General features: G+C 63.1%; 41 protein-coding genes and 2 pseudogenes. 26 read left to right on the top strand and 17 right to left on the bottom strand.

Features of this window, described 5'->3' with window-relative positions:
- Nucleotides 1–362, top strand: a pseudogene (locus RWT78_RS09805) (acyl-CoA synthetase); the annotation flags it as partial.
- Nucleotides 363–386: 24 nt separating this feature from the next.
- On the opposite strand, the gene RWT78_RS09800 reads toward RWT78_RS09805, so the two are convergent.
- Together RWT78_RS09800 and RWT78_RS09795 are read right to left on the bottom strand one after the other, a co-directional pair.
- Nucleotides 387–1,070: a response regulator gene (locus RWT78_RS09800; RefSeq protein ID WP_209922077.1), complete on the bottom strand. Its 684-nt coding sequence runs from the start codon at nucleotides 1,068–1,070 to the stop codon at nucleotides 387–389.
- Nucleotides 1,067–2,719 (bottom strand): ATP-binding protein, encoded by a 1,653-nt coding sequence (locus RWT78_RS09795; RefSeq protein ID WP_314675487.1) that lies wholly within the window; start codon nucleotides 2,717–2,719, stop codon nucleotides 1,067–1,069. The genes RWT78_RS09800 and RWT78_RS09795 overlap by 4 nt, the downstream gene beginning before the upstream one ends.
- Before the next feature lie 112 nt (nucleotides 2,720–2,831).
- Here RWT78_RS09795 and RWT78_RS09790 point away from each other — a divergent pair, with 112 nt between their 5' ends.
- Nucleotides 2,832–3,884 (top strand): tripartite tricarboxylate transporter substrate binding protein, encoded by a 1,053-nt coding sequence (locus tag RWT78_RS09790; protein ID WP_058038573.1) that lies wholly within the window; start codon nucleotides 2,832–2,834, stop codon nucleotides 3,882–3,884.
- A gap of 93 nt (nucleotides 3,885–3,977) precedes the next feature.
- Nucleotides 3,978–5,363, top strand: a complete 1,386-nt coding sequence (locus tag RWT78_RS09785; protein ID WP_209922071.1) for a CitMHS family transporter — start codon at nucleotides 3,978–3,980, stop codon at nucleotides 5,361–5,363.
- A 6-nt stretch (nucleotides 5,364–5,369) separates the two neighbouring features.
- On the opposite strand, the gene RWT78_RS09780 is transcribed toward RWT78_RS09785, so the two are convergent.
- On the bottom strand, nucleotides 5,370–6,557 hold the full coding sequence (locus RWT78_RS09780; RefSeq protein WP_314675486.1) for a nitric oxide synthase oxygenase: 1,188 nt from the start codon (nucleotides 6,555–6,557) through the stop codon (nucleotides 5,370–5,372).
- Between the two features lie 235 nt (nucleotides 6,558–6,792).
- Here RWT78_RS09780 and RWT78_RS09775 point away from each other — a divergent pair, with 235 nt between their 5' ends.
- Nucleotides 6,793–7,953, top strand: a complete 1,161-nt coding sequence (locus RWT78_RS09775) for a globin domain-containing protein (protein WP_314675485.1) — start codon at nucleotides 6,793–6,795, stop codon at nucleotides 7,951–7,953.
- A 3-nt stretch (nucleotides 7,954–7,956) separates the two neighbouring features.
- Here the strand turns inward: RWT78_RS09775 and RWT78_RS09770 are convergent, their stop codons facing one another.
- On the bottom strand, nucleotides 7,957–8,703 hold the full coding sequence (locus tag RWT78_RS09770; protein WP_003944435.1) for an FAD-binding oxidoreductase: 747 nt from the start codon (nucleotides 8,701–8,703) through the stop codon (nucleotides 7,957–7,959).
- Between the two features lie 16 nt (nucleotides 8,704–8,719).
- Nucleotides 8,720–9,916 carry an FAD-binding oxidoreductase gene (locus tag RWT78_RS09765; protein WP_007726748.1) on the bottom strand — a complete coding sequence of 399 codons (1,197 nt, stop codon included), beginning with the start codon at nucleotides 9,914–9,916 and terminating at the stop codon, nucleotides 8,720–8,722.
- 182 nt (nucleotides 9,917–10,098) lie between these two features.
- Between RWT78_RS09765 and clpB the strand changes: the two genes are divergently transcribed.
- The 5 genes from clpB (at nucleotide 10,099) to pyrE (ending at nucleotide 16,258) form a co-directional block, all read left to right on the top strand.
- On the top strand, nucleotides 10,099–12,651 hold the full coding sequence (gene clpB, locus RWT78_RS09760) for an ATP-dependent chaperone ClpB (RefSeq protein WP_007726750.1): 2,553 nt from the start codon (nucleotides 10,099–10,101) through the stop codon (nucleotides 12,649–12,651).
- A 158-nt stretch (nucleotides 12,652–12,809) separates the two neighbouring features.
- The gene (locus RWT78_RS09755) at nucleotides 12,810–13,790 is read left to right on the top strand and encodes a hypothetical protein (RefSeq protein ID WP_314675484.1); all 981 of its coding nucleotides are present in this window, start codon (nucleotides 12,810–12,812) and stop codon (nucleotides 13,788–13,790) included.
- An 86-nt stretch (nucleotides 13,791–13,876) separates the two neighbouring features.
- Entirely contained in the window at nucleotides 13,877–14,779 is a 903-nt protein-coding gene (locus RWT78_RS09750; protein WP_075835187.1) for a hypothetical protein, read from the top strand.
- 46 nt (nucleotides 14,780–14,825) lie between these two features.
- Nucleotides 14,826–15,626: an SDR family oxidoreductase gene (locus tag RWT78_RS09745; protein ID WP_037131478.1), complete on the top strand. Its 801-nt coding sequence runs from the start codon at nucleotides 14,826–14,828 to the stop codon at nucleotides 15,624–15,626.
- 98 nt (nucleotides 15,627–15,724) lie between these two features.
- Nucleotides 15,725–16,258 carry an orotate phosphoribosyltransferase gene (pyrE, locus tag RWT78_RS09740; protein ID WP_003944385.1) on the top strand — a complete coding sequence of 178 codons (534 nt, stop codon included), beginning with the start codon at nucleotides 15,725–15,727 and terminating at the stop codon, nucleotides 16,256–16,258.
- 51 nt (nucleotides 16,259–16,309) lie between these two features.
- On the opposite strand, the gene RWT78_RS09735 is transcribed toward pyrE, so the two are convergent.
- The 3 genes from RWT78_RS09735 to RWT78_RS09725 are packed head-to-tail and all read right to left on the bottom strand — an operon-like array spanning nucleotide 16,310 to nucleotide 18,630.
- Nucleotides 16,310–17,566, bottom strand: a complete 1,257-nt coding sequence (locus RWT78_RS09735) for an MFS transporter (protein ID WP_003944384.1) — start codon at nucleotides 17,564–17,566, stop codon at nucleotides 16,310–16,312.
- A gap of 23 nt (nucleotides 17,567–17,589) precedes the next feature.
- A complete protein-coding gene (locus RWT78_RS09730; protein ID WP_314675483.1) occupies nucleotides 17,590–18,033 on the bottom strand; it encodes a MarR family transcriptional regulator in 444 nt (147 codons plus the stop codon).
- Nucleotides 18,034–18,066: 33 nt separating this feature from the next.
- Nucleotides 18,067–18,630 carry a TetR/AcrR family transcriptional regulator gene (locus RWT78_RS09725; protein ID WP_118602852.1) on the bottom strand — a complete coding sequence of 188 codons (564 nt, stop codon included), beginning with the start codon at nucleotides 18,628–18,630 and terminating at the stop codon, nucleotides 18,067–18,069.
- Nucleotides 18,631–18,693: 63 nt separating this feature from the next.
- Here RWT78_RS09725 and RWT78_RS09720 point away from each other — a divergent pair, with 63 nt between their 5' ends.
- Both RWT78_RS09720 and RWT78_RS09715 read left to right on the top strand, forming a co-directional pair.
- The gene (locus tag RWT78_RS09720; protein ID WP_003944312.1) at nucleotides 18,694–19,374 is read left to right on the top strand and encodes a 1-acyl-sn-glycerol-3-phosphate acyltransferase; all 681 of its coding nucleotides are present in this window, start codon (nucleotides 18,694–18,696) and stop codon (nucleotides 19,372–19,374) included.
- Nucleotides 19,375–19,423: 49 nt separating this feature from the next.
- Complete coding sequence (locus RWT78_RS09715; protein ID WP_007726757.1) at nucleotides 19,424–20,137, top strand: lysoplasmalogenase; 714 nt, start codon at nucleotides 19,424–19,426, stop codon at nucleotides 20,135–20,137.
- Between the two features lie 4 nt (nucleotides 20,138–20,141).
- Here the strand turns inward: RWT78_RS09715 and RWT78_RS09710 are convergent, their stop codons facing one another.
- A complete protein-coding gene (locus tag RWT78_RS09710) occupies nucleotides 20,142–20,585 on the bottom strand; it encodes a hypothetical protein (RefSeq protein ID WP_007726759.1) in 444 nt (147 codons plus the stop codon).
- Between the two features lie 34 nt (nucleotides 20,586–20,619).
- On the opposite strand from RWT78_RS09710, the gene RWT78_RS09705 reads away from it, so the two are divergent.
- From RWT78_RS09705 to RWT78_RS09685, 5 genes are all read left to right on the top strand, one after another.
- On the top strand, nucleotides 20,620–21,402 hold the full coding sequence (locus RWT78_RS09705) for an SDR family oxidoreductase (RefSeq protein WP_314675482.1): 783 nt from the start codon (nucleotides 20,620–20,622) through the stop codon (nucleotides 21,400–21,402).
- A gap of 67 nt (nucleotides 21,403–21,469) precedes the next feature.
- A complete protein-coding gene (locus RWT78_RS09700; RefSeq protein ID WP_003944380.1) occupies nucleotides 21,470–22,069 on the top strand; it encodes a DUF6636 domain-containing protein in 600 nt (199 codons plus the stop codon).
- Nucleotides 22,069–22,761 carry a TrmH family RNA methyltransferase gene (locus RWT78_RS09695; RefSeq protein WP_314675481.1) on the top strand — a complete coding sequence of 231 codons (693 nt, stop codon included), beginning with the start codon at nucleotides 22,069–22,071 and terminating at the stop codon, nucleotides 22,759–22,761. The genes RWT78_RS09700 and RWT78_RS09695 overlap by 1 nt, the downstream gene beginning before the upstream one ends.
- 57 nt (nucleotides 22,762–22,818) lie before the next feature.
- Nucleotides 22,819–23,940, top strand: coding sequence for a glycoside hydrolase family 76 protein (locus RWT78_RS09690; RefSeq protein ID WP_003944321.1), 1,122 nt, complete (start codon nucleotides 22,819–22,821; stop codon nucleotides 23,938–23,940).
- Nucleotides 23,941–23,951: 11 nt separating this feature from the next.
- Nucleotides 23,952–24,659 (top strand): alpha/beta fold hydrolase, encoded by a 708-nt coding sequence (locus RWT78_RS09685; RefSeq protein WP_054187134.1) that lies wholly within the window; start codon nucleotides 23,952–23,954, stop codon nucleotides 24,657–24,659.
- Here RWT78_RS09685 and RWT78_RS09680 read toward each other — a convergent pair.
- Entirely contained in the window at nucleotides 24,622–25,620 is a 999-nt protein-coding gene (locus tag RWT78_RS09680; RefSeq protein WP_308124360.1) for a GNAT family N-acetyltransferase, read from the bottom strand. The genes RWT78_RS09685 and RWT78_RS09680 overlap by 38 nt on opposite strands.
- A gap of 91 nt (nucleotides 25,621–25,711) precedes the next feature.
- On the opposite strand from RWT78_RS09680, the gene RWT78_RS09675 reads away from it, so the two are divergent.
- Together RWT78_RS09675 and RWT78_RS09670 are read left to right on the top strand one after the other, a co-directional pair.
- Entirely contained in the window at nucleotides 25,712–27,064 is a 1,353-nt protein-coding gene (locus tag RWT78_RS09675) for an LLM class flavin-dependent oxidoreductase (protein ID WP_063314834.1), read from the top strand.
- Between the two features lie 44 nt (nucleotides 27,065–27,108).
- A complete protein-coding gene (locus tag RWT78_RS09670; protein ID WP_003944416.1) occupies nucleotides 27,109–28,236 on the top strand; it encodes a GTP-binding protein in 1,128 nt (375 codons plus the stop codon).
- Between the two features lie 11 nt (nucleotides 28,237–28,247).
- Here RWT78_RS09670 and RWT78_RS09665 read toward each other — a convergent pair whose 3' ends face one another.
- Together RWT78_RS09665 and RWT78_RS09660 are read right to left on the bottom strand one after the other, a co-directional pair.
- Nucleotides 28,248–28,910, bottom strand: coding sequence for a DedA family protein (locus RWT78_RS09665; RefSeq protein ID WP_003944306.1), 663 nt, complete (start codon nucleotides 28,908–28,910; stop codon nucleotides 28,248–28,250).
- Nucleotides 28,911–28,939: 29 nt separating this feature from the next.
- Nucleotides 28,940–29,677, bottom strand: a complete 738-nt coding sequence (locus tag RWT78_RS09660) for a VTT domain-containing protein (RefSeq protein WP_277921643.1) — start codon at nucleotides 29,675–29,677, stop codon at nucleotides 28,940–28,942.
- 181 nt (nucleotides 29,678–29,858) lie between these two features.
- Here RWT78_RS09660 and fbaA point away from each other — a divergent pair, with 181 nt between their 5' ends.
- The gene (fbaA, locus tag RWT78_RS09655; RefSeq protein ID WP_007726777.1) at nucleotides 29,859–30,896 is read left to right on the top strand and encodes a class II fructose-bisphosphate aldolase; all 1,038 of its coding nucleotides are present in this window, start codon (nucleotides 29,859–29,861) and stop codon (nucleotides 30,894–30,896) included.
- A gap of 79 nt (nucleotides 30,897–30,975) precedes the next feature.
- Here the strand turns inward: fbaA and RWT78_RS09650 are convergent, their stop codons facing one another.
- On the bottom strand, nucleotides 30,976–31,878 hold the full coding sequence (locus tag RWT78_RS09650) for a nuclear transport factor 2 family protein (protein ID WP_149357775.1): 903 nt from the start codon (nucleotides 31,876–31,878) through the stop codon (nucleotides 30,976–30,978).
- Nucleotides 31,879–32,003: 125 nt separating this feature from the next.
- Between RWT78_RS09650 and RWT78_RS09645 the strand changes: the two genes are divergently transcribed.
- The 3 genes from RWT78_RS09645 to RWT78_RS09635 all read left to right on the top strand — a co-directional run bounded on the left by RWT78_RS09645 (nucleotide 32,004) and on the right by RWT78_RS09635 (nucleotide 34,573).
- Nucleotides 32,004–32,420, top strand: coding sequence for a DUF3151 domain-containing protein (locus tag RWT78_RS09645; RefSeq protein ID WP_003944361.1), 417 nt, complete (start codon nucleotides 32,004–32,006; stop codon nucleotides 32,418–32,420).
- Nucleotides 32,407–33,552, top strand: a complete 1,146-nt coding sequence (locus RWT78_RS09640) for an aromatic acid exporter family protein (RefSeq protein WP_003944297.1) — start codon at nucleotides 32,407–32,409, stop codon at nucleotides 33,550–33,552. The genes RWT78_RS09645 and RWT78_RS09640 overlap by 14 nt, the downstream gene beginning before the upstream one ends.
- 91 nt (nucleotides 33,553–33,643) lie before the next feature.
- Complete coding sequence (locus RWT78_RS09635; RefSeq protein ID WP_314675479.1) at nucleotides 33,644–34,573, top strand: cation diffusion facilitator family transporter; 930 nt, start codon at nucleotides 33,644–33,646, stop codon at nucleotides 34,571–34,573.
- Here the strand turns inward: RWT78_RS09635 and RWT78_RS09630 are convergent.
- Complete coding sequence (locus tag RWT78_RS09630; RefSeq protein ID WP_047269507.1) at nucleotides 34,563–35,027, bottom strand: pyridoxamine 5'-phosphate oxidase family protein; 465 nt, start codon at nucleotides 35,025–35,027, stop codon at nucleotides 34,563–34,565. The two genes, RWT78_RS09635 and RWT78_RS09630, sit on opposite strands and share 11 nt — an antisense overlap.
- A 64-nt stretch (nucleotides 35,028–35,091) precedes the next feature.
- On the opposite strand from RWT78_RS09630, the gene RWT78_RS09625 reads away from it, so the two are divergent.
- Complete coding sequence (locus RWT78_RS09625; RefSeq protein ID WP_314675478.1) at nucleotides 35,092–36,045, top strand: YafY family protein; 954 nt, start codon at nucleotides 35,092–35,094, stop codon at nucleotides 36,043–36,045.
- On the opposite strand, the gene RWT78_RS09620 is transcribed toward RWT78_RS09625, so the two are convergent.
- Complete coding sequence (locus RWT78_RS09620; RefSeq protein ID WP_007726787.1) at nucleotides 36,042–36,983, bottom strand: DUF808 domain-containing protein; 942 nt, start codon at nucleotides 36,981–36,983, stop codon at nucleotides 36,042–36,044. The genes RWT78_RS09625 and RWT78_RS09620 overlap by 4 nt on opposite strands.
- Nucleotides 36,984–37,223: 240 nt before the next feature.
- Between RWT78_RS09620 and RWT78_RS09615 the strand changes: the two genes are divergently transcribed.
- Nucleotides 37,224–37,880: a methyltransferase domain-containing protein gene (locus RWT78_RS09615; protein ID WP_314675477.1), complete on the top strand. Its 657-nt coding sequence runs from the start codon at nucleotides 37,224–37,226 to the stop codon at nucleotides 37,878–37,880.
- 28 nt (nucleotides 37,881–37,908) lie between these two features.
- Here RWT78_RS09615 and RWT78_RS09610 read toward each other — a convergent pair whose 3' ends face one another.
- Nucleotides 37,909–39,078: a thiolase family protein gene (locus RWT78_RS09610; protein WP_314675476.1), complete on the bottom strand. Its 1,170-nt coding sequence runs from the start codon at nucleotides 39,076–39,078 to the stop codon at nucleotides 37,909–37,911.
- Nucleotides 39,075–40,490 (bottom strand): MFS transporter, encoded by a 1,416-nt coding sequence (locus tag RWT78_RS09605; RefSeq protein WP_314675475.1) that lies wholly within the window; start codon nucleotides 40,488–40,490, stop codon nucleotides 39,075–39,077. The genes RWT78_RS09610 and RWT78_RS09605 overlap by 4 nt, the downstream gene beginning before the upstream one ends.
- 58 nt (nucleotides 40,491–40,548) lie before the next feature.
- On the opposite strand from RWT78_RS09605, the gene RWT78_RS09600 reads away from it, so the two are divergent.
- Both RWT78_RS09600 and RWT78_RS09595 read left to right on the top strand, forming a co-directional pair.
- A complete protein-coding gene (locus tag RWT78_RS09600; protein WP_003944415.1) occupies nucleotides 40,549–41,046 on the top strand; it encodes a helix-turn-helix domain-containing protein in 498 nt (165 codons plus the stop codon).
- Between the two features lie 92 nt (nucleotides 41,047–41,138).
- A pseudogene (locus tag RWT78_RS09595) lies at nucleotides 41,139–41,472 on the top strand (HNH endonuclease); the annotation flags it as partial.

The following is a 41,472-nucleotide window of genomic DNA, read 5'->3' as shown; positions in this document are numbered from 1 at the left end:
ACAAGGACGGGTTCATGTCCATCGTCGATCGCAAGAAGGACATGATCGTGACCGGTGGTTTCAACGTGTTCCCCCGCGAAATCGAAGACGTGATCTCGGCGCATCCGTCTGTCGCGTCGGTGGCGGTGGTCGGTGTGCCCGACGACAAGTGGGGCGAAGCCGTCAAGGCCTGTGTCGTACTTCGTGCCGGACTGACCGTCGACACCGAGGAACTGGTCGACAAGGTGAAGGCAGCCAAGGGTTCGGTTCACGCTCCCAAGAGCATCGACTTCGTGGAATCACTCCCGCTGACACCGCTGGGCAAGCTGGACAAGAAGGCGCTGCGCGCGCGGTACTGGGAGACCAGCGCCCGCGCGGTCTAGGCGCCAGCGTCGTGTAGCGAAGGGTCAGCGTTTCCAGACGTAACGACGCTCCGGGCGGCCCACCACTCCGTATTTCAGCGAGGTGGTGGACCGCCCGGACTCGTAGAGGTATTCGAGGTAGCGCCTCGCGCTCGCGCGTGAGATACCGACCCTCTCGGAAATGTCTGTGGCCGAGGCGGGTTCGGTTTCGTCTCGAAGTGCTGCCTCGACCAGCTGAAGGGTCTCAGGACTGAGTCCTTTGGGCAAACCTTTGTGGGACGACGCCCCGGGCGCTCCACCTGCCACACCGAAGGCCTCGTCCACTGCTGTCTGTTCTGCTTCGCCGGAGCTGTCGAGATTCGCATATGTCGATCGGTACCGCTCGAGACGCTCACGGAGAACCTCGAACGTGAAGGGCTTCATCAGGTAATGCACGACGCCGCTGCGCAGCGCTTTCTTGACCGAGCCGGCCTCACGCTCACTAGTGATGACAAGAACATCCAGCTCCGGTGCCAGCTCGCGAAACGGGGCGATCAGATCGAGTCCGGTGGTGCCGGGCAGGTGGACGTCGAGAAGAACCAGGTCGGGTTGCAACTCACCGACTGCGGCCAGTGCGGTCTCGGCCGAATGGGCAACGCCGCACACTTCGAAACCGTCTATCCGCGAGACGAATCCGCTGTGCACCTTCGCCACCATGAAGTCGTCGTCGACCACCAGTACCCGGATCATGTGCCCTCTCCGTCGTGTAGGACTGCGGTGAAGACAGTCCACTCGATGTCCTCTGCCGAACGAGTGCTCACGGTGACGTCGCCGCCCCGCCGACGACACGTCAGGCGCACCAGCGCCAAACCGAAACCGTGTCCGTCGCTCGATTGTCCCTTGGTGCTCCAACCCTGGCCGAACACCCTGTCGCGATTCTCCGGCGCGATACCGGGGCCGGCGTCCTCGACCCGAACTTCGACCGCGGTGCCACGGCCCCGAATCGACAACCGAACCTTGCGGCGCGAGGCTTCCGGCATCTCACCGACGGCGTCGATGGCATTGTCGACGAGGTTTCCGACCACTGTCACGAGATCTCGTCCGAGTCTGCGGTCCACCGTCTCCAGATGCGTGTCCGCCGCCAGCTCGATCGTGACCAACCCCTGTGCAGCGGCGCCTATCTTGGCGATCACGAGTGCGGCGGTGCCGACGTCGGCGATCTTCTCGGTCACGGTCGCGCTGACCTGCGCGCGCTCCATGGTCAGACCTTCGACGTAGCCGACCACCTCGTCGTATTCGCCGAGCTGGATGAGGCCGGAGATGGTGTGCAGTTGATTGTCGAACTCGTGGATGTGGGCGCGTAGTGCGTCGGTGCTGGTTTTGGTCACGTCGAGTTCTTCTTCCACGGAGCGCAATTCGGTGCGGTCGCGGAAAGTGGTGACCGACCCGATGGTGCGGCCTTTCGATTCGATCAAGACGGTGTTGAGGACGAGCAGGCGATCGCCGACAAGAACCAACTGATCGGATTCGGTTGTGCCGGAGGTCAGTACACTCTGGAGGCGGTCGTCGAGACCGAGGTCCCGCACCGATCTGCCGGCACTGCCGCGTGGGATGTCGAGGAGTTGGTGGGCACTGTCGCTCATCAGCACCACCTTTCCCTGCGCGTCGAATGCGATGACACCTTCCTTGAGACCACGCAGCATTGCTTCACGTTGGCGAACCAGGTCCAGGATCTCGCCGGCTTCCATGCCGAGGGTTTGCCGTTTTACCCTGCGGGCCAACAGGATCGACCCGACGCCGCCGAGAAGGGATGCCACCGCGAGGTATACCAGGAGATTCGGTGCAGACTGCAGCAGCCGTGTCCAGATCGAGGGGTACTCGATGCCGACGATCGCGGTTCCGGTAATCGCTCCTTCGCTGCCGAGAATCGGAACGTGCGCCTCCACGGCCTTGCCGGAGGGCGTGTCGACCAAACCCGTCCACGACCGATCCTCCGTCTGACGTGCGTCGATGCCGACATCACCGGGACGCGTCGAAATGACGACACTGCCGTCGGCGTCGGCAAGCGAGACGTAGGTGACGCCCGAGATGGCGCGCACCGAGTCGACCGAACCTTGTAGTCCGGAGCGGAGACGAGTCTGAGCCTGGGGGAGTAGTTCACGTACCGCTGGATTGGCTGCGAGCGATTCCGCTGCCGAGAGTGCGCGACGTCCCTCCTCGCGTTGGAAACTCGCGGACGACTGCGCGAGGGAGAGGGCGGTGACGCACACGAGAACTGCAACGACGATCAGAAGTTGCAGTTCGAGAAGTTGTGTCGCCAGAGTGTGCCGGCGGCGAACCAGCCGGGCAAACAGGGACGACTTGCTCTCTCGCTCCGCCTGCTCGTTTCCTGAGGACACCAGCCAGACCCTAGCCTTCAGTTCGATGCCGGGAAAGCGGTCGTTCGTGAGCACAATGAGCACAAATCAATTTGCTTTCCCAATGGTGACCCCAGTCACAAAGTGCGTCAGTATGAAACCTGTTCACACATCGGTACCGGCAGACAAGGACGAAGCCATGAGCACATCGAAGCGGCTGAGCAGGCATATCGCCCTGCTCGGTGCCTGCGCGATGACTCTCGTGCTCTCGACCGGATGCACTCCGGTCGAGTCCTTCTTCGCCGGTGGCCGAGCGGGTGAGAGTTCCGAAGAACTGCGCGTACTGGTGCCCTCGGTGGCCGGTGGTGGTTACGACCTGACCGCCCGGACCATGGTGCAAGCACTGGCCGACGAAGGGACCGTCGACGCCGACGTCGTTGTGCTGCCCGGATCGGGCGGCATCGTCGGACTCAACCGGTTGGCTCTCGAAAGCGGGAATCCCGACCTACTCATGGTCATGGGGCTCGGAGTTCTCGGTTCGCTCGAGATACTGCCGTCCGAGCACACACTTGCCGACGTGACACCGATTGCGAGGCTGGTCGAAGAACCGGAAGCGCTACTGGTTCCAGCAGATTCACCGTACAAAACTCTCGCCGATCTGACGCAGGCCTGGGTGGCGGATCCGTCGTCGATCTCGATCGGCGGTGGTTCGAGTGAAGGTGGACCGGACGGGTTGTTCCGCCTTCTGTTCGCACGGGCGGTCGGCGTCGATCCGTCGCGCTCCCCGTACCGCATCTACGACGGCGGCGGCGAACTGCTTCCCGCACTGCTCACGAGGCAGGTCGACGTAGCCGCCACCGGTATCGGTGAGTACCTCGATCAGATTGCGGCAGGCACGGTTCGGGTCCTTGCGGTCAGCTCGCCGGCCCGTACCCCGGCGGTGGATGCGCCCACGATGGCGGAGTCTGGCGTCGACGTCACGTTCACCAATTGGCGCGGCCTCATGGCGCCGCCGGGCCTGACGGACGATCAGCGTCAGCACTTGCAGAATTTGGTGCGGGATCTGGCGGCAAGCCCGCGCTGGAACGAGCTGTCTCGCCGAAACGGTTGGAACAGTGCAGTTCTCACCGAACCCGAGTTCTCCGCATTCCTCACCGATCAATCCCGGTTCGTCGACGCAACACTCGATCCGCCCGGTATCAACTGAGCACTACCGAAGTTTCGTTTCACCTCCACGAAGGTCACCGGCTCGATTTGCCGTGCCGTTTTTCTCGGCAATTCAGCACTAAAGGAGTTCATCATGCTCGTCACACTCGGCTTCCTCATGGTTGCGGTGTTCATGTTCCTGATCCTCACCAAACGCGCGACCCCGGTGGTGGGACTGACTCTGGTTCCGGTGGCCTTCGGACTACTTGCCGGGGCCGGCCTCGGAATCGGCGACATGATCACCGACGGCATCAAGTCGCTCGCACCCACCGCGGCGCTGTTGTTCTTCGCGATCATCTTCTTCGGAATCATGATCGACGTCGGACTGTTCGATCCGCTGGTCAAGCTCATCTTGCGGATGGTGCGAGACGATCCGATGCGGCTCGTGGTCGGAACCGCAGTGCTCGCGATGGTGGTCTCGCTGGACGGAGACGGTTCGACGACCTTCATCATCGTGACCTCGGCGCTGCTTCCGCTCTACCTCAAACTCGGTGTCAGTCCCGTTGTACTGACGGTGGTCGCCGGCTTGTCCAACGCGACGATGAACATCATTCCGTGGGGCGGCCCGACCGTCCGGGCCGCGAGCGCGCTGGGACTCTCACCCTCCGACGTGTTCGTGCCGATGGTGCCGTCGTTGATCGTCGGCCTGATCATGGTGCTCGGATTCGCGATTCACCTCGGGATCATGGAGCGCCGCAGGATCGGGACTTTGGTCCTGACTTCTGAGCGCATCCTCGAAAAGGTCGGAAACGGTGGAAGTTCCAGCACCGGTAGCGCCGGCACCGGCGGCTCGAACGACTCCGAGGACGACGGCGGCGACACCGGACGATTCATCGACGGCCTCGACCCCAAGCGGGACACCTTGCGGCCGAAATTGCTCTGGTTCAACGCTGCGCTGACGACGATCCTTCTCGTCGTACTTGTGATGGACATCCTGCCCATCCCGGTGCTGTTCATGATCGCGTCGTCGATCGCCCTCGCGGTGAACTTCCCGGCGGTCAAGGATCAGGGTGAAGCAATCGCACGCCATTCGTCGAGCATCGTCTCGGTGGTCGCGATGGTGCTGGCAGCAGCGGTGCTGACCGGCGTTTTCCAGGGAACCGGCATGGTCGAGGCGATGGCAGAGTGGCTGCTTCAGGTCATCCCCGACGCGATGGGCCCGCACCTCGCCGTCATCACGGGCGTCCTGAGTATCCCGCTCACGTTCTTCATGACCAACGACGCGTTCTACTTCGGTGTGCTGCCGGTGCTGTCCGAGACTGCAGCGCAGTACGGCATCGAGCCGGTGGAGATGGCGCGCGCCTCGATCACCGGGCAGGCCGTGCACATGCAGAGCCCGCTGGTCCCGGCGATCCTGCTACTGGTCACACTCGCCGGTGTTTCTCTGGCGGATCACCACAAGAAGGTTCTGTGGCGAGCGGGCCTGATCTCGATCACGATGCTCGTGGTCGGCGTCGGATTGGGGCAGATCCCCTTCTGAGCGCGATCAGTTGTGGAAGGGGCACCGGCCTTGGTCGGTGCCCTTCTTCTTTTTTGTCACGAAATTGGGCCGGATGTCGAGATCGGGCTCGTCGTACAGGCGGTGGAACGTCGGCGTGAGCGAGCTGGACATGGGCGGGTTCACCCATGACCAGTCGGTCGGGCACTTGCGCCCGGCCTTGTCCTCACGCGCGATGTGATCGATGAATTGCTTTGCGACAGTGTGATGGTCGACCATGATGACGCCGGCCTTGCGGTTGCTGTGGATAACTGCACGGTTCAGTTCGACCAGTGCGCGGTCCTTCCAGAGCGTGCGGTCGTGGCTCATGTCGAGCTCCATCATCGCTCCGATGGTGGGCAACATGTTGTAGCGATCGGTGTCGCTGAAGTTGCGTGCGCCTACCTCGGTGCTGACGTACCAACCACTGAACGGCGTGCAGGGATAAACGATTCCGCCGATGTCGAGGTTCATGTCCGAGACCGCAGGGACGGCATGCCATTTAAGCCCCAGATCAGCGAACCAGCTGTATTCGGGATGCTCGATCTCGACCTCGAGAACCAGGTCGGTCGGGACGTCGAAGTACTGCAGGGGTTCGTCGGGAACCGAAATCAGTACGGGGAGAACGTCGAACGGCGTACCGGCGCCTTTCCACCCCATCGCGGTGACCTGAGCAGTCAGATCGACGTGCCACGGGTCGCCCAGGATGGTGCCGTCAGGCTGCCGGTAGCCGGCGTAGCGGATCAGTTGCGGACTGAGGATTCGGTACTCCTGACCGTCCTCGCGGGGGAGTGGCCCGACCGTCACGACGGACTGCAGAGCGCCGCCGTTGGTCGACAGTCGCAGGTGCTCCCAGCATGCTTCGGCGAGAGCGGAAGCCGTGACGGCATCGCGCGCGTCGATGAGTTTGAGGGTCCGCCAATGCGCGCGACCGACGCACCTGGCGTGGTTTCGCCACGCGAGTTTGGCGCCGACGAGCAATTCCTCCGCTGTGTGCGTGTAGGTGCCGGTCCGATGGAGTTCACGCAAGGCCTCACGCCGCCGAGACGTCGGGAGGTGGCCCAGTTCCGGAGAGTCGAAAAATTCGACGCACTCGAGTTCCCGACGTTGAAACTCGGTCAGCGTCGGGGTAGTGGAGGCGATCTGGGACGTAAGCCCGCTATCGGTGGGCAATTCGTCCTGTCGAACAAAATCCACGGCACGACTCCTGTTTGGCTGGTTGAGATTTCGCTGAACGTTAGCTCGGCGATCGAGAGTGTCGAAGCTCTTGTTTATCTTGCACGCAAGAATAAGAAAGGGACGGTCACACCGCGAAATGGGGTCGCATTGTGACACTTGTCCAGAATGATTTACGAGTCAGACATTTGTGACATAAGCTGCAGACGAAATTCCGCGGCGGGTCTTGCCGCGTCTAGTCGGGACGAGGATGAGCGTGGATTCGCAAGCAATCTCTCTGGTCCGGTCGAGCTTCAAATCCGTCGCTGCGGTAGAAGATGGTCCGGAACGGCTCGCCCGTACCTTCTATTCGATCCTGTTCGCTCGATCGCCCGAAACCCGGGAGTTCTTTCCGGCAGCGATGGATGTGCAGCGTGACCGGCTTGTCAGCGCTATCGCTCACGTCGTCGAACGCCTCGACGAGTCCGACGCGATACTCGAGTACCTCGCGCACCTCGGCCGCGATCACCGCAAGTACGGCGTCACCGACGAGCACTACACGGCAGTCGGCAATGCCCTGATCGAAGCACTCGAGACTTTCGGTGGCGCCGAAATGTGGACAGACGAGGTCGACAGCGCGTGGCGCAACGCGCTCGCGATCATCTCGGCAGCGATGATGGACGCCGCCAACGCGGAAGACGGTCCGCCCGCGTGGAGTGCCACGGTCATCGAATGCCGCCCGGTCATCAAGGGCGTCGCCGTCGTGCGGCTGCAACTCGACCAGACGATGGAGTACCGCGCCGGTCAGTACGTCAGCGTGCAGGTCGCCGCGAGGCCACGGATGTGGCGCTACCTCTCTCCGGCCACGCCGTACGACGGGACCGGAATCCTCGAGTTCCACATCCGCCAGGTCACCGGCGGGTGGGTCAGCCCGGTCATGGTGAACCAGACCGCTGTCGGTGACACCTGGGTGGTTGGTTCGCCCATCGGTGCCTTGGGGATTCCGGAGAACTCCAAGGACCTTCTGATGATCGCGTCGGGAACCGGAGTGGCTCCGCTGCGCGCTCAGATACTCGAGCTGATCCGACGCGGCAACACCCGCAAGGTCCAACTGTTCTACTCCGGACAGCATCCGTGCGATCTCTACGACCTTCCACATCTGTGGAAGCTGGCAGAGAAGTACCCGTGGCTCACGATCATCCCGGTCTCCGAAGAAGACGAGAATCCGTGGTGGCACACCGAAGCGGAGCCACTGCCGCCGATCGGCATGAAGCGGCGCATCGTCGGCAAGGTCGGTAAGGTCGTGACCTCGTTCGGGGACTGGGCGGGTTACGACATCCAGGTCGTCGGCAGCGAATCCATGGTCAACAGCACCAAATTCAGGCTTCGCGCAGTGGGCATCGACGTCGATACCGTTCGCAACGACCCGACGTACTGACCGTCAGTACGGATCGAACTGAATGACCTCGGCCGGCGTTCCGGCCTCGATCAATCGATCACGCGTCGACCGAACCATGGCCGCCGATCCGCACACCAAGACCTGATGTTCGGTGAACGCACCGTACGACGCGACGACGTCGGCGAGCGTGCCTTCGATGAGATGATCGTCGCCGAATCCGATGTCGACGTTCAACCGGTCGAACCATCCGTCGGGCGGGCCGCCGTCGGAGAGATCTTCGACGACAGGAATGGGCTGCAACCACGGAAACTGGTCGGCGAGCAGCCACAGCATGTCCGCAGCGTAGAGATCACGAAGCGTTCGGCCACCGAAGAAGAGGTACACCTGCGGCGGGTTCGGGGTCTGAGCCAGATCGAGAATGATCGACCGGAGTGGGGCCAAACCGGTTCCGCCCGCGACCATGATGACGGTGGGGCCGTTCTCGTCGACGGACAGGTTGCCGCGCGGGTCGAGGATCTGCCAGACGTCACCAGGCTGGGTGTCCTTGACTATCGAACCGCTGACCCAACCACCGGGAACCGTCTTGACGTGAAACTCCAACTTCCCGTCGTGTGAGGGAGGCAGTGCGGGGGAGAGTCGACGGAGCAACCGCGAATTCTGCGGGACGCTGACGTCGACGTACTGGCCCGGTCGGAACGGGACGACGTCGCCGACAAGACGAACAACCGCCAGATCCTCACGGAGACGGTGATGTTCGACGACTGTGCTCGACCAGGTTCGCTGGGCCATGAAAGTTCTCCTGTAGTCAGTAGAGCGGGTCGTGCCGGATCTGGTCGAGCGGAGTTCCGCCGGCACGCAAGGCGTAGACGGTTGTCTTGATCATCGACGGTGACCCCGAGATCTGCACCTGGCGGTCGGCCCACGAGCCGAACTGCGCGACCACTTTTCCGATCGGTCCGATCAGCCGGCTGTGCATTCCGAACGGTGGTTCGAGCACCGGTCCGTTGTGCCACCAAGGGTTTTCGGGTTCTTCGGAAACCGGTACGACGGTCAACCACGGGTTGCTGAGCGAGATGTGCCAGAGGGTTTCGAGGTCGTAGAGATCGCACGGATAGCGGCCGCCGACGAACAGGTGCACGCGCGGGTTGTGCGCGCGTTGAGACATTTCCATCACCTGTGCCCGCAGTGGAGCGATACCGGTGCCGGACCCGATCATGAGAACGTCACGGTCGCTGGTGAAGTCGACCTCGAGACCGCCGAGGGGAGTGGACATGACCCAGCGGTCACCGACGTTGGTTTCGCTGACGATCGCGGGGCTGACCCATCCTCCCGACACCTTGCGGATGTGGAACTCGAGCTGACCGAAAGGGTTGGTCGGAATCGCCGGTGAGTAATACCGCCACATTTTCGGGCGCTGGGGAATCTGAACACCTACGTATTGCCCCGCCCCGTACGGAATGGGTGGGTCGGCTTCGAGGCGCACAATCGCCAGATCGTCGAGGACTCGTTCGTGGCTGACCACGGTTGCGCCCCAGAGCGCCGGGGTCGTATCGGATTCGGCGCCGTCGGCCATCGTGCCGACGACGAGGTCGGTGAACTGAGACCAGGCCTCGTCCAGCTCCGGCGTCCACTTGTAGCGGCTGTGCGCGCTCGTGCCGTACATCGACCGAACCGCGCGCTTCAGAGCGACGCCGGCGGCCTCGTAGTGCTCACGCTCGACGCCGTAGCGACGGTGGTCGCGGCCGAGTTGGGTGAGGAACTTCCGGATCCGACGATGCTGGGGAAGGTTCTTGACGACGAACTCGATCGCTCTGAAGAAACGGTGGCCCTGCGATTCCATCCCGGCCGGGAACAATGAGCGGTACAGAGGATGTTCCGCAAAGAGGCCGGTGTAGAACACTGCCGAGAAGTGCGCACGGCTCTCTTCGTCGTCGGTCAGAGAATCGAGGCTGGATTGCAGACGGGCGATCACTGTCGGATCCAATCCATCCCCCTTTCGCACCAGCTGCAACTCTCGCCACAATTCTAGTACGGCTCAAAATGTGACCTACGAAACCAACTCGGCCTGGCGAAAACAAACTTGAGCGGAATAGACTCAAGTTTGTCCGCGTTGAGCATATTGACACAGTCGCAATACCAACCGGTCGCGGCTCTTCCCGTTCGACTTCGCCAGAAAGGTGACAAGTGGACTCGTTCACACCAACAACCAAGACCCAGGCTGCGATGACGGCTGCACTGCAGTCGGCGTCGTCGGCGGGTAATCCCGATATCCGGCCTGCCCATCTGCTGGTCGCATTGCTCGACCAGACCGACGGTATCGCTGCCCCACTACTCAAAGCTGTAGGCGTCGACCCCACGGTCGTACACCGTGAAGCACAGGCAATCGTCGATCGCCTGCCCAAGACAACCGGCGCAAGCTCCACCCCGCAACTCGGGCGTGAGGCACTCGCGGCACTCACTGCTGCTCAGCACCTCGCCACCGAGATGGACGACGAATACGTCTCCACCGAGCACGTCCTCTACGGACTGGCCGGCGGCGACTCCGACGTCGCACAGTTGCTCGTACGGCATGGCGCCACCCAGGACGCATTGCGTGAAGCCTTCACCACCGTCCGCGGCAGCGCTCGCGTCACCAGCCCGGAGCCCGAGGGCACCTACCAAGCGCTGGAAAAGTACTCCACCGACCTCACCGAAGCCGCACGAAGCGGCAAGCTCGACCCGGTGATCGGTCGCGACACCGAGATTCGCCGTGTCGTGCAGGTGCTCTCGCGTCGTACCAAGAACAACCCGGTACTCATCGGTGAGCCCGGCGTCGGCAAGACCGCGATCGTGGAGGGCCTTGCCCAACGCATCGTCGCGGGTGACGTCCCGGAATCGCTGCGAGGCAAGACCGTCGTGTCCCTGGATCTCGGGTCCATGGTCGCCGGTGCCAAGTTCCGCGGTGAATTCGAAGAACGCCTCAAGGCTGTCCTCGACGACATCAAGAACAGTGCCGGACAGGTCATCACCTTCATCGACGAGTTGCACACCATCGTCGGCGCCGGAGCCACCGGTGAATCCGCGATGGACGCAGGCAACATGATCAAGCCGATGCTCGCCCGTGGTGAGCTACGGCTGGTCGGTGCGACCACACTCGAGGAGTACCGCAAGTACATCGAGAAGGACGCAGCACTCGAGCGTCGTTTCCAGCAGGTGCTCGTCGGTGAGCCCTCGGTCGAGGACACCATCGGTATCCTGCGCGGCCTCAAGGAGCGCTACGAGGTGCACCACGGCGTGCGCATCACCGACTCCGCGTTGGTGGCGGCTGCCGCGCTGTCGGACCGCTACATCACGTCGCGGTTCCTGCCGGACAAGGCCATCGACCTCGTGGACGAAGCCGCATCGCGACTTCGTATGGAGATCGACTCGCGTCCCGTCGAGATCGACGAGGTGGAACGCACGGTTCGCCGACTCGAAATCGAAGAAGTGGCACTCGAGAAGGAAACCGACGACGCGTCCAAGGCTCGGCTCGAGAAGCTGCGTCAGGAACTCGCGGACGACCGCGAAAAGCTCAATCAGCTCAGCACCCGCTGGCAGAACGAAAAGCAGGCCATCGACTCGGTGCGCGTGCTGAAGGAACAGCTCGAGACCTTGCGAGGAGAGTCCGAACGCGCTGAGCGTGACGGCGATCTGGGCAAGGCAGCCGAGTTGCGCTACGGCCGTATCCCGGCGCTCGAGAAGGAACTGGAAGAGGCAGCAGCCGCTTCCGGAGCTGCCTCCGACGGTGACGTGATGCTCAAGGAAGAGGTCGGGCCCGACGACGTCGCAGACGTGGTCGCAGCCTGGACCGGAATCCCCGCCGGCCGGATGATGGAAGGCGAAACCGAGAAGCTACTCCGCATGGAGTCCGAACTCGGCAAGCGCGTCGTCGGCCAGACCGACGCCGTCGTCGCCGTCTCGGATGCGGTTCGCCGCGCCCGAGCAGGTGTCGCCGACCCCAATCGGCCCACCGGTTCCTTCCTGTTCCTCGGCCCGACCGGCGTGGGTAAGACGGAGCTCGCCAAAGCCTTGGCGGACTTCCTCTTCGACGACGAGCGCGCGATGATCCGCATCGACATGAGCGAATACGGTGAGAAGCACTCGGTGGCCCGACTCGTCGGTGCTCCTCCGGGATACGTCGGCTACGAAGCCGGTGGCCAGCTCACCGAAGCAGTTCGACGACGCCCGTACTCCGTGGTCCTCTTCGACGAGGTCGAGAAGGCACACCCGGACGTGTTCGACGTCCTGCTTGCAGTGCTCGACGAAGGCCGACTGACCGACGGTCAAGGCCGCACGGTGGACTTCCGCAACACCATCTTGATCCTGACCTCCAACCTGGGATCCGGTGGCACGCGGGAGCAGGTCATGGATGCGGTACGCCACGCGTTCAAGCCGGAGTTCATCAACCGTCTCGACGACGTGGTCATCTTCGACTCGCTCTCCGAGGAGCAGTTGGAGCACATCGTGGACATCCAGCTCGAGCAGTTGCAGAAGCGTCTGGCTGCGCGTCGTCTCACCCTCGAGGTGAACGGTGCGGCTCGGATGTGGCTCGCAGTGCGCGGCTACGACCCGCTGTACGGCGCTCGGCCATTGCGTCGACTCGTTCAGCAGTCGATCGGCGACCAGCTCGCCAAGCTGCTCCTGGCCGGCAAGGTCCAGGACGGCGACACCGTGCACGTCGGTGTCAGCGAGGACGCAGATCAGTTGGTTCTCTCCTGATTCGGTAAGCGGAATGCCCCGTCGATCCACTTGGATCGGCGGGGCATTCGCATTTTGTTCTACCCTGGATGGCTGGATGCTCGAACCGGGGACGAGTGCACCCGCGCCTCTCCGAACGACTTCGACGCTCTTTCGTCCCAACCGAAGGTGAGCCAGGCATGACCGATCAGAACGATCCGCGTAACTCGGGTGGGCCGCGCCGTGAGGATCCCGAGGCGACCGAGGTGTGGGGGCGTACGCCCGACCAGCCGACGGAGCAGTACGGGACGGTGTCCGGCCAGAATCCGAACCAGCCGACGGAGTATTTCGGTCAGCAGCCGGGGTCACAGCAGTATCCGGGGGCACAGCAGTATCCCTACGGGGGCCCGGATCAGAACACGGAGTACTTGGGGCAGCAGGGTCAGCAGGGGCAGCAGCCGAATCCCACTCAGGCGTTCCCTGCCTACAACCCGCAGTTCGATCCGCAGGCGCCGCCGCCTGGTGCGACGCAGGCCTATCCGCCGTACACCGCTCAGCAGTACGGGAACCCGGATCAGTACGGGAACACGCAGCAGTACGGAAATACACAGCAGTATCCGGTTGCCGGTGGTGGCGGTGGAGTTCCGCCGGAACAGCCGTTCATCGACGATGGATCGTCGGGCGGCGGTAAGAAGCGCAAGCTCGCGACGTGGGTGGCCGCCGGTGTGGTCGGGATCCTGGTTGCCGTGATCGCGATCATCGCGTTCTCGGCGTTCGGCTCGAACGACAAGGGCACCCAGACCGCTTTCGTTCCCCCGACCACCACGACGCAGGCGCCGACCACGACACCGCCGAAGGCCAGCACCACGGCGCCGACTCCGACGACGGATTCTCCGCTCAGCCAGCTTCCAGGCGGGCTCGGCGAAGTCATCGGTGACGCCGGGGGAGCCGTCGGCACCGTGAAGTCGAACGACGGCGGCACGTTGGTCATCGATTCGATCGGGGGTTCGCAGGTGACGATTCTGACCACCGCGGACACCACGCTCATCGCGCTCAACCGCGCCACCATCGCCGATCTGCAACCGGGAGACAACATCGTCGTGGACGGAACGCCAGTGGAGAACGGCACGATGACCGCCAACACGATTCTGAGTACGTCGCTGCCGAAGTTCGGCAACTGAGTCGTTCACGACACATCGGGCGAGTCCACCAGGGTGTCGCGGGAGGTTGAGGCCGCGAGTCGCTACCCTGGAGGGTGATGACTGGAATGTGGTTCGGACTGGCAGCAATTGCACTCGCAGGCGCGGGTGCGCTTCTGTACGTCGACAGGACGAGGCGAGATCAATCCGGGCGAGTGCGTCAGATCTGGGCCAAGGCGCAGGGTTACACGTACACGGCCACTGACGATCAGCTGGCAGGCGAATGGCACCGCGCGGTCATGGCCAAACAGGACTACCTGACTGCTACCGACGTCGTCCGCGGCCGCCGTCGCGGAGAACAGTTCGTGCTGTTCGATCTGGAAGAGACCGCAACCATCGTGGCTGTTCGCCGCGAGATCGGGTCGGACGTCGACATCGATCTTCGGTTGAAGTCGACGGCTCCGCCCAAGGACGGCGACCTGAACCTGTTGGGTGCGATCGGTTCCCGGGTGGTTTTTGCAACGGACCTCGAGATTGCTCGTCGCGTCTGTGATCAGCGCATGGTGGCGTTCACCGAATCGGTTCCGCCGTCGATCAGCATGCTGTGGAGCGAAGGGCAGTGGACGCTCGGTTCGCTTCCGGTGACCAGTAACGGCCGGGACTGGGACGCGGCAATCGAGTCGGTTGCGCGCCTGTCCGGCATTCTGCATGTCCTGCCTCCCGTCACCGATCCCAACGAACTCGAGGTCGATCACGATCCGAGCCGCCCGCGGCCGGGCGCCGAGAAGTCTCGCCCAACTCCGGATCCGGTAGAACAGCCCCGTTCGCGTCAAGAGCAGCCGCCCCGTGACGCTCCGCCGCGTGAATTTGCCCCGCGTGAGTCCGCACCGCGTGAGTCCGCACCGCGTGAGCCCGCACCGCGGGAATCTGCGCCACGTCCGGATCAATCGCTGCGCAAGCCCGAGGCGGCTGACAAGCCGGCTCAGCGCCCGGCGTCGCAGCGCTCGGGCACAATTCGCCCGGTCGACTGACCTTTAAGGTTCCCGTCCAGGCGCGATAACCACTAGCGTGGCCGGTATGTCGACTTCCCACTCGGATCGCCCTGTGCGTCCCGTTGCCCTGGTGACCGGACCTACCTCTGGTCTCGGCGCCGGTTTCGCCAAGAAATACGCCTCCCTCGGATACGACCTGGTTCTCGTCGCACGTGACGAGGTCAGATTGCACGACCTCGCGTCCGAGTTGAAGACGATGTTCGGCACCGAGTCGGAGATTCTGGTTGCCGATCTCGCGTCGGAGGCCGGACGCGACACGGTCGCGCTTCGTTTGGAGAAGGGCGTCGAGGTGTTGGTGAACAACGCCGGATTCGGTACCTCCGGCGAGTTCTGGACCGCCGATCCGGCGCTCCTTCAGTCTCAACTCGACGTCAACGTCACCGCCGTGATGCGGCTGACCCGTGCGGCGCTGCCCAGCATGATCGCGTCGGCGCACGGAACGATTGTCAACGTCGCGAGCGTCGCTGGCCTGCTGTCCGGCCGCGGTTCGACGTATTCGGCAAGCAAGGCATATGTCATCTCGTTCACCGAAGGGCTGTCCGGCGGGTTGGCCGGGACGGGAGTGCGCGTGCAGGCGTTGTGCCCGGGCTTCATTCGCACCGAGTTCCACGAGCGTGCGGGCATCGAGATGTCCACGATCCCCAAGCCGATGTGGCTGAGCGTCGACCAGGTGGTTGCGGCGTCGATGAAGGATCTCGGTGACGACAAGGTCATCAGTATTCCGGGATTCCAGTACAAGGTCCTCACGACGGCCGGGCGTCTCGTTCCCAAGGGGCTGGTTCGCCGGCTGACCAACATCGTCGGACGTGGCCGCGGGCGGACGTAGCCCAGAGACGGAAGCCGGACGTAGCTCAGAGGCGGAAGCCGGACGTAGCCCAGAGGCAGAAGCCGAACACAAGGCAGTGGTCGGTAGGCTGAGCACTCATGAGCGATCGTGAGGATTTGGCTGCGCTGGTGCGCGAATTGGCTGTTGTACACGGAAAGGTGACGTTGTCCTCGGGCAAGGAAGCCGATTACTACGTCGACCTTCGCCGCGCGACACTTCACCACAAGGCAGCGCCGCTGATCGGCTCGCTGCTGCGTGAACTGGTCGCGGACTGGGATTTCGACGCCGTCGGCGGTTTGACGATGGGCGCCGATCCGGTCGCTATGGCGGTGATGCACGCTCCCGGCCGACCGATCGATGCGTTTGTCGTCCGCAAGGCTGCGAAGGCCCACGGGATGCAGCGCCAGATCGAGGGCCCGGACATCGTCGGCAAGCGTGTCCTGGTTGTCGAGGACACGACCACGACGGGCAATTCGCCGTTGACAGCAGTGAAGGCCCTGCGCGAGGCAGGGGCCACCGTGGTCGGAGTCGCTACGGTCGTCGATCGCGCGACGGGTGCGGATGCGGTGATCGGTGCCGAGGGCGTCGAGTACCGCTCGCTGCTGGGCCTGGAAGATCTGAACCTGAGCTGACGCCCCGTGAGTGGTTAAGGAGTCCCTGCACTCCTCAACCACTCACAGGGGTCAGTCGCCTACGGTGACGGCGAGTGCTTCGTCGACGCTGTGCGGCGCGGGATCGTGGTCGTCGACGTGAGCGAGAACCTTACGTCCGCTCGACAGGACGAATACGGCGGCGAGGGTGAGCACCGCGCCGACCCAGAACGGCATGTGGACGTTGGACTCGCCGAGCTTGCCGGCTACCCACGGAGCAGCGGCGCCGCCGACGAATCGAACGAAGCTGTACGCAGCCGAGGCGGTCGACCGCTCCACGGGTGCCGAGATCATGACGGTTTCGGTGATGAGTGTGTTGTTCACGCCGAGGAACAAACCGGCGAGGACGACACCCACGATCAAGACGATCTTGTTCTCGGTGAAGAGCGCCATCATGCCCAGGTCGAGTGCGAACAGGGTCAGTGCCAGCATCATCATCGGCAGGGTGCCGAAGCGTCGTTGCAGGCGAGGGGCGAGGAAAACCGACGAGATCGCCAGCATCAGGCCCCAACCGAAGAAGATGAATCCGATCGGGTACGCCCCCATGTCGAGGGGGAACGGCGTGTACGCGAGCAGCGTGAAGAATCCGTAGTTGTAGAGCAGCGCGGTGATGGCAACGGTGAGTAGCCCGCGGTGCCGCAACGCCTGGAAGGGCGCAGCGATGGACGTGTGGTGTTCGGGCTTGGGTGCGCTCGGAAGCATCACCACGATGAGAATGAAGGCGACCGCCATCAGGGCTGCGACGCCGAAGAACGGTGCGCGCCAGCTGATGTCACCGAGAACTCCGCCGACCAACGGGCCGACTGCGATACCGATGCCCAGTGCAGCCTCGTACAGGATGATCGCCCGTGCCACGCCGCCGCTGGCCGCGCCGACGATTGCCGCGAGCGCCGTTGCGATGAACAGTGCATTGCCGAGTCCCCAGCCCGCACGGAATCCGACGATCTGGCCGATGGTGCTGGAAGCGCCTGCCAGAGAAGCGAACACGATGATGATGGCAAGGCCTGCAAGAAGTGTTTTCTTGGCGCCGATGCGGCTGGACACCACACCGGTGATGAGCATGGCCACGCCGGTGACGAGCATGTAGCTGGTGAACAGCAGCGAAACCTGCGACGGTGTGGCGTCGAGTTGTTCGCCGATCGGTTTGAGGATCGGATCGACCAATCCGATGCCCATGAAGGCGATGACGCTGGCAAAGGCTACCGCCCACACCGCTTTCGGTTGTTTCAGGAGGCTCGGCGGAGCCTCGTTCTGGTGCGTTGATGTCGCGGTCGTGTTGCTCACGGCCACCTCCTTTTTCAGTGGTGGGTATTTCAGCTGGGATCGGAAGTCTTGATGATGGACCGCAATTCGGCCAATCCGTCGGCCAGTTTCTTGATCTGCTCGGGCCCGAGTTCGACGAAGTGGGGGACTAGAGCGTCGGCGATCTCGTTTCGACCGTCGTTCAAGATCTTTCGTCCCTTGTCCGTCATGGCCACTCGAACTGCCCGGGCGTCCTCGGGGTCGACGCGGCGTTCGACGTAACCGTTCTCGCCGAGTTTGCGCAGTAGTGCAGTGGCAGAGGGCTGCGAGCTTCTGTCGAGTCGAGCGAAATCGCTGATCCGCATTTCGCCGTATTCCTCGAGTAACGAGAGTGCGCGCAGCCAGGCGCGTGGGTACTGATCGGATGCGAAGGAGCCTGCCAGCTTCGCGAAGCGGTGCGTATTGCTCACGAGGTCGACGAGTAGTTCGTGCAGTTGCTGTTCTTCGTCTGTCACGAAGAATATTATTGCATAGGTTAACTATGTAAATCAACGAGTCCGTGGAAGGTGGTCCGTCACGGCGGTGGCTACCAGCGACGGCACATCGAGGTCGGGTGCGACGAGTGCGAGGCTTCGATTTGCCGCCAGCACTGCGATGCCGTGGGTTCCGGTCCAGATGTTCAACGCAGATGTGGTGGGATCGGAGGCGTCGGCCTCTTCGGTCAGGGATTGCAGGGCGGCGAAGAGTGGGAGAGAAGACTCTCGGAGGTTGCTGCCTGCGCCCTCGAGGAGGTCGTGGCGAAACATCAACTCGAACATCGCCGGTCGCTCCTGGGCGAATGACACGTATTCGATTGCTGCCGAGATCAATCGGCTACGAGCGGGTTGTTTGCCGGCGAGGACGGGATCGAGTCTGTCGGCGAGATCGCGCAGGCCGTGTGAGGCAATTGCGGCTAGCAGGCTGTTGTGGGTCGGAAAGTATCTCCGCGGGGCGCCGTGCGACACGCCCGCCCGACGCGCTATCTCCCGTAGCGTCAGGTCTGTGGCGCCGTCGGCATCGAGAATCTCGACGCCGGTGGCGACGAGTGTTTCGCGAAGGCTGCTGACAGTCATGGAAGACAGTGTCTACTATTCTCGTCGTAGACACTGTCTACTAGACGGAAAAGGTGATGCCCTGTGCTCTATTGGCTGTTCAAATACGTCCTGATCGGCCCGGTCCTCTGGCTGTTCGGGCGGCCGACGATCGAGGGTCAGCACCACATCCCCAAGAAAGGGCCGGTGATTCTCGCCGGTAACCATCGGGCAGTCGTCGACTCGTTCTTCCTGGTTCTCATGGTGCGCCGACGCATCACCTTCGTCGCGAAGAGTGAATATTTCACCGGGACCGGTGTGAAGGGCGCGATGCAGCGCTGGTTCTTCGGTGGGGCCGGTCAGGTGCCGATCGACCGTAGCGGCGCCGACGCCTCCCGTGCGGCGTTGGACACGGCCATCGGGATTCTCGACAAGGGTGGTGTCTGGGGGATCTACCCCGAGGGAACACGATCACCCGACGGTTGCCTGTACAAGGGAAAGACCGGAGCGATTCGAGTTGCCTTGGAAACCGGGGCGCCGGTCATTCCCGTCGTCGTACACGGCGGCGACGCAGTCAACCCGCCGGGTACGCGGATGTGGCGCTTCAGCAAGGTCCGGATCACGGTAGGGGAGCCGATCGACTTCTCTCGGTACCGCGAACTTCGTGGCTACCAGGCCGTCGTGCGTGCGGCGACGGACGAATTGATGGCAGTGCTCTGTGACCAGTCGGGGCAGGAATACGTCGATGTCTACGGCGCGGACGTCAAATCCGGCGATGCCGCCTGAGTGACACAGTACGGTCGCTGTTGGACGTGTAACCAACAGGAGGATTGTGATGGCGGGCAAGTGGGGCATCGAGCACGCAGTTTTTGCGGCGGCGACGGCAGCGACAGTGGTCGGGGCAGTAGTCGGTAACGAGCGGGTTCAGCAGATCGCGAAGCCGTTGATCGCACCCGCTCTGGCCGCCCGAGTGCTGCGCAAGCGCTCGGAGACGGAAACTGCCGATACCGCACTGCTTCTGGCCGGTCTCGCCGCTGCAACTGTCGGCGACGTGTTCATGATCGACCCGGACAACGATGCTCGTCTGATCAAGGGCGCGTCCTCGTTCGCGGTGATGCAGGCCAGTTACTCGGCGCTCCTGCTGCGGCGCGGCGCTCGGCCGACCCGCGCTGCCCTGCGGCCCCGCATCAGCGGTTGGTCGACGGCGTCCGGACTGCTCCGTGCCAAGGCCCCGAGCGTGTCGACGCCGCTCACCGGATACGGATTGATGTTGGGAACCACCTCGACGTTGTCGGCGGACCCCGCTCTGGCACCGCAGTCAAAGGCCGTGCTCGACGTAGTCGTCCCGAACAAGGATCGACGCTCCTGGCTCGGATTGGGCGGAGTGCTCTTCACCGCATCCGACGGACTGATCGTGGTGCGTCGTCTGTTCATCCGCGGGACCGCCGGCCGCGCTGCTGCCGAGGGTGTGATCCTGGCGTCGTACGCGGGAGCGCAGCTGATGCTGGTGGAAGGCATGTTGGCGCTGGGACGCAAGAAAAGCGTCTAGTCCTTCACGGGCACAGCATGATTCGGTCTCGGTTCTTCGGGTCCACCATGACGGTGACCGTGGATCCGGGAGTGATCTTGTCTTTGTACTCGGGTCGGATCTCGTACTCGATCCGGCCCGAGTACGAATCGGAACCTGGAACCGTGAGGTGGAGTGCGAGCTTGGCCAATTCGCCGTCGACGGTTCGGCGCAGGGGCGTGACGGTGTCGATTCGTGCCCACCCTTCGAGGCCGTGCTTTTCGAGTTTGCGCTCGGCGCGGGTCGGGCGGTTGGCCCATGCCATTCCGAATCCGAGAACCGAGCCGAAAGCGGCGAGCAGCCCGCCGATCTGATAGGGCAGCGTGCCAGGCGGAGTGTGCTCGACCAGCCATCCGAGCCACACGGCGAGCACGATCAGATACCCCACCGCGATGAAACATACGGTGTGTACGACGCGACGGTGATTCATCAGATTTCCTCCACATCCAGGATAGCCTGACCGGATGAGCGAACCGAACGTCTTCATCACCGGTGCTGCGGCTGGAATCGGGCGGGAGACGTCGCTGTTGTTCGCGCGCAACGGATACCGCGTCGGCGCGTTCGACATCGACGACGCCGGCCTTGCCTCCTTGAAGGCCGAGATCGACGGTTTCGGCGGCAGCGTCGTGACGGGTGTCCTGGATGTCACCGATCCGGCGGGATGGGCGCAGTGTCTGGCCGATTTTGCCGGGGAGTCCGGGCGTCTGGACATCCTGATCAACAATGCGGGCGTGCTCTCGTCGGGACGGTTCGAGGATATTTCTCTTGCGGCGCATCGCCGAATGGTCGACATCAACATCACCGGCACCCTCAACGGCACGCACACGGCTTTCCCGTACCTCCGCGATACCGTCGGCGCCCAGGTGGTCAATCTGTGCTCCGCTTCGGCGATCTACGGCCAGCCCGAACTGGCGACGTACGGTGCAACCAAGTTCGCGATCCGCGGCCTGACCGAGGCGCTCGATCTGGAATGGGCACAGCGCGACATCCGTGTTCTCGCGCTCTGGCCGTTGTTCGTCCAGACCGCGATGGTCACTGGAATGGACACCGGAGCCACCAGATCGTTGGGTATCAAGCTGACTGCAACCGACGTCGCGCAGGAACTGTGGGCGGCCACACGCGGCGCCGGACGGATGCACAAGGTTCACTACCCGGTCGGAACTCAGGCGAAGCTCTTCCTCAGCGCGTCGCGGTTCTCGCCCGCGTGGCTCTCACGGCTGATGAACAAGCGCGTCACCAGCACTTAGTCGACCACACGATAGAGTGCACTGTCGGCTGTTGCTGGGCCAAGATGACGTGTGTGGAGGTAGTCGGGTGGTTCGTGTTCGGGTGGGGTTCGTCTTGTTGGGCGTCGGGTCGGCGCTCGTGCTCGCAGGGTGCAGCGGGGAGGCGGATTCAGCGCCGACCGTAGCGGCGCAGCCCAGTTCGTCCACCACTACCGCAGTGCCGACGACAACCACCACCGTCGCGCCCGTCGTCCCCACGACCACCGAACCACCGACCACGACGCTGCCACCGACGACGACACTCACGGACGTGCAGTTCGAGCGCAACGAGTCGTACTACTTCACCACTCCAGACGGAAACTTCCAGTGCGGCATCATCAAGTTGCCCACCAGAATCGAAGCCGGGTGCGAGGGAACGACCACTCCCGTTCCGCCGCGGCCGGAGAGCTGCATGGTCAACTGGGGCAACGGTATTCGCGTCACCGACGAGGGTGAGGGTGCTTTCATGTGTTCGGGCGGAGAGGTGTACACCTCTGGCGGCCCCGACGCCGATCCGGTGTTGGCGGCCGGTCAACCGCTGAGCAAACTGGGTTTCACCTGTACGACCACCGCGACAGACGTCTCGTGTGTCAACGATCAGACCACGCACGGCTTCACCGTGGCTGCAGATTCCAACGAGGTGTTCTGATGACCGAAGTCGCAGCTGACGACGTGTCCGGCGGGGCCAGTGAACCGGGACCCACCGAGTGGGGCGAGAATCCCAACGGCGTCGGACCCTGGGCCGAGGAGCACGACACGGAAGCGCCGACCGACGCGCGCTACGACCCGGTACTTCTGGCCGAGGGTGATCGTCGAAACGTCTTGGACGAGTATCGGTACTGGACGCGGGAAGCGATCGTCGAGGACATCGACTCGCGCCGTCACACGATGCATGTCGCCATCGAGAACTTCGCGCACGACGCCAACATCGGCACGGTGGTCCGCACGGCCAACGCGTTTGCCGCGGCCGCGGTCCACATCGTGGGGCGTCGGCGCTGGAATCGGCGGGGCGCCATGGTGACCGATCGATACCAGCACATCGTTCACCACGCAGACATCAGCGAGCTCGTCGAGTACGCCCGTGAGAATTCACTCACGATCGTGGCCGTCGACAACACCCCGGGGTCGGTGCCGCTGGAAACGGCAAGCCTGCCGCGGGAGTGCATCCTGCTGTTCGGTCAAGAAGGCCCCGGAGTGACCGATCATGCGAAAGAGGTTGCGTCCATGACGGTCTCGATCGCACAATTCGGTTCGACTCGCAGCATCAACGCCGGTGTCGCGGCCGGCATCGCGATGCACGCGTGGGTACGTGAGCATGCCGATCTCGCCGATTCCCGCTGATCTCGCTCGCGAATTCCGGCTAGCGTGTAGCGCCTCGACCAGACAGGATAGGTAGTTATGCAGGAAGTGTGGGCAGAGCGGGCCGATGCGGCTGAGGGCGCGATAGTCAGTCGTCACCTTCGGCGCCTGTGGGGAATGCCCCGGACAGCACTCGGCGTGGTTGCCTGGCCTGCTGTTCGACGCGAGCGGATGTTCAAGCCGTGGCACTACTGGTGGCAAGCGCACCTGCTCGATACTGCGATCGACGCACTCGAACGTGACCCGACCCCCAAGCGTCGTCGCCGGGTCGCGAAGGTTGCCCGCAGTGTGCGGGTCCGCAACGTCTCGGCGTGGACCAACAACTACTACGACGACATGGCGTGGCTGGGCCTCTCGCTCGAACGTGCGCAACGCATGTTCTCGGTCGATCACCGAACCGCGGTTCAGGCGCTCGAATCGCAACTCTTCGATTCGTGGTCCCCGGCCGACGGCGGCGGTATTCCGTGGTGCAAAGGCTCCGATTTCTACAACACACCGGCAAACGGACCCGCCGGAATCATGCTGGCGCGCACCGGAAAACTCTGGCGTGCGCAGGCAACGGCCGACTGGATCGACGAGACACTGCGGGATCCGGACTCCGGACTGATCTTCGACGGTATCCGCCGCGACGGCACCCTCGAGCGCGCGATCTATTCGTACTGTCAGGGCGTCACGCTGGGGTTGGAAACCGAGTTGTCGACACGATTGGGCGAACCGCGCCACCGCGAGCGAGTCCACAAACTCGTCGACGCCGTGTACGACGGCATGACCGAGTACGGAGTCATCACGGGCGGTGGCGGAGGCGACGGCGGACTGTTCAACGCAATCCTGGCTCGCTACCTCGCGTTCGTGGTGGTGAACCTGTCCTGGGAGACTCACGAGGACCTGCGAGCGCGCGAACTCGCAGCGCAGATCGTTCTGTCCTCCGCGGAAGCGGCCTGGAACAACAGACTGCAGATCGAAGGTCTGCCGCTGTTCGGGCACGACTGGACCAAGGATGCTCAGTTGCCGAGTCTGTCCGGCGACATCGCCACCTTCGCCGCCGGAACCGTGCGCTCGTCGAGCGTGCCCGAGCGAGACCTCTCGGTGCAGGTAGGTGGGTGGATGCTCATGGAGGCGGCATTTGTCGTCTCGGCGGCTGGATACCCGCGTAAGCGTTAGGCTTTTTCCTCATGGAATCCCGGCACGTGGTCGACACGGACGGCGTACGTCTTCACGTCGATGTCGGTGGGGCAGGGGCGGACGTTCTGGTTCTCTCCGGCGGCCCGGGATGCGTTCACTATCTTGCTCACGACGAGCTGGTTCCGGAAGGAATGCGCGCGTGGTGCCCTGAGCCGCGCGGAGTCGGCCGGTCCGGTGGCGGCGCTCATACGATGGCGCAGGCCGTTGCGGACCTCGAACTCGTCCGACGCACGTTCGAGATCGACAGCTGGGTCGTGCTGGGGCACTCGTGGGGATCCGACTTGGCGGTGCGGTACGCACTCGACTGTCCGGAATCGGTGTCCGGCGTCGTCGGCATCGCGGGGCACGGCCTCCACAAGGACCGGACATGGTCGAAGCAGTACGAAGCGGGAATCGAGCCGGACCCGCAGATACCTTGGGAACCTGTTGTCTGGCAATCGCTTCAAGAATCGTTCATCGAATGGATCCATGAACCACAGCTGTTTCGGCAGTTGGCCGACTCACCAGTGCCCATGACATTTCTCGCGGCGGCCGACGACATTCGCCCGTCGTGGCCGTTGCAGCAACTGGCCGAGCTCGTGCCTAACGGTAGTTTCGAGGTCGTCGACGGTGTCGCGCACAACTTCTGGCAGTCTCACCCGCTCCTGTGGAGGAAGATCGTCACCGAGGCTTGTGCGGCGCACTCTCGGCTCTCCTGATTTCCACCAGGATCCGCTCCGCGACGGTCTGGTATCCCAGGCTCCGATTGACGGTCAGCATCGGGTGATTCTCCGCGTTCACCGTTGTGTAAATCTTTCGCAGGGAGGGAAATTCATCTGCCAATACAGACGCTTGTTGCTCCTTGACCCACTGAGCGAGACCGTGCCCGCGGTGCTGGGGAAGTACCACGGTGTCGTGCTGCGATGCGTGGGTGCTGTCATGTTCGTCCACCGTCACCACTGTCGCTGCGGCTACTTCGCCGACGCTGTCGTCGACCGCGCAGCACACCAGGAGGACTTGAGAGCCACCCGTCATCTTCTGTTCCCACGATCTGACCTCGTCGGCTCCCCAATTGCGTTCGGGCACCTGCAGTTCAGCGCCCGGCGCGTCGAGGAGTCGGTTCAAAGCCTCCGAGAAGGAGTGGATCAGCCCGTCCGGGGTTCGGTTGCGCCAACTGACGATTCGATAGCCGGGGCGAGCGCTGTGTGCGGTGGGAGCACTGAGGTGCTGGACCTGGTTGGCCAACCGAAGCAACACGCGGTGACCGTCGAACGATCGCAGGAAATGCTCGGCTGCGCTTCCGACGAGCGCCGTCACTCTGATTCTTCGCACGCCGAACCCGGCGATGTCGATCTCGACGAGTTCGGCAAGCGCTCGTCCCACCCCTCGTCGCTGCGCGTGGGGTGTCACGTACATCCGAAACTCTGCGAGATCGGCTTCGGCCGAGTTGCGTCGTGCCTGGGCGATGCCGAGGACCTCGTCGGTGCCGGCGTCGCGTGCAATCCAACGCCGTACATCGGCCGAATTGTTTTCGGCCTCGATCATTTCCATCAGCGCAGTCGCTGTCGGCGCAGTCCCGGACAGGTGACGTTGGCCTTCGGCGAACACCTCACACCACTGATGAAGAACAGTTGCTGTCGCTCCGGACGGTACGAACTCGGCTACAACTACGCGGCTCACCCATGTGACGATACCGACCTGCCCATCCTGAGTTGGAATCACGCGAACCCTAACCCTGTCGGACTGCGGCGGCAGTTGCCAGCATTCAGGCATGTCTGATTCTCCGCGCCAACTGAGCCTCAACGCGTTCATCCACCCCGCCGGTCATCACGAAGCGGCGTGGCGTCATCCGTGGACAACCCCGGAACGTCTGTTCGACGTCACGTATTTCCAGGAGATCGCTCGCACTGCTGAGGCGGCGAAGTTCGACGGAATCTTCTTCGCCGACGGTCCCGCGTTGCGCAGCGACGTCGAGCACGGTCCCGCAGGGACATTGGAGCCGATCACCTTGTTGACGGCCATTGCAGTGGCAACCGAGCGGATCGGATTGATCGCGACGGCGTCGACCACGTACTACGAGCCGTACAACCTGGCTCGGCTGTTCGCCTCGCTCGACCACATCTCGAACGGACGTGCTGGGTGGAACATCGTCACCACGGGTACGGATCTGGCTGCCGCGAACTTCGGGCTGGCCAAGCATCCGGACCACGGCGACCGGTATTCGCGTGCAAGGGAATTCGTCGACGCGGTGGTGCGGTTGTGGGACAGCTGGGAGGACGACGCGATCAGTCTGGACCGGGAGAACGGAATCTACGCGGACAGAAACAAGATTCACGAGATCAACTACGTCGGCCGGCATCTTCGGGTGCGGGGACCGTTCAACGCACCGCGAACGCCGCAGGGATACCCGGTGCTGGTGCAGGCCGGGGCGTCCAACGACGGTCGCGCGTTTGCCGGTCAGTATGCGGAGGCGATTTTCACAGCGCACCAGAGACTTTCCGATGCGCAGGCGTTCTACACCGACATCAAGTCGAGGGCTGCTCAGTTCGGGCGCAACCCCGATCATGTCAAGATCCTGCCCGGAATCAGCCCGTTCATCGGTGACACCGAGGAACAAGCCAAGGCGCTCGAGCGAGAATTCAACGAGTTGACTTCGCCGGAGTACGGGCTCGCGCAACTCGGTGCACTCACCGGGACCGATGTTCGGAATCTGGAACTGGATGCACCGGTTCCTGTCGAATTGTTCGCGGCGGCAGGTGATGTCACCGACAACAAGCAAAGCAGATTGCAGGTGATCGCCGGCATAGTCGAGCGTGAGCGTCCGACGGTTCGGGGACTGCTTCATCGTTTGGCGGGTGCGCGCGGACACCGGGTGTTTGCTGGAACCGCCGAGCAGGTGGCTGACACGATCGAGGAATGGTTCACCAGCGGTGCTGCTGACGGCTTCAACGTCATGCCGCCGTACTACCCGGGTGGACTCGAGATCTTCACCGAGCGTGTGGTCCCGATCCTGCAGGATCGCGGTCTTTTCCGGACCGAATACTCGGGTACGACCCTTCGTGATCATTTCGGTTTGCCGAGGCCCGAGAGCCAGTTCTCGGGTAGTGCCTCTGCAGTGCAGTAGGCCCGCCCGCTGTTGTCGATAATGACAATGGTTACCATTAAGGAATGAAGCAGCTACCGGTAACCGTGCTGTCCGGATTTCTGGGCGCAGGCAAGACCACACTCCTCAACCACATTCTCGCCAATCGCGATGGCCGGAGGGTCGCCGTCATCGTCAACGACATGAGCGAGATCAACATCGACGCGGCCCTCGTCGCGGGCCAGGGTCATCTCGACCGCACGGAAGAGAAGTTGGTCGAGCTGACCAACGGATGCATCTGCTGCACGCTGCGTGAGGATCTGATCGACGCCGTCGGCGCTCTCGCGCGAGAAGGACGGTTCGATCAGTTGGTGATCGAGTCCACCGGCATCTCCGAACCGATGCCGGTGGCGGCCACCTTCGACTGGGAATTCGAGGACGGATTCAGCCTCGGCTCGCTCGCGAAGCTCGACACCATGGTGACCGTGGTGGACGCGTCGACCTTCCTCGGCGAACTGGCAAAAGGCGAACGACTGGACGAGCGCAACCTCGAAGCCGGGGAGGGGGACGGACGCAGCATCTCCGATCTCCTGGTCGATCAGGTGGAGTTCGCCGACGTCATCTTGCTGAACAAAACCGACCTGGTGAGCCCGCGGGCGGCGGGAACCGTCGAGGCGACGCTTCGAAGGCTCAACCCCACTGCTCAGCTGATTCGGACCGACCACGGAAAAGTCACCCTCGATCGCGTCCTCGAAACCGGTCTCTACAACCCGGAACTGGCTGCGCAAGTACCCGGTTGGGACGAGGAGCTGGCCGGCGGGCACACCCCGGAAACCGAGGAATACGGAATACGCAGCGTCACGTATCGAGCCTCGCGACCCTTTCATCCGGCGCGACTCGAGGCTGCGCTCGGTCAGTTCGCGGGACTCTTGCGAAGCAAAGGCTTCTGCTGGATCGCCAGTCGGCCCGAGTTCGCCGCGATCTGGTCGCAGGCAGGCCCCAACCTCGTCATCGAACCGGCGCAACTGTGGGCGTCGGCAGCGGAGGTGCCAGGGCAGGAGATCGTGTTCATCGGAGTGAAACTCGACCCGGCGGCGCCATCACGAATCCTCGATCCGGCTCTGCTGACCGACGACGAACTACGCGAAGGTCCGCGGGCCTGGACTCGCTACGAGGACCCGCTTCCGGCGTGGGACCAGAGCCACCTGCACTGAGCAGACAGCTTCTAGTCGAGGACTTCTTCGACCTCGACGTCTTCGGCCGGTCGGGCCATCTCCTTGCGGTACTGCCAGATTCCCAGCGCAGTACCGATGACCAAGCTGACCATCATCACGATCAGCACGGCGGGCAGCAACCATGGCACGCGATCGAGGAACGAGCCACCGTAGAAACCGAGTAGCAGGAGCACGGGCGCCCAGATGATCGCGCCGATGGTGCTCGCGATGGTGTAGCGCGTGTGGTTCATCTTGGCTGCGCCCGCGACCATCGGGCACAGGGTGCGCACCCACGGAACCCAGCGAGCAATCAGGACCGCCCAGAACCCGTGTTTTTCCAACAGGATGTTCACGCGGTGCAGGTTCTTCTCGGTGAAGTACTTGCCGCCCTTACGGGCTTTGATGTGATTGCCGGTCCGGTGGCCGATGACGTACCCGACCTGGTTGCCGGCAATGGCCGCGATCATCGCACCGACAGACAACGCCCACACGTGGCCCGCGCCGGATTCGTGGCCGGCAAGAACGATTCCGGCTGTGATCAGAAGCGAATCACCGGGGAGAAACAACCCGAGGATGATCGCGCACTCGATGAAGACGAACGTGACGACGATGATCCAGACCAACAGAGGCCCGGCAGTCTCGAGCGGGGAGAAACTGCCGGATGCGAGCGTCATCGTCGTCAGTTCTTCGCCTCGTTCTGCAATCAGGGGGTGGGGTCTTCGGGGACTGTCACCGTCGAATTGTCCGTAGTGGAAGTATTCGCCGTTTCACCACGTCTCGACGCCAGAATTCGCTTCCCGATTTCGAAGACGATCGGCAGAACCGACACCAGGACGATCAAGATGAAGATGTAGTCGACATTGTCGCGGATGAATTCGATCTGCCCCAGGAGGTAGCCGAGCAAAGTCACGCCGGCACCCCACAGGATGCCGCCGACGATGTTGTACGTCAGGAACAGTGAGTACTTCATCTTCGAAGCGCCGGCGACAACCGGAGCAAAAGTACGCACGATCGGCACGAACCGAGCCAGGATAATGGTGATCGGGCCGTGCTTTTCGAAGAAGGCGTGTGACTCGTCGATGTACTTCTTCTTGAAGAACCGCGCGTCGTCCGTCTTGAACAGGGCAGTTCCGCCCTTGGTGCCGATGTAGAACCCGACTTGGTCACCCAGAATCGCGGCGATCGGAATCGTCACCAGGAGCACCCACAGTGGCGCGAACGGTTCGATCTCGGTGGACTTGGACGCCGCGATCAGCCCTGCGGTGAAGAGGAGCGAATCGCCGGGCAAGAGCGGAAACAGCAGGCCTGATTCGATGAAGACCACCAGAAGCAATCCCACCAGAACCCACGTTCCGAAGGAATTCAAGAGGTTCACGGGATCGAGGAAGCCGGGCAGCAAGGCCAGGTTCGTCACGGATTCAGTTGCTGCCTGCACATTCACGGTGGCCAGAGTACCGGCCGAATCTGAGTGTTTCCCACCACCGCAGGTCATCGCGTCGGTGGCGGCAGGCCGAGACCGCAAAGAGACGTGACGAGTCGGACTTGCCATACTGCTAGGACCACACGAAGCGCTTTCACATCGCCGAGCGCTCCGAACGACACGTATATGGAGGACTCCCGCCGTGCCTATCGCAACTCCCGAGGTCTATGCCGAGATGCTTGGTCGGGCCAAGGAGCATTCCTTTGCCTTCCCCGCCATCAACTGTGTCGGCTCCGAATCCATCAACGCAGCCATCAAGGGCTTCGCGGACGCCGGCAGTGACGGCATCATCCAGTTCTCGACGGGCGGCGCCGAGTTCGGTTCCGGTTTGGGCGTCAAGGACATGGTCACCGGCGCTGTTGCGCTCGCCGAGTTCGCACACGTGATCGCGGCAAAGTACGACGTCACCATCGCGCTGCACACCGATCACTGCCCGAAGGACAAGCTGGACACCTACGTGCGTCCGCTGCTCGCGATCTCGCAGGAGCGCGTCGACGCCGGTCGTAACCCGCTGTTCCAGTCGCACATGTGGGACGGCTCGGCTATCCCGATCGACGAGAACCTGGCCATCGCCAAGGAACTGCTCGCCCTCTCGAAGGCTGCACGCATCATCCTCGAGGTCGAGATCGGTGTCGTCGGCGGCGAAGAAGACGGCGTCGAAGCCGAGATCAACGACAAGCTCTACACCTCGAGCGAAGACTTCGAGAAGACGGTCGATGCTCTGGGCATCGGCGAACAGGGCAAGTACCTCCTTGCCGCCACCTTCGGCAACGTCCACGGCGTCTACAAGCCGGGCAACGTCAAGCTCAAGCCCGAGGTTCTCGAAGAGGGCCAGAAGGTCGCCGCTGCCAAGCTCGGTCTGGCTTCCGGTTCGCAGCCCTTCGACTTCGTCTTCCACGGTGGATCGGGATCGTTGAAGTCGGAGATCGAGGACTCGCTGAACTTCGGCGTCGTCAAGATGAACGTCGACACCGACACCCAGTACGCGTTCTCCCGTCCGATCGCCGGACACTTCTTCACCAACTACGACGGCGTCCTCAAGGTCGACGGCGAGGTCGGAAACAAGAAGGCATACGACCCGCGCAGCTACCTCAAGAAGGCCGAAGCCGGCATGACGGCTCGCGTCGTCGAGGCGTGCAACGACCTGAAGTCGGCCGGACGCTCGGTGTCGGCAGGCTGATCGGTTTCACAACTGCGCTTCACAGAACAAAATGCGCGCCGGCGAAATTCTCGCCGGCGCGCATTTTCTGTTCAGGTACCTACTTGCTGGGATCGCAGACCTTCCACGTGCCGTCCTGGCGCTCGAGGTCGAACGTTCGCCACGACTGCTCGCCCGTGCTCGGCAAACTTGCCTGGACCTGAGCGATCGCGGTGTCGTCGGTGATGCGCACCGCGTCGACGGCTCCGACCTGCGGGATCGTCTTCTGCGCGACGGCATTGTCGTGGACCTGCGCGAACGCTGCGTCGGGAATGGTGCGGTAGTACTCGCCCAACGCGCCACAGGTCGACGTTCGCAGCGTTGCCAGATCGCCGGTCTGCAGAGCGTCGACATACGTCGAGATGGCGGTCTGGACCTGAGCTTCGGGTGAGCTTTCACCGCTACCGCTGTTGGACGAGACGAATACGGCGACGCCGATCGCCGCGAGGACGGCGACGCCGGCCGCTGCTGCCGCGATGTACCAGCCCTTGCCGCTGCGCTTGGTCTTCTCCGGCGCGGCGGGCTCGATGCGAGTCGGCATCGGCTGAGCCGGCGGTGGGGTCGCTGCGACACCCACACGTTGAGGCGCGGCGCGCTGCTGCGGTTGAGGCGCAGCGCGCTGCGGTGGTTGAGGCGCAGCGCGCTGCGGTGGTTGAGGCGCAGCGCGCTGCGGTGGTGGTGGGGTCGGAGCCTGCCGGGGTGGTGGTGTCGGCTGCGCGGCTTTCGGAATCGCGACGGTGGCGGGCTCCGGCTTGGGCTGGGGTGTCGGTGCTGCTGTGGGTGCCTGAGTTGCCTTGGGGATCGCGACGGTTGGTGCGCTGGCAGCTTTGGCGTCGCCGTCCGCTTTCGAGGCCTTGTCTGTCTTCTGGATCGCCACAGTCGCAGGTTCGGTCGGGGCCGACTTCTCGGGCGCACCCTTCGGTGCTGCGCTCTTTTTCGAGTTGTCGTCTTTCGAGTCCGGCACGGGTAACCCTTCGGTCTTATGCGGCAATGACCATGTCAGGGTAACGACCGGTATGTACCGGGCATAACTCCGACCGTCGGCGAGGCGGTCCTGTGGCAGAAAGGCGTAGCGGGCACAATGAGCGCATGACCCAATTCGGTGACCTGCTCGGACCCAAGCCCACTCTGCTTCCCGGCGACGACGAGGCGGAATCGGCACTGCTCAACCACGCTGACCCGGCCCAGGTCGCGGCCGACCATCCCACTGCCTCCATCGCGTGGGCCTACCTCGCCGAGGCTGCCCTGGACAAGGGCGAAACCATCACTGCCTACGCCTACGCGCGTACCGGCTACCACCGCGGACTCGACCAACTGCGTCGTAATGGTTGGAAGGGTTTCGGTCCTGTGCCCTACAGCCATGAACCGAACCGCGGATTCCTCCGTTGCGTCGCTGTCTTGGCCAAGGCCGCGAAGACGATCGGTGAGGCCGACGAGTACGCGCGTTGCCTCGATCTGCTCGAAGACTGCGATCCCAACGCCGCCGAAGCGCTTGGCCTCGGTTAGCAGTTTCCGTCCGAGCCGGGCCGGTATCAAGGACCGGGCTCGCAAATCGGTGCGTCGGCTTCAGACGTCGGCGCTACCGATCATTCAATGTGCCTTGGCGGCCGGATTGGCGTGGTGGGTTGCCACCACGGTGATCGGGCACCATGCGCCGTTCTTCGCGCCGATTGCCGCCGTGGTCTCGCTCGGTCTGTCGTTGGGCGCCCGACTACGACGTTCGTTCGAGTTGGTTGCGGGAGTCACGGTCGGTATCGGAATCGGTGATCTGATCATCTCCGGTATCGGGAGCGGACCGTGGCAGATCAGTTTGGTTGTCGTGCTGGCGATGTCCGTCGCGGTGCTTCTCAACAGCGGGCCGATCTTCTCCATGCAGGCGGGAAACTCGGCTGTGCTGGTGGCGACGCTGATCCCGCCGGGCGGCAGCGGCGGTCCCGATCGCATGATCGACGCCCTTGTCGGTGGTCTGGTGGGTATCGCGGTGGTCGCGATCATCCCCACCCACCCGGTACGACGGGCACGCAAGGATGCTGCATCGATCCTCGGAACAGCGTCCGAGGTACTGCAATTGGTGGCAGACGGCCTCGTCGCGAATGACCCGGACCCGATCGTGAAGGCACTGCAGAAGGCGCGCGCAACTCAGGGTGCCATCGACGGGTTGCGCAGTAACCTTCTCGGCGGGAGAGAGATCAGCCGAATCTCCCCGCTGTACTGGAACAGTCGGCCTCGCCTCGAAAGGCTCATGGCGACAGCCGATCCCATCGACAACGCGATGCGCAACATTCGAGTGCTCGCGCGTCGTTCGTTGACGTTGGTAAGGGACGACGAGATCCTCGATCCGCGTCTGGTGGCGCAGGTCGAGCGCTTGTCGAAAGCCGTCGAAGTTCTCGAGGACATGATCCTGGCGGAGCCGGGGGAGCAGCCTGATCAGGCCGAAGCAGCGCGCGTCCTGCGCTCGGTGGCGAAGGAACTGAAACCGGCGATAGTGGAGAACGCGGGCCTGTCCTCGACGGTGGTGTTCGCCCAGATTCGATCGCTGGTCGTCGACCTGTTGCAGGTCGCGGGCATGAAGCGAATCTCGTCGATCGCCACTCTGCCGCCCACCGTGCCTCATCCCGCCTACGAGCCGGATCACTGACCTCTGCCGTTTCCCGCTCACTGAGCAACTCATTGTATGTATGCGAATGTATGCATATGCTCTGAGAAGGACTTGGGAGGGAACAGGACAAATGGGAGCAGGGCACGGTCATTCACATGGCCACTCGGCAGCAGATTCGGTCGGCGTAGGACCGTCACCGCAGCGCATCAGAAAAATGGCGATCGCGCTTGCGATCCTCGTTGCGTTCCTCGTGCTCGAGGCCACGGTCGGCATCCTGATCAACTCGTTGGCTCTGCTTGCCGACGCCGGTCACATGCTCACAGACGTGGTGGGTATGGCCATGGGACTGACGGCGCTGCTGCTCGCGAAGAGGGGTAGCACCACCGCGGCCAGGACCTTCGGTTGGCACCGCGCCGAAGTGCTGACCGCCATGGCCAATGCGGTGATGCTGCTGGCCGTCGCCGCCTGGGTCTTCTACGAGGCAATCGGCCGCATCGGTAACGAACCCGAGATCCCGGGCGGCGCCCTGATCATCACGGCGGCCGCCGGCCTGGCCGCGAACATCGTCGTGATGCTGATGCTGCGCGGCGATTCCAAGGACAGCCTGGCCGTGCGTGGCGCCTACCTCGAGGTGCGTGCCGACGCCGTCGGTAGCGTCGGCGTTCTGATCGCCGGTGGCCTTGTCCTGCTGTTCAACGGGTCGTGGGCGGACGTCGTCGTCGGTGTTCTCATCTCGCTCTGGGTGGTGCCGCGCGCGATCAAACTGGCCGCAGCATCGCTGCGCATTCTGACGCAGGCTTCGCCGGCCGACGTCGACGTCGAAGCGGTCGAGGCCGACCTGGCCGCGCTGCCGAGCGTGATGGGTGTCCACGACCTACATGTCTGGACTCTCACCACCGGCATGGATGTCGCCACGGTCCACCTGACCAGTGACGCGAATTCGTCGAACGTTCTGGAATCCGCGCGCACCGTCCTCGAGAGTCACGGTCTTTCCCACGCCACCGTCCAGGTGGAATCGTGTGCCAACGGAGAGCACTGCGAGAAGAACGTCACTTGGTGAAGCGGGTGATATCTTTGCCCGGCTTCCAGAGGTCGACATACATGTGTTCGTCGTCGACAGTCGTGTGCACCACCTCGTCGATGTCGAGGACAAAGAGGTGCAGAGGCTTCGGAACTTCGTAGGTGTAGCTTGCGAGCACGGCTTCGAACTCGTCGCCGGTCACCTCGCGTGCGAGTCCGGCGATCTTCGCGTCACCGCCCTCCATGGTGTGCTCGCCGGGATTGCTGTGGAGGGCGTAGCGCCCGTCACGGATGAGGTCCTTCGCCTTGAGTGCGCCGAACATCGAACCGAGCACCAGACGCCCGTCGAGGATTTCGACTTCGGTGCCGCTGACCCGTGGTGAACCGTCCTTGCGCAGCGTTGCGAGGACGTGATGCTTGTGGGCTTTGAATCGTGCTTGGACCGCGTCGGCAAGAGCGGGTACTTCTTCGGAGAACTGCTTCCAGGTGACCATGACGGTCATTGTGCACCCCTATTCCTGACAACTTCTGTCAGTGATTCTCGGTAATGTTCGGTCCATGAGATCCGCGCGGTTACTCCAACTCATGCTGCGTTTGCAGGGGAGTCGCGGCGTCGTCGCCGAGCAGTTGGCCGACGAGTTCGGTGTGTCAGTGCGGACGATCTACCGCGACGTGGCCTCGTTGTCGGGTGCCGGTGTGCCGATCTGGACCGAGAGCGGCCCTGGTGGTGGCATCCGTCTGCTCGACGGATGGCAGTCCAAGTTGTCCGGCATGACGGACGACGAGACGTCCGCACTCATGCTGTTGGGTGTGCCGTCCATTGCTGCAGATCTCGGGCGATCCGACGCCGTCGGTTCGGCGGGGGCCAAACTGCTCCGCTCCCTGCCCGGTCCCCTGCGCGAGAGTGCACGACTGTGGCAGGACCGCATTCTCGTGGACGTTCCGGGTTGGTTCGGCGGCGTCGACGACATCTCTGCGCTTCCGATCGTCACATCCGCTGTGCTGGACTCGCGTCGACTGCGCTTCGTCTATCGCGATCGCGAGCGGACGGTCGAACCGCTGGGTCTGGTCATCAAAGCCGGTGTTTGGTATCTGGTGGCGGGGATGAACGGTCGAACGCTGTCGTTTCGAGTCGGGCGCATCAAAAATGCCGTGGTAGAAGATGATTCGTTCACTCGGCCGGTGGATTTCGACCTGCCGTCGTGGTGGGCGGCGTCGATGGCCGAGTTCGACCGGTCGCTGCTTCGCTTCGAGTGTCGCGTTCGGTTGTCACCAGAGGGCAGGCGCCGGCTCCCCGATGTGGTGGGCGAGCTTGCCGCTGCCGTCGAAGTGGGGCCAGAGGACAACGACGGATGGGTCAGTGCCGAGCTGAAACTCGAGAGCGAAGCTGTCGCGCTCTCGCAGTTGATCGGGCTGGGAGCCGACGTCGAGGTGCTCGAACCCTCGTCTTTGCGTGAAGGGATACGCACCGTGGCGGAGCAGATGGTGCTCCGCCACGGGCACGACAGCTAAGCCGTCGCAGAACGCTTTGCGAGCATGCGGGTGATACCCAGTTGAGCGGCGACGATAACGGCGCCAACCACCAGGCCCAGTGCTGCCGAGGCAAGTGTGTTGACGATCCACGCCAGCACGCCACCGACTCCGGCGATGTCACTGACTGCTTCTTCGCCGTGATGAACGGCGTCGTAGAGCGGGTGGAAGCCCAGTTCGTCGATGCCGACCAACAGGATGTGGCCACCGACCCACAGCATCGCGGCGGTACCCACGACCGAGAGCACTGACATCACGTGAGGCATGCCGCGAACGAGGCCTCGGCCGACCTTGTGGGTGAAGCCAGACGACGTCTCGGCGATCTTCAATCCGATGTCGTCCATCTTCACGATCAGTCCGACGACGCCGTAGACGACCACGGTGATGACGACCGCCACGACGGCAAGGATCACCAACCGGCTCCAGAAACCTTCGCCTGCGATGGTGTTGAGTGCGATCACCATGATCTCGGCGGACAGGATCAGGTCGGTGCGGACGGCGCCCGAAACCACTGCTTCTTCGTCGCGAGGATGCTCGTCGGCGGCCTCGTGGTGGTCACCGTGGCCGAAGATTGCACCCCAGATCTTGTGAACCGCTTCGTAGCTGAGGTAACAGCCGCCGACCATCAACAGTGGCGTCAGCAGCCAGGGGAGGAACTGACTCAGCAGCAGAGCGATCGGAAGGATGATCAGCAGCTTGTTGCGCAGCGATCCGATGGCGATGCGCTTGATGATGGGCAACTCGCGTTCGGCTGCGAGCCCACGGACGTACTGCGGCGTGACGGCTGCGTCGTCGATCACCACGCCGGCCGCTTTGGCGGTCGCCTTACCGGTTGCGGCGGCAACGTCGTCGATCGAGGCGGCAGCCATGCGAGCCAGGGCTGCGACGTCGTCGAGCAGGGCGAAGAGTCCGCCGGCCATCACAGACCTCCAGTGGAATCAGTGGAAAAAGGTGGCCGGACCGAACCGGTGACGCAGTTACTTGATCGCACGAGGTCTCTATCCATGATCGTCGTAGGTGAGGTCAGGTCACCTGGAACGATACCGGGGGCATCCGTCAGGGACGACCTCGCGAGGTCGGTTGCCCTTCGTCACGAAAGGTCTTCCCGACCCGGTGCCCGCGTGTAAGACTGCACAGAAGATCGATCGAAACGGGGCACTATGCGTGAACCAGACACTGCACAGGTCGCCAAGACTTTCGACGCAATGGCGGCGCACTACGACCGACAGATCGGGCGCTTCGAACGCTTTGTGCTCGGTGACGCCCGGAAATGGGCCGTGGACCAGGCGCATGGCCGCGTGGTCGAGATCGCCGTGGGTACCGGACTGAACCTGCCTCTCTACGGAGAAGACGTCGATTACGTCATCGGCGTGGACATCTCGACTGCGATGCTCGATCAGGCCAGGCTCAAGGTCTCCGAGGGAGTGAAGACCGAAGTCGACCTACGACTCGGAGACGTGCAAGCACTCGATGTTCCCGACGAGTGCGTGGACACGTTGGTCTCGACCTACGCCTTTTGCACGATCCCCGATCCGGACCGAGTTGCGAACGAAGCATTTCGAGTCCTGGTACCCGGTGGTCGATTCGTCCTCGCCGAGCACGGACCGAGCAAGAACGTTGTTGCTCGTACGTTGATGAAGGTCGTCGAACCGCTTTTCGTTCGGTTCGGTGCCGATCATCTCACCCGTGAACCGGTTGAATACCTCGAAAACGCCGGTTTCCTGATCGACGAGGTGCAGCGCAGCGGCCGGGGCGGAATCGTGTTTCGGGTCGTTGCGCGCAAGCCGGATCCCGAATGGACGGCACTCGGTCACTGATGTCGGAATGCCGTCCATCGGGGATTGCTCAGCCCAGGCGCTCCAGGATGGTCGCGTTGGCCAACCCACCTGCCTCACACATGGTCTGGAGCCCGTAGCGCGCGCCGCGCTGTTCCATCGCATTGACCAGGGTGGTCATGATCCGCGTTCCACTGCCGCCCAGCGGGTGACCGAGTGCGATGGCGCCGCCGTGGACGTTCACCTTGGACAGATCGACGCCGGTATCCGCTGCCCACGAGAGGACCACTGGGGCAAAGGCCTCGTTGACCTCGAACAGATCTATGTCCGAGACCGTCAACCCCGCGCGGGCCAGGACCTTCTGGGTAGCAGGGATGACCGCGGTGAGCATGTACAGCGGATCGTCGCCGGCGACGGCGAAGCTGTGCAACCGTGCCTTCGGGGTGAGGCCGAGTTTCGCGGCGATCTCACTGGTCGTGATCATCACCGCCGAACTGCCGTCCGAAAGCGGGCTGCTGTTTCCCGCGGTGATGGACCAGTCGATCTGCGGGAATCGCTGTGCGTAGTAGTCGGATTCGAAAGCAGTCCGCAGACCGGCCAGGGTCTCCACAGTGGTGCCGGGGCGGATCGCTTCGTCGATCGAGAGCTGCGGGAGAGTGGCGAGTTCCTTGGTGAAGTAGCCACTTTCGGTTGCCAGCGCGGCTTTTCGATGACTTGACGCCGAGAACTCGTCCAGTTGGGTACGGCTCAGTCCCCACTTGGCGGCAATCAATTCGGCGCTGATGCCCTGCGGTACCAGACCGTCCGGATAGCGCTCTTCGAAACCCGCGCCGAGTGATTCGCGCCCGATGCTGCTCGAGCCCATAGGGACTCGGCTCATCGACTCGACTCCGGCAGCGACAACGATGTCGTACGCACCGGCAATAACGCCCTGAGCGGCAAAATGAACTGCTTGTTGGCTACTTCCACACTGTCGGTCGACGGTGGTTCCCGGTACCGACTCAGGGTAGCCTGCGGCGAGAAGGGCAGTGCGAGTGACATTCTGGCTCTGTTCACCGACTTGGCTTACCGCTCCACCGATGACGTCGTCGATCAGTGCTGCATCGATTCCAGTGCGTTCGACTACCGCCTTGAGGCTGTGGGCGAGGAGGTCGACGGCGTTGATGCCGTGCAGGGCGCCGTTCGCCTTTCCCTTGCCGATCGGAGTGCGAACGGCTTCGACGATAACTGCGTCTCTCATGACAAATTCCTTTCAGGGATGGCGGATTCAGCAGGGACAACCGGGGTGGGTGTGGTCGCAGGCGTCATTCCCAGTGATGCCAGGGCAGACACAAGCGCGACGGCAAAGATCACCCACCAGGCCTGGCGGAAGGTGTCGTAGTCGACAGCAGAGCCGAGAACCGCGATCAGAACGCTCACGCCGAGAACGGTTCCGATCTGTCGGCTCATGCTGACGATTGCGCTACCGGTGGCCGATCTGGCAGGTGCCAGATCCGCCGTGGCCTGCGACAGGATGGTCGGCAGGGCAAGGCCGACACCGATCCCGGCGATGATCCAGCCTGGTAGGAGTCCGGTCGCGTAGTTGGGTGTCGTATCAACCGAGACGAGAACGAGTACGGTTCCGACTGCCCACAGAAGGCTGCCGAGTGCGGCGACGCGTCCGGCCGAGTACCTGCGCGTCAGCGATCCGCCGGCGATGGCGAACAGCGGAACGAGAAGCGGACCCGGTGAGACGGCGAAACCGGTTCGCAGAGCCGAGTATCCCCAGGCTTCCTGGAGCCACAGGATGTTCGAGAGAAGACCCGCGGCGAATGCTGCGCTGAACAGGATGGCGGTGACGTTGGACCAGGCAAACGAGCGGATCTTCAGAAGATCCGGAGCAATCAACGGAGTCCGGTGACGAGAGTTGCTCCACCAGAACGAGAGTAGTGTCACGGTGGCCACGGCGAAGGCGATCAGAACGCGATTGTCGGTCCATCCCCAGTCCGGACCCTGGACGAGTGCCAGCGCGAGAGAGCCGATTCCGACGGTGAGGAGGGCAGCGCCGACGAAGTCGATACCGGCATCGGGGTCCTTGTGTGTTGTATCCGGTACGAGTCGGACTGCGAAGTAGAGCAACACGATGCCCACTGGAACATTGATCAGGAAGACCCAGCGCCACGAGGCCTCTACGAGGATGCCGCCCACGACAGGGCCGAATGCAGCTGCTGCAGCGCCGGCGGCTGCCCAGATGCGAACGCCGGATTGACGTTTCGCGGCGGGAAGCGCATTGATCAGAAGCCCGAGGCTGGCCGGGGTGAGCGCAGCGGCGCCGACTGCCTGGACGATACGGAAGGCCACCAGTGCCCACAAGGACGGGCTGAAGGCACAGGCGGCGCTGGCGAGGGTGAACAGTGCGAGGCCGGCGATGAAGGCGCGCTTGTGCCCGATCCTGTCCGCCCAGCGTCCGAGGGGTATCAACAGTGCGGCGTAGACGATCGCGTAGCTGTTGAGGATCCAACTGAACTCGCCGAGCGAGTGACCCGGGTAGCTCTTGGCGATGTCGCCGAAGGCCACGTTGACCACAAAAAGATCGAGGCTGGCGACAAACGGCGCCCCCGACAGTATCGCGAGCAGGGGTCCGGTCCGCACCGGCTGGCTATGAAGTTCCATAGTCAGCAATCTAGACTCTGGCTATGGTTATGGCAAGCCAGGGGGTATGGTGAATTGCATGGACGCTGTACGACTGACCGGAGTGCTCGAAGATCGCGACGCCTGGCGGGCCACGCACTGTTCGATCGGGCGGGCCATGGAAGTGGTCGGCACTCGATCCGCGATGCTCATTCTGCGAGAGGCCTATTACGGCACAACGCGTTTCGACGACTTCGCGTCGCGAGTCGGCATCACCGAGGCGGTTGCGTCGGCGAGGCTGAAAGAACTCACTGAGGCGGGACTGTTCGAGCGTGTGCCGTACAAGGAGCCTGGAAAGCGGACGCGGCACGAGTATGTGCTCACCGAGAAGGGCCGTGACCTGCTGCCGGCGGTTCTCGCGCTGATGCAGTGGGGCGACAAGTATCTGCACGGCGGAAAAGGTGGACCGTTGGAGGTGGCCGACGACGCTACTGGTGAGCGCGTTCGCGTCGAGGTGCGCAGTGAGTCGGGTCGTGAAGTGCCTTTGGGGGAGTTGCGAGTCTCTGTCAATGAATCGCGTCGGCGGTTGCGCGAATAGCGATGCATCTCAACAGATCTCGAGTGTGGGTCTTCTTGAAGTTGTCCGGTTTGTCTCTGGTTATCGAAAGTGTGTTCGATTAGACTTTGGGCATGGACAGTCGGGATGCGTGGCAGCTGGATGGTGAGGACCTCAAGAGTGAGGTTCTGGATCTGGTGCGTGTCCGGCACGAGTTGCAGTCGCGGTTGGTGTTGTTGATCGTGGAGATGTTTTCCCGGGAGGTTCTCGGTGGGAAGGGTTTTCGGGCGATCGCGCAGTGGTTGCATGGTTCGACGAATTTGGAGATCGGTGAGTGCAGTCTGTTGGTCGGGTTGGCGCGGTTGTTGATGCTCGAACCCGTGGTGGGCGATGCGTTTCACCGCGGTGATGTTGATGCGTTGAAGGCGCGGCAGGTGGCGTCGTTTTGTCAGCATCCGCCGAAGAACA

Source organism: uncultured Rhodococcus sp., assembly GCF_963525155.1.
GTDB classification, from domain to species: Bacteria; Actinomycetota; Actinomycetes; order Mycobacteriales; family Mycobacteriaceae; genus Rhodococcus_F; species Rhodococcus_F qingshengii.
Note: the sequence above shows the minus strand (reverse complement) of the source record. Positions and strands in the feature narration are given on the sequence as shown.

What these genes read in the sequence shown, in the direction of transcription:
- RWT78_RS09770 (WP_003944435.1), bottom strand. Translation starts at nt 8,703, where the DNA reads ATGGCCCAGCGAACCTGGTCGAGCACAGTCGTCGAACATCACCGTCTC.
- RWT78_RS09785 (WP_209922071.1), top strand. Translation starts at nt 3,978, where the DNA reads ATGCTCGTCACACTCGGCTTCCTCATGGTTGCGGTGTTCATGTTCCTG.
- RWT78_RS09675 (WP_063314834.1), top strand. Translation starts at nt 25,712, where the DNA reads ATGTCTGATTCTCCGCGCCAACTGAGCCTCAACGCGTTCATCCACCCC.
- RWT78_RS09625 (WP_314675478.1), top strand. Translation starts at nt 35,092, where the DNA reads ATGAGATCCGCGCGGTTACTCCAACTCATGCTGCGTTTGCAGGGGAGT.
- RWT78_RS09800 (WP_209922077.1), bottom strand. Translation starts at nt 1,070, where the DNA reads ATGATCCGGGTACTGGTGGTCGACGACGACTTCATGGTGGCGAAGGTG.
- RWT78_RS09715 (WP_007726757.1), top strand. Translation starts at nt 19,424, where the DNA reads ATGGCGGGCAAGTGGGGCATCGAGCACGCAGTTTTTGCGGCGGCGACG.
- RWT78_RS09605 (WP_314675475.1), bottom strand. Translation starts at nt 40,490, where the DNA reads ATGGAACTTCATAGCCAGCCGGTGCGGACCGGACCCCTGCTCGCGATA.
- RWT78_RS09695 (WP_314675481.1), top strand. Translation starts at nt 22,069, where the DNA reads ATGACCGAAGTCGCAGCTGACGACGTGTCCGGCGGGGCCAGTGAACCG.
- RWT78_RS09745 (WP_037131478.1), top strand. Translation starts at nt 14,826, where the DNA reads ATGTCGACTTCCCACTCGGATCGCCCTGTGCGTCCCGTTGCCCTGGTG.
- RWT78_RS09705 (WP_314675482.1), top strand. Translation starts at nt 20,620, where the DNA reads ATGAGCGAACCGAACGTCTTCATCACCGGTGCTGCGGCTGGAATCGGG.
- RWT78_RS09670 (WP_003944416.1), top strand. Translation starts at nt 27,109, where the DNA reads ATGAAGCAGCTACCGGTAACCGTGCTGTCCGGATTTCTGGGCGCAGGC.
- RWT78_RS09600 (WP_003944415.1), top strand. Translation starts at nt 40,549, where the DNA reads ATGGACGCTGTACGACTGACCGGAGTGCTCGAAGATCGCGACGCCTGG.
- RWT78_RS09635 (WP_314675479.1), top strand. Translation starts at nt 33,644, where the DNA reads ATGGGAGCAGGGCACGGTCATTCACATGGCCACTCGGCAGCAGATTCG.
- RWT78_RS09790 (WP_058038573.1), top strand. Translation starts at nt 2,832, where the DNA reads ATGAAACCTGTTCACACATCGGTACCGGCAGACAAGGACGAAGCCATG.
- RWT78_RS09665 (WP_003944306.1), bottom strand. Translation starts at nt 28,910, where the DNA reads ATGACGCTCGCATCCGGCAGTTTCTCCCCGCTCGAGACTGCCGGGCCT.
- RWT78_RS09645 (WP_003944361.1), top strand. Translation starts at nt 32,004, where the DNA reads ATGACCCAATTCGGTGACCTGCTCGGACCCAAGCCCACTCTGCTTCCC.
- RWT78_RS09710 (WP_007726759.1), bottom strand. Translation starts at nt 20,585, where the DNA reads ATGAATCACCGTCGCGTCGTACACACCGTATGTTTCATCGCGGTGGGG.
- RWT78_RS09750 (WP_075835187.1), top strand. Translation starts at nt 13,877, where the DNA reads ATGTGGTTCGGACTGGCAGCAATTGCACTCGCAGGCGCGGGTGCGCTT.
- pyrE (WP_003944385.1), top strand. Translation starts at nt 15,725, where the DNA reads ATGAGCGATCGTGAGGATTTGGCTGCGCTGGTGCGCGAATTGGCTGTT.
- RWT78_RS09630 (WP_047269507.1), bottom strand. Translation starts at nt 35,027, where the DNA reads ATGGTCACCTGGAAGCAGTTCTCCGAAGAAGTACCCGCTCTTGCCGAC.
- RWT78_RS09725 (WP_118602852.1), bottom strand. Translation starts at nt 18,630, where the DNA reads ATGACTGTCAGCAGCCTTCGCGAAACACTCGTCGCCACCGGCGTCGAG.
- RWT78_RS09620 (WP_007726787.1), bottom strand. Translation starts at nt 36,983, where the DNA reads ATGGCCGGCGGACTCTTCGCCCTGCTCGACGACGTCGCAGCCCTGGCT.
- RWT78_RS09615 (WP_314675477.1), top strand. Translation starts at nt 37,224, where the DNA reads ATGCGTGAACCAGACACTGCACAGGTCGCCAAGACTTTCGACGCAATG.
- RWT78_RS09755 (WP_314675484.1), top strand. Translation starts at nt 12,810, where the DNA reads ATGACCGATCAGAACGATCCGCGTAACTCGGGTGGGCCGCGCCGTGAG.
- RWT78_RS09685 (WP_054187134.1), top strand. Translation starts at nt 23,952, where the DNA reads ATGGAATCCCGGCACGTGGTCGACACGGACGGCGTACGTCTTCACGTC.
- RWT78_RS09690 (WP_003944321.1), top strand. Translation starts at nt 22,819, where the DNA reads ATGCAGGAAGTGTGGGCAGAGCGGGCCGATGCGGCTGAGGGCGCGATA.
- RWT78_RS09610 (WP_314675476.1), bottom strand. Translation starts at nt 39,078, where the DNA reads ATGAGAGACGCAGTTATCGTCGAAGCCGTTCGCACTCCGATCGGCAAG.